Annotated in this window: 52 protein-coding genes and 1 pseudogene (1 of these 53 cut by a window edge); 16 read left to right on the forward strand and 37 right to left on the reverse strand. The window is 62.6% G+C overall.

Features of this window, described 5'->3' with window-relative positions; all coding sequences use genetic code 11:
- Positions 1-164 precede the first annotated feature (164 nt).
- From Q8Q53_RS10495 to Q8Q53_RS10510, 4 genes are all read right to left on the reverse strand, one after another.
- A complete protein-coding gene (locus tag Q8Q53_RS10495) occupies positions 165-440 on the reverse strand; it encodes a hypothetical protein (protein WP_305701726.1) in 276 nt (91 codons plus the stop codon).
- Between the two features lie 50 nt (positions 441-490).
- Positions 491-1,537, reverse strand: coding sequence for a nucleotidyl transferase AbiEii/AbiGii toxin family protein (locus Q8Q53_RS10500; protein ID WP_305701727.1), 1,047 nt, complete (start codon positions 1,535-1,537; stop codon positions 491-493).
- Positions 1,530-2,138 carry a DUF6088 family protein gene (locus Q8Q53_RS10505; RefSeq protein ID WP_305701728.1) on the reverse strand — a complete coding sequence of 203 codons (609 nt, stop codon included), beginning with the start codon at positions 2,136-2,138 and terminating at the stop codon, positions 1,530-1,532. The genes Q8Q53_RS10500 and Q8Q53_RS10505 overlap by 8 nt, the downstream gene beginning before the upstream one ends.
- A 404-nt stretch (positions 2,139-2,542) precedes the next feature.
- Positions 2,543-3,100: a helix-turn-helix transcriptional regulator gene (locus Q8Q53_RS10510; protein ID WP_305701729.1), complete on the reverse strand. Its 558-nt coding sequence runs from the start codon at positions 3,098-3,100 to the stop codon at positions 2,543-2,545.
- A 422-nt stretch (positions 3,101-3,522) separates the two neighbouring features.
- On the opposite strand from Q8Q53_RS10510, the gene Q8Q53_RS10515 reads away from it, so the two are divergent.
- Both Q8Q53_RS10515 and Q8Q53_RS10520 read left to right on the forward strand, forming a co-directional pair.
- Positions 3,523-4,566 carry a DUF2493 domain-containing protein gene (locus Q8Q53_RS10515; RefSeq protein WP_305701730.1) on the forward strand — a complete coding sequence of 348 codons (1,044 nt, stop codon included), beginning with the start codon at positions 3,523-3,525 and terminating at the stop codon, positions 4,564-4,566.
- A gap of 430 nt (positions 4,567-4,996) precedes the next feature.
- On the forward strand, positions 4,997-5,308 hold the full coding sequence (locus Q8Q53_RS10520; protein ID WP_010890953.1) for a hypothetical protein: 312 nt from the start codon (positions 4,997-4,999) through the stop codon (positions 5,306-5,308).
- Between the two features lie 126 nt (positions 5,309-5,434).
- On the opposite strand, the gene Q8Q53_RS10525 is transcribed toward Q8Q53_RS10520, so the two are convergent.
- Complete coding sequence (locus Q8Q53_RS10525; RefSeq protein ID WP_305701731.1) at positions 5,435-5,662, reverse strand: hypothetical protein; 228 nt, start codon at positions 5,660-5,662, stop codon at positions 5,435-5,437.
- Positions 5,663-6,135: 473 nt separating this feature from the next.
- Here Q8Q53_RS10525 and Q8Q53_RS10530 point away from each other — a divergent pair, with 473 nt between their 5' ends.
- From Q8Q53_RS10530 to Q8Q53_RS10560, 7 genes are all read left to right on the forward strand, one after another.
- Positions 6,136-6,426 (forward strand): ribbon-helix-helix protein, CopG family, encoded by a 291-nt coding sequence (locus tag Q8Q53_RS10530; RefSeq protein WP_293681014.1) that lies wholly within the window; start codon positions 6,136-6,138, stop codon positions 6,424-6,426.
- Positions 6,413-8,764, forward strand: a complete 2,352-nt coding sequence (locus Q8Q53_RS10535; protein WP_305701732.1) for a type IV secretion system DNA-binding domain-containing protein — start codon at positions 6,413-6,415, stop codon at positions 8,762-8,764. The genes Q8Q53_RS10530 and Q8Q53_RS10535 overlap by 14 nt, the downstream gene beginning before the upstream one ends.
- 3 nt (positions 8,765-8,767) lie before the next feature.
- Positions 8,768-11,812, forward strand: a complete 3,045-nt coding sequence (gene mobF, locus Q8Q53_RS10540; protein WP_305701733.1) for a MobF family relaxase — start codon at positions 8,768-8,770, stop codon at positions 11,810-11,812.
- Positions 11,813-11,850: 38 nt separating this feature from the next.
- Positions 11,851-12,033 carry a hypothetical protein gene (locus Q8Q53_RS10545; protein WP_305701734.1) on the forward strand — a complete coding sequence of 61 codons (183 nt, stop codon included), beginning with the start codon at positions 11,851-11,853 and terminating at the stop codon, positions 12,031-12,033.
- A 2-nt stretch (positions 12,034-12,035) separates the two neighbouring features.
- Positions 12,036-12,239, forward strand: coding sequence for a hypothetical protein (locus Q8Q53_RS10550; protein WP_010890958.1), 204 nt, complete (start codon positions 12,036-12,038; stop codon positions 12,237-12,239).
- 18 nt (positions 12,240-12,257) lie between these two features.
- Positions 12,258-12,602, forward strand: a complete 345-nt coding sequence (locus tag Q8Q53_RS10555) for a hypothetical protein (protein ID WP_305701735.1) — start codon at positions 12,258-12,260, stop codon at positions 12,600-12,602.
- 437 nt (positions 12,603-13,039) lie between these two features.
- Positions 13,040-13,237: a hypothetical protein gene (locus tag Q8Q53_RS10560; RefSeq protein WP_305701736.1), complete on the forward strand. Its 198-nt coding sequence runs from the start codon at positions 13,040-13,042 to the stop codon at positions 13,235-13,237.
- A 7-nt stretch (positions 13,238-13,244) separates the two neighbouring features.
- On the opposite strand, the gene Q8Q53_RS10565 is transcribed toward Q8Q53_RS10560, so the two are convergent.
- Entirely contained in the window at positions 13,245-14,015 is a 771-nt protein-coding gene (locus tag Q8Q53_RS10565; RefSeq protein ID WP_305701737.1) for a GntR family transcriptional regulator, read from the reverse strand.
- Positions 14,016-14,178: 163 nt separating this feature from the next.
- Here Q8Q53_RS10565 and Q8Q53_RS10570 point away from each other — a divergent pair, with 163 nt between their 5' ends.
- Positions 14,179-14,862 carry an FCD domain-containing protein gene (locus Q8Q53_RS10570; RefSeq protein ID WP_305701738.1) on the forward strand — a complete coding sequence of 228 codons (684 nt, stop codon included), beginning with the start codon at positions 14,179-14,181 and terminating at the stop codon, positions 14,860-14,862.
- Between the two features lie 331 nt (positions 14,863-15,193).
- On the opposite strand, the gene Q8Q53_RS10575 is transcribed toward Q8Q53_RS10570, so the two are convergent.
- The 20 genes from Q8Q53_RS10575 to Q8Q53_RS10670 all read right to left on the reverse strand — a co-directional run bounded on the left by Q8Q53_RS10575 (position 15,194) and on the right by Q8Q53_RS10670 (position 35,347).
- Positions 15,194-18,235 carry a conjugal transfer protein TraG N-terminal domain-containing protein gene (locus tag Q8Q53_RS10575; protein WP_305701739.1) on the reverse strand — a complete coding sequence of 1,014 codons (3,042 nt, stop codon included), beginning with the start codon at positions 18,233-18,235 and terminating at the stop codon, positions 15,194-15,196.
- Between the two features lie 13 nt (positions 18,236-18,248).
- Complete coding sequence (locus Q8Q53_RS10580; protein ID WP_305701740.1) at positions 18,249-19,700, reverse strand: conjugal transfer protein TraH; 1,452 nt, start codon at positions 19,698-19,700, stop codon at positions 18,249-18,251.
- Complete coding sequence (locus Q8Q53_RS10585) at positions 19,700-20,512, reverse strand: thioredoxin family protein (protein WP_305701741.1); 813 nt, start codon at positions 20,510-20,512, stop codon at positions 19,700-19,702. Before Q8Q53_RS10585 ends, Q8Q53_RS10580 begins: the two co-directional genes overlap by 1 nt.
- Complete coding sequence (locus tag Q8Q53_RS10590; RefSeq protein WP_305701742.1) at positions 20,509-20,826, reverse strand: hypothetical protein; 318 nt, start codon at positions 20,824-20,826, stop codon at positions 20,509-20,511. Before Q8Q53_RS10590 ends, Q8Q53_RS10585 begins: the two co-directional genes overlap by 4 nt.
- A gap of 49 nt (positions 20,827-20,875) precedes the next feature.
- Positions 20,876-22,990, reverse strand: coding sequence for a conjugal transfer protein TraN (gene traN / locus Q8Q53_RS10595; protein ID WP_305701743.1), 2,115 nt, complete (start codon positions 22,988-22,990; stop codon positions 20,876-20,878).
- A gap of 1 nt (position 22,991) precedes the next feature.
- On the reverse strand, positions 22,992-23,756 hold the full coding sequence (trbC, locus tag Q8Q53_RS10600; RefSeq protein ID WP_305701744.1) for a type-F conjugative transfer system pilin assembly protein TrbC: 765 nt from the start codon (positions 23,754-23,756) through the stop codon (positions 22,992-22,994).
- 8 nt (positions 23,757-23,764) lie between these two features.
- Positions 23,765-24,787, reverse strand: a complete 1,023-nt coding sequence (gene traU / locus Q8Q53_RS10605; protein WP_305701745.1) for a conjugal transfer pilus assembly protein TraU — start codon at positions 24,785-24,787, stop codon at positions 23,765-23,767.
- A complete protein-coding gene (locus tag Q8Q53_RS10610) occupies positions 24,784-25,050 on the reverse strand; it encodes a hypothetical protein (protein WP_305701746.1) in 267 nt (88 codons plus the stop codon). Before Q8Q53_RS10610 ends, traU begins: the two co-directional genes overlap by 4 nt.
- Positions 25,047-25,736, reverse strand: a complete 690-nt coding sequence (traW, locus tag Q8Q53_RS10615; protein ID WP_371136542.1) for a type-F conjugative transfer system protein TraW — start codon at positions 25,734-25,736, stop codon at positions 25,047-25,049. Before traW ends, Q8Q53_RS10610 begins: the two co-directional genes overlap by 4 nt.
- Complete coding sequence (locus Q8Q53_RS10620) at positions 25,733-26,206, reverse strand: S26 family signal peptidase (RefSeq protein WP_371136544.1); 474 nt, start codon at positions 26,204-26,206, stop codon at positions 25,733-25,735. Before Q8Q53_RS10620 ends, traW begins: the two co-directional genes overlap by 4 nt.
- A 61-nt stretch (positions 26,207-26,267) precedes the next feature.
- Positions 26,268-26,834, reverse strand: coding sequence for a type-F conjugative transfer system protein TrbI (locus tag Q8Q53_RS10625; protein WP_305701748.1), 567 nt, complete (start codon positions 26,832-26,834; stop codon positions 26,268-26,270).
- The gene (locus Q8Q53_RS10630) at positions 26,827-27,138 is read right to left on the reverse strand and encodes a hypothetical protein (protein ID WP_305701749.1); all 312 of its coding nucleotides are present in this window, start codon (positions 27,136-27,138) and stop codon (positions 26,827-26,829) included. The genes Q8Q53_RS10625 and Q8Q53_RS10630 overlap by 8 nt, the downstream gene beginning before the upstream one ends.
- A 44-nt stretch (positions 27,139-27,182) precedes the next feature.
- Positions 27,183-29,789, reverse strand: coding sequence for a type IV secretion system protein TraC (gene traC / locus Q8Q53_RS10635; RefSeq protein ID WP_305701750.1), 2,607 nt, complete (start codon positions 29,787-29,789; stop codon positions 27,183-27,185).
- A gap of 6 nt (positions 29,790-29,795) precedes the next feature.
- On the reverse strand, positions 29,796-30,953 hold the full coding sequence (locus Q8Q53_RS10640) for a hypothetical protein (RefSeq protein WP_305701751.1): 1,158 nt from the start codon (positions 30,951-30,953) through the stop codon (positions 29,796-29,798).
- On the reverse strand, positions 30,950-31,849 hold the full coding sequence (locus Q8Q53_RS10645; protein ID WP_305701752.1) for a DsbC family protein: 900 nt from the start codon (positions 31,847-31,849) through the stop codon (positions 30,950-30,952). Before Q8Q53_RS10645 ends, Q8Q53_RS10640 begins: the two co-directional genes overlap by 4 nt.
- Before the next feature lie 10 nt (positions 31,850-31,859).
- The gene (locus Q8Q53_RS10650; RefSeq protein WP_305701753.1) at positions 31,860-33,254 is read right to left on the reverse strand and encodes a TraB/VirB10 family protein; all 1,395 of its coding nucleotides are present in this window, start codon (positions 33,252-33,254) and stop codon (positions 31,860-31,862) included.
- A complete protein-coding gene (locus Q8Q53_RS10655; protein WP_305701754.1) occupies positions 33,254-34,051 on the reverse strand; it encodes a type-F conjugative transfer system secretin TraK in 798 nt (265 codons plus the stop codon). Before Q8Q53_RS10655 ends, Q8Q53_RS10650 begins: the two co-directional genes overlap by 1 nt.
- Positions 34,051-34,662 (reverse strand): type IV conjugative transfer system protein TraE, encoded by a 612-nt coding sequence (locus Q8Q53_RS10660; protein WP_305701755.1) that lies wholly within the window; start codon positions 34,660-34,662, stop codon positions 34,051-34,053. The genes Q8Q53_RS10655 and Q8Q53_RS10660 overlap by 1 nt, the downstream gene beginning before the upstream one ends.
- 13 nt (positions 34,663-34,675) lie before the next feature.
- A complete protein-coding gene (traL, locus tag Q8Q53_RS10665; RefSeq protein WP_019053911.1) occupies positions 34,676-34,960 on the reverse strand; it encodes a type IV conjugative transfer system protein TraL in 285 nt (94 codons plus the stop codon).
- A 72-nt stretch (positions 34,961-35,032) separates the two neighbouring features.
- On the reverse strand, positions 35,033-35,347 hold the full coding sequence (locus Q8Q53_RS10670) for a hypothetical protein (protein ID WP_305701756.1): 315 nt from the start codon (positions 35,345-35,347) through the stop codon (positions 35,033-35,035).
- A 339-nt stretch (positions 35,348-35,686) separates the two neighbouring features.
- On the opposite strand from Q8Q53_RS10670, the gene Q8Q53_RS10675 reads away from it, so the two are divergent.
- The gene (locus tag Q8Q53_RS10675) at positions 35,687-36,046 is read left to right on the forward strand and encodes a hypothetical protein (RefSeq protein ID WP_305701757.1); all 360 of its coding nucleotides are present in this window, start codon (positions 35,687-35,689) and stop codon (positions 36,044-36,046) included.
- A 104-nt stretch (positions 36,047-36,150) separates the two neighbouring features.
- Positions 36,151-36,657 (forward strand): hypothetical protein, encoded by a 507-nt coding sequence (locus Q8Q53_RS10680; protein ID WP_305701758.1) that lies wholly within the window; start codon positions 36,151-36,153, stop codon positions 36,655-36,657.
- Between the two features lie 252 nt (positions 36,658-36,909).
- On the opposite strand, the gene Q8Q53_RS10685 is transcribed toward Q8Q53_RS10680, so the two are convergent.
- Entirely contained in the window at positions 36,910-37,677 is a 768-nt protein-coding gene (locus tag Q8Q53_RS10685; protein ID WP_305701759.1) for a lytic transglycosylase domain-containing protein, read from the reverse strand.
- Between the two features lie 177 nt (positions 37,678-37,854).
- Here Q8Q53_RS10685 and Q8Q53_RS10690 point away from each other — a divergent pair, with 177 nt between their 5' ends.
- Positions 37,855-38,511, forward strand: coding sequence for a hypothetical protein (locus Q8Q53_RS10690; RefSeq protein ID WP_305701760.1), 657 nt, complete (start codon positions 37,855-37,857; stop codon positions 38,509-38,511).
- A gap of 103 nt (positions 38,512-38,614) precedes the next feature.
- Here the strand turns inward: Q8Q53_RS10690 and Q8Q53_RS10695 are convergent, their stop codons facing one another.
- From Q8Q53_RS10695 to istA, 4 genes are read right to left on the reverse strand one after another with little or no spacing between them, the layout of a single operon-like run.
- Positions 38,615-41,665 carry a helicase-related protein gene (locus Q8Q53_RS10695; protein WP_305701761.1) on the reverse strand — a complete coding sequence of 1,017 codons (3,051 nt, stop codon included), beginning with the start codon at positions 41,663-41,665 and terminating at the stop codon, positions 38,615-38,617.
- Positions 41,662-43,311, reverse strand: a complete 1,650-nt coding sequence (locus tag Q8Q53_RS10700) for a phospholipase D family protein (protein ID WP_305701762.1) — start codon at positions 43,309-43,311, stop codon at positions 41,662-41,664. Before Q8Q53_RS10700 ends, Q8Q53_RS10695 begins: the two co-directional genes overlap by 4 nt.
- A 32-nt stretch (positions 43,312-43,343) precedes the next feature.
- A complete protein-coding gene (istB, locus tag Q8Q53_RS10705) occupies positions 43,344-44,126 on the reverse strand; it encodes an IS21-like element helper ATPase IstB (RefSeq protein ID WP_305701763.1) in 783 nt (260 codons plus the stop codon).
- On the reverse strand, positions 44,116-45,639 hold the full coding sequence (gene istA, locus Q8Q53_RS10710) for an IS21 family transposase (RefSeq protein ID WP_305701764.1): 1,524 nt from the start codon (positions 45,637-45,639) through the stop codon (positions 44,116-44,118). Before istA ends, istB begins: the two co-directional genes overlap by 11 nt.
- A gap of 265 nt (positions 45,640-45,904) precedes the next feature.
- Here istA and Q8Q53_RS10715 point away from each other — a divergent pair.
- From Q8Q53_RS10715 to Q8Q53_RS10725, 3 genes and pseudogenes are all read left to right on the forward strand, one after another.
- Positions 45,905-46,533 (forward strand): annotated as a pseudogene (locus tag Q8Q53_RS10715) (IS630 family transposase); the annotation flags it as partial.
- A 181-nt stretch (positions 46,534-46,714) separates the two neighbouring features.
- Positions 46,715-47,320 (forward strand): NUDIX hydrolase, encoded by a 606-nt coding sequence (locus Q8Q53_RS10720; RefSeq protein WP_305701765.1) that lies wholly within the window; start codon positions 46,715-46,717, stop codon positions 47,318-47,320.
- Positions 47,317-47,487: a hypothetical protein gene (locus Q8Q53_RS10725; RefSeq protein WP_305701766.1), complete on the forward strand. Its 171-nt coding sequence runs from the start codon at positions 47,317-47,319 to the stop codon at positions 47,485-47,487. The genes Q8Q53_RS10720 and Q8Q53_RS10725 overlap by 4 nt, the downstream gene beginning before the upstream one ends.
- 188 nt (positions 47,488-47,675) lie before the next feature.
- Here the strand turns inward: Q8Q53_RS10725 and Q8Q53_RS10730 are convergent, their stop codons facing one another.
- The 6 genes from Q8Q53_RS10730 to Q8Q53_RS10755 all read right to left on the reverse strand — a co-directional run.
- Positions 47,676-48,890: an IS701 family transposase gene (locus Q8Q53_RS10730; RefSeq protein WP_305701767.1), complete on the reverse strand. Its 1,215-nt coding sequence runs from the start codon at positions 48,888-48,890 to the stop codon at positions 47,676-47,678.
- Positions 48,891-49,038: 148 nt separating this feature from the next.
- Entirely contained in the window at positions 49,039-51,753 is a 2,715-nt protein-coding gene (locus Q8Q53_RS10735; RefSeq protein ID WP_305701768.1) for a TonB-dependent receptor, read from the reverse strand.
- A 55-nt stretch (positions 51,754-51,808) separates the two neighbouring features.
- Entirely contained in the window at positions 51,809-52,783 is a 975-nt protein-coding gene (locus tag Q8Q53_RS10740; RefSeq protein WP_305701769.1) for an alpha/beta fold hydrolase, read from the reverse strand.
- 21 nt (positions 52,784-52,804) lie between these two features.
- Positions 52,805-54,412, reverse strand: a complete 1,608-nt coding sequence (locus Q8Q53_RS10745; RefSeq protein WP_305701770.1) for an NAD(P)/FAD-dependent oxidoreductase — start codon at positions 54,410-54,412, stop codon at positions 52,805-52,807.
- The gene (locus tag Q8Q53_RS10750) at positions 54,409-56,022 is read right to left on the reverse strand and encodes an acyl-CoA synthetase (RefSeq protein WP_305701771.1); all 1,614 of its coding nucleotides are present in this window, start codon (positions 56,020-56,022) and stop codon (positions 54,409-54,411) included. The genes Q8Q53_RS10745 and Q8Q53_RS10750 overlap by 4 nt, the downstream gene beginning before the upstream one ends.
- A 21-nt stretch (positions 56,023-56,043) precedes the next feature.
- On the reverse strand, positions 56,044-56,740 hold the 3' portion of the coding sequence (locus Q8Q53_RS10755; protein ID WP_305701772.1) for an acyl-CoA dehydrogenase family protein. It continues 398 nt past the right edge of the window; 697 of the gene's 1,095 nt are visible here — the last part of the coding sequence; its start codon lies beyond the right edge, outside the window; the stop codon is at positions 56,044-56,046.

Here is a 56,740-nt window from a genome sequence, read left to right on the forward strand (position 1 = left end):
CACCGGCTCCATTACCGCCAGACCAGCGCACCAGCAGGGGCTACGCTGCACAAGATCGAAGGGTTCCGCGCAGCCCCTGCTGCATCAGACGGTGACATCTCTATCTGGTGGAAATAGTGTCTTTTCTAAATTGCAGGAACAGATTTTCACCCCAAGTAGAGATGTCACGGCTCAACATTTGCGGTGCCATTTGCTTGGTCGAGCAGGTCCATGAACGTGCGCGCCGCATCGCGGTCGCCCTCGTCCTTGAAAGCGATGTCTAGGTCGGGTGCCGAACCCAGCATGTAGAGCAGCGACCACATCGCGAACTTGCGGCCTTTGTCGGTCTCCAGACCGAACTCGACCAGCATTCGCTCGACGCCGCTGGCCATCGCTGCGGGCGAAACCGCTCCGAGATCATCGGTCCCGAAGAAGCGCCGCATCTGGTCGTCAAATTCCATCCAAGGCGTCTCCTCAACTCACGTATCGCCTTGCCGACTTGCCTTGCGGCCTAGCTGGCTGCGTTGATCCGCGCCTCTACATCCGCAAGGCGGGTTACCAGCTCCTCGAAGGAGGGCGGCTCCTCCATGAACATTTCGGCCATTGCGGCATAGTCCGCCGCCAGTTCCTCGCGCATCGCTTCGGTCACCGACAGCCGCAGCGTGCTGAGCTGCGCCGTCCCATACGAGGCCTTGGCATCGGCAAAGAGCAGGCTCTTGTTCCTGACAACCTGCTCCAGCAGTTCGCGCTGGGCCAAAGCCCGCTCGGTTACCCCGGCAGCGTCGAGCATGAACACATCATAGTAGTGGCGCGAAAGACCTGGTCGCAATTTACCGCTGTGATGCAGCGCATGGAGGATCGTCGCCTTCTCCCAGTAGGTCCTTTCAAGCGCCAGCGTCGGTACCGTCGTTGATGCATCGGGCACTTCGCCTGGGAAGTCCTCGGCGACATAGGGCAGAATGTCCCGCTGCTCGAATGGTTCAGGATCGCCCCTCGCCCCGAATTCGAGCTTGATCCGCGGCTGCACATAGCCGGTATGACCGCCATAATTAGCGCCATAGTCGAGGCCATATCCCGACGACGCTGGGTAGTTGAACAGGACGGTCTGCAGATCCCTGTCATCGGGATCGGCCTCGATGCTCCAGCCCTCGCGGGTGCCCAAGACCTCTTCGATTGCTTGCGCCAGCGTCGGCAACAGGATCATCGCAACCCATTCCTGCGCGGCAGCGCTGAGCGCTTTGCCGCGGCGTTCGCGTTCCTTGCCGCTGATCTCGCTGGCCATCGGCGAAGCGACCTCGCCGAGCAGCGGTGCAGCGCGATTGATGGTGAGATCGATGTCCTCGGAGAACCGCTTGATGATCCCGAATGCCTTGGAGAGCGAGGTCCCGCCCTTGAAGGTCAGAACCCCAGCCAGTTCGGGCACTCCCATCAGCCGGCGCAGGGTCCAGCAAACCCAGAAGTCCTTCTCGACGATGAGTGGTGTGAGATCGCGGCGCGCGGCTGCTTCGGCAAAGAAGGCCCGCCGCTCATCGGCAGGCCGCCGGGCGAACTCATCCATGGTGCGCCGCCCCGATCTTCAACACGACATCGCCCATCCACCCGGGCATCTGCACGCGGCCCTTGAGCAGTGCCTGCACGTCCTTGTCATCGAGTCGCGCAGCAAGCTGTGAAATCGCGTCGGCATCGACTTTGTCGCGGCCCAGTCCAGCCAGGTACTGGACGACGCCGTTGGCAGCGTCCGAGGCATTGCCCAGGACCGGTGCGCGGCTGTGTTTCAGCGTGACGCTTCGGCCAGCGGCCTTGCGCACGCGGGTTCGCCCTGTTGTCGCATAGCTCGATCTGGCAGGCACTTGGGTCGACAGGCCAAGCTGGTTGGCTGCTGCCGCTGCCGAGGGCGCGAGCCGGTCACCGCTTTGCGCCGAAACGGCCTGCGCGATCATCTCGGCATCGGGGGTCAGCGCGCCCAGCTTTTCGTGCAACTGCGGATAGTCGTAGAGGCCGCGCCCGATCCTGCGGATCTCGCCAGCCTGCGCGAGGCGCGACAGCGCCATATCGACCGAGCCGCGTGTGCCGAAGTCGATGAAGTGCTTGGGGGTGAAAACCCACCCCCGACCTTTCGCGCGAACGCGCTTCATGATCTTGTCGGCCATGGCGGACATGATTCGAGTGCTCCTTTCGTTAGAAACTAGCACACATATTTCTAACAAACCATACCATCGCAAAATCCTCCTCGAAGCCCATCATGATCATCATCACCGCCTGCCTGTCGATCATCAACGTCGGCGTTTCCGGCACCGGTGATGCTCAAGACCGGCGGGGTAGCCTACATCACAGGCCCAAACATGCGGAGCGGCCCTGTGGGGATTGTCGCACTCGGTCCCGCGCGCCCTTGCGGGCTGCGCTCCTGCGGGCGCGAAGTTCCTCGCATTGGGCCGCCGGCACTCTCGCCTACGCCTCCGTCGCCGTCCCGCGCCCGTGCGATGCACCGGGCCACAGGCCGACTGACCGTCTCCGGCAAGGGGTCCGTTTCTGGCGAGCGGAAGTATCGAGACTGCTATGCGCCCTACTGCAATTTGCCGATGTCTGGCGCTGATGGTTTGTCGGGGCACTGAAGGACCAGAAAGATCTCGAGCAGTCTCTCATTTGTCCCAATGAGCGCGCCGTTCATGAGCAAGATTTGCATCACCCTGTTCCAGCGATCGCTATCCATTTCCAGTGAGATGCCTTGGAGAATGGCCATTTCGATAAGCCGCTGTTTGATAGACTCTGCCTGCTGCCAGGCTCGCACGCGATATCGACTGGCGCCTTCGGCGCCCAAGGCAAGTTCATCGATACTCAGATCGCTCAGGCGTGCCGCTTCGCGAATGATTCGAAACGGGGGGTCTCTTCGCAGCGTCTCGTAAGTCAGCAATGTGCGCTTCGTACAGCCAAGAGCCTCAGCAAACTTGGCTTGGCTCAACCCCAGTTGCTTGCGCAAGTCGCGCAACCTCGTACCGAGAGGAACCTCTTCATCTGCAACAGCGGACTTCTGGAAAGCAGCATCACATGCTGCCGTCCCGGCAATTGGTATAGCCTTGCCAGAGGCGCTGCTCGCGCCAAGCGGGATCAGTTCGTTTTTCAATTTCAGACCCTTTCGAGAAAAGGCCTGATGAAGATTGCGCAAGGGCAAGTTAGGCAGTTGCGACCCACCTGACAAGACGAAGGTGAAGGACAGAGTTTTGCGGTTAACCCCGAACGCCCTGTCCCTTTCGGGCTCAGGGGTTCGGGGGCAAAACCGTAATCTCTCTCTCATCTCGGTGGCTGAGCGAAATCAGCATCGCCATAGCATGACGCCTGGGAGATTGGCGGCCGTCAAGGATCGCGGGTGCCCCCCAATTTTGGCCTGCGGCGCCTTACGGCTTGCGAGCAAAAATCGGCTCCCCCCGCGCCCGCTCTTCGCGGCGACAGCGCGCGCGCTGCCGTCCCTGACTGCCTGACTCCGGCGTCCTTCCGATGGGCATCTTTCATCAGTCCGATGAGAGACAATTCCTTTTGGAGGTTATCATGACGGACCGTTTCTCGAACTTCGCCGATCTTGCCGAACACTATGCGCGTGAAATCGCCACGCCCGACTACGCCCGGGCTTTCATGGAGCAGACCGAAATGGCCAAGCTTTCGATCGAACATGAGCCGAGCTCGGTGGAAATGCCCGACCCCGAGGTGGCGCAGGCGGCGATCGAGATGATGCTGGCAACGGTCTTCGACCTGTTCCGCGACACCCGGATGGAGGACTTCGCCAGCGAGGTCGCCTGGGGGATTGCCAACAGCTTCCATGTCGTCGCCAAGCGGCTCGATGACCGCGAGGATGCCATGGCCAACCGGCTCCAGGAGAAGCTGCGCGAATATGATCCGAGCGAGGTCTATGCAACCGACCTTGAGGATATCACCATGCAGGCCCGCAGTCTTGCCGAATGCCGTGACGCGATGGAGTGCATGCGCGACCATGCCGCCCGCATCTACCTTGTCGAAACCGGCCGGCCCTTCTCGCCGGTGCGCGGGTCTAGGGTGTCATCCAAGACCAATGCCTCGATGATCGAAGCGCGCGATTATCTCGCGGCACAGAAGGCGCAGCGGCGCGAGCAGTTCGCCCCCTCGGGTCCGGTCGTGGTGTTCTCGGGCGGACAGCAGTTCACCGACATCGCGCTGGTAGAAGACTACCTCGATGCGATCCACACCCGGGTGCCCTCGATGGCGCTGGCAACGACCGCCCAGAACAAGGGCGCGGACGTGATCGCGGCAGCCTGGGCATCGCGCCACAATGTGCCGGTGATCCTGTGCAAGCCCGACACCTCGCGGGGACCTTCGGCGCCCTATCAGCGCAATGCCCGCATGCTCGCCTTCAAGCCCGTCGAGGCGGTGGTGTGCAGCGGCGGCGGCATCCAGGCGAACCTCGCCGACCGACTGCGTGAGGCGCGCATTCCCCTTCATATCGTGCGCGATGCTTCGGCCCAGAACGAGGCTCCGGCGGCGCGGGCAAAGGCCCCGGCGCAGGCTGATCGCCCAGCAATGAAGCGCGTGGTGGGCGGCGACGATCTTCCGCCGTTCTGAGCGGGGCTCGTCCATCCAGATCAACCAGAAGGGTGTCCGGTTTCACCGCCGGATGCCCTTCTTTTTTGTCGATCGGGACGCACGCCATCATGGCCCGGCTCGCTCGCTTCTTGCCCCCGCCAGTAACGGCCTTGCGGCCTGCTGGCAGGGGCGCGAAGCCTTCGCATCGGCCGGGCAGGCAACACCCTTGCTTGGGGCGACCGGGGCGCTGACCAACAGAGTTAAAACTCTCGCAGATTTCCAAGTCTGATGGCCGCCATTGGCCCGCGTCAAGAAGGGCGGTTCCCCCAATTTTTCCGCCTGAAGAAGGCGAAAAAATCGGCTCCCCCACCCCCGCTGCGCGGCGGGCCGCGGGCGGCCCGTTCCTGACCCGGACCAAGCTCGGCCATCCCCGAGGAGACCTCTTCAATTCCTTTGACAGGAGGCTCACATGAACGCTCTTACCAAGACCCTCGACATCCCGGCTTTCGACCCCATCAGCTATGACGCCGCAGTACGCGCCGCCAGCATCCGGGCCCAGCACAGCTTCTTCGACCAGCACGTCATCGAGGACGAGTTCGGTTGCTTCCTAGCCATCGACGAAGGGGACTACAACGCCCTGCCCCAGGACCTGATCGACCGGATCGTCCATTCCGTCCCCGGCATGATGGCAGACGACTTCGACGAGGCGAACATCGCCCGGGCCGCAAGCTTCATGAGCGTGGTGATGGATCCCGAATGGGACGCGGATTGCCCTTTCTGAAATGACCATCGGCCGCAGCGCCGGAGGGCTCTGACGAGGGGCTCTCCGGCCCCCTTTTTTGTGCGTGTGATAAAGCACAGCCGGGGCATCGAACCCCGGCTGTGCTGGCCTTTTGCAAGGCCGGTTTCAGCTTGCCCGAAGGCGCTTCTCGGCTTCGTCCAGACCGAGCTTTCCGAGAGCGGCGAAGAAGCTTTCGACCCTCTCGAACGGCGCCTTGCCGAGAACCGATTTCTGCATCAGCTCAACGCTTGCCGCCCGCTCGCTATCGCGCAGTTTCGCCTCGCGCGTTTCCAGCGCTTGACGCTCCTTGGCGATTGCCTGTCTTTCGGCTTCGAGACTTCCTTTCCTGGCCATGATTGTACCTCTTGGGTTGGTGCTGAAACCTCCCGCGCGCGAGAATCGCCATTCTGGCAAACTTGGCAAGCCCCCCCGCCCTGTCCGCCCTGATTGGTGCTGCCGATGAGGGGCAAACCTGCGGCATCGGCATGCCGCTGACAGGCCGTGAAAGGCCCACCGGGATTCGGGCAAAATCACCAAAACCCACGACCCAACAAAGCTACGGGATCAAGGGGATGAGGTGCACACCCTACACGGCGGCCCGTAGTGGCGAAATGGCGGAAATGCGTACGTTTACAGGTGATGCGAAGTGATGCGCTTTGTAATACAGCAAGGTGCACCTCGCCGAACCCCCTGAATATCAGTGATTTGCGCGGTACTACAATGTAATACGCGGCCCTTCCGGGATGCCTTTGCTTGCCAAGCATTGGGGGATCGCCTAAAACAGGCATCGCGCAATTCCCGCCAGGCCCTTTCCGAAGGGTTTGGTGATGACAGAAACAGTTCTGATTACGGTCCGGCTTCCGCAAGCTTTGGCCGATGCTGCACAGGCTGCGGCAGCTGCAAAACAGGTCTCCCGTTCCAACCTCCTGCGAATCGCGCTGGAGCATTTCCTGGGCGCCGTTTCGGGCACCTCGGAACAGGACCGGCGCCGGCAGTTCTCGTCCGAATACCTCTTCCTAGTTGCCGACCTGATTGTGCAGCGCCAGTACCCCGACGTTCATACCGCGCTGATCACCGAAGCCGAGGCGCGGATGGAGGCGGTTTGTGCCGCGTCCTGACACCTGGTCGGACCGGGCGCGGCCGGGCAAACTCCAGCACCATTCGGCACGCGGAAACATGCCGCGCAATGCCGGCGACTTCACCCGCGGCTCGCAGCTGATCACCCACGAATTCATGATGTGGTTTGCCTCGGCGAAGATGCCGCTGCTGGTGTGGTTCTTCACCTTCCTGGTGGCGCTTTCGATCGTCCTCGCCCTGCTGCTCCACGAGCACGAAGTGCAGATGATCCTGATGCGGATCTACGCGACGGGCTGGAGCTTCATGGAGTTCAATCCGCGCAAGATCCTCAACCTCACCCTGCCCTCGGGCCGCGTGATTCCGGCGCCCGTTTCGATGATTGCCAGCCACCCCGATGTCGTCATCGCGTGGAACAAGCTGATGCGGGCAATCTGGGGATCGCTGTTCATCTCGCTGTTCGTTGCGGTGCCGATCGCGGTGTGGTTCGTCGACTTCTCCAAGCGGCGCGGCAAGTCGATCCTCGAAGAGCGCCACCAGCGCGGCGCGATGCTGGTCGATGGCCCCGAGCTCGCCGCAGTCATCAACGCCCACAACCGCGACATGCTCGACGCTGAAGTAGCCCATCAGCTACCCGGCAAGACGCTCCAGCAAGTCTTCGCCATGCCGCTTGTCGAGCGCAAGGCGGCGGGCATCCACCACGCCTATTCGGTGGCCGATGTGCCCTTTCCGTGGCGCACCGAGCAGGCCCACACGATCATGATCGGCTCGACCGGAACCGGCAAGACCACGCAGATGCGCGCGCTCATTGCGCAGATGCGGGTGCGGCGCGACCGGGCGGTCGTGTTCGACCTTACCGGTGCCTACGTCGAGGCGTTCTACAACCCCGAGACCGACACAATCCTCAACCCGATGGACGAGCGCTGCCCGAGTTGGTCTGTCTTCGCCGAAGCAAAGAACCACGCTGACTTCACCGGGATCGCCGCCGCCCTGCTTCCCGCCGACGGCGGGGGCGCCGAACCTTTCTGGATGCTGGCGGCGCGCACGCTGTTCGTCGAGACCTGCATCAAGCTCATCAAGCTAGGCGAGGCGACCAATCAGGCGCTTGCGAGCCGGTTGATGATGGCCGACCTCAAGGAAGTCCATAAGCTCCTCGAACACACCGTCGCCGACCCGCTGACCGCGCCCGAGGCGGCCAAGATGGCCGAGTCCATTCGCGCGGTGTTCAACACCAATGCCCAGGCCCTCCGGTTCCTCCCCGAAGGCAAGGAGTCGTTCTCGATAAGCGACTGGATCCGCGCCGAGGACAAGCCGGGCGCGATCCTGTTCATCACCTCCTCGCACAACGAACTGGTGCTCAACCGGGCGCTGCTGTCGCTCTGGATGAACCTTGCCGTTCATACGTTGATGCGCCTCCCGCGGACCCGGGACCTGCGCACCTGGTTCTTCTTCGACGAGGTCCACGCGCTCCACCGCCTGCCCGCGATCGAGGACGGCTTGCAGACCGCGCGCGGCTTTGGCGGAGCCTTCGTCCTCGGCATCCATTCGTTCGCGAAGCTTGCGGAAACCTACGGCAAGGAAGGCGCGCAGAACCTCGCTTCGCTGGCGCGCACCAAGCTGATCCTGGCGGCGGCTGATCGCGACACCGCCGAGCACTGCTCGGACTACATCGGTCACCGTGAAGTGCGGATGATGGATGAGGCCTACAGCTACGGATATTCCAACATCCGCGACGCCGCGACGATCACCCCGCGTTCGGAAGTGCAGCCGCTCGTCCTGCCCGATGACATCATGAAACTGCCCTCGCTCAGGGGCTTCCTCGTGTTCCCCGAAGGCTTCGATGCTGCCCGGATCAAGCTTACCTACAAGGACTATCCCAAGGTCGCCGAAGGTTATGTTCTGCGCCAGCATGTCGAGCCCATCGAATTCATGCGCGAGGCGCAAGGTGATGAGGCCGATGAGACGGGCGGCCGTGAAACCAAGGAAGAGCTCGAACTGGCCCGGGACACCGCGCCCGACGACGCCCTGAGGCAAGCCCGTGCGCCGACCCCCAAACAGGAAGAGCTGAACTTTCCGGTCGCACCGCCGGTCGGTCCCAGCGATCTCCCGGTGACGAGTCTGGGGCGCTCGATGATTGTCAGTCAGGCGATCGCTGGCAGCCCGTCCCAGTCCCAATCCCGCGAGTCTGAAGCTGTACCCAAGCCGGTCCAGCAATCGGCAAAGCCTGCCCCCCAACGTCAGTCGCAAGTCGCCCGTGAACTTGGCGAAGCGGTCGATGACCGGGGCCGCGATGGCCGAACTCGTGAGGGCGCAAGGGAAGCCGCGCTTGCCAAGGAAGCTGAACTGGATAGCCCCGCCACCGATGACGGACTGGAGATGTAGCCCATGCACTCCATCGCATCCGTCCGGTCGTCGAGCGGCGCTGCAGACTACTTCGCCAACGACAACTACTATTCAGCCGATGAACACGCGGAAGCGGGGGTCTGGGGCGGCGAGGGTGCGCGCGCACTCGGGCTTGAGGGCCAGGTCGAGCGGGATGCGTTCGAGGGCATCCTCAATGGTCGGCTGCCCGATGGCGACATGGTCGGGCAAGTCGAGGGGCGGCGCCTGGGTCTCGATCTCACTTTCTCGATGCCCAAGTCTGCGTCGATCCTGGCGCTCGTCAGCGGCGATCGGCGGATCATCGATGCCCACCTTGCCGCGGTCAAATCGACCATGTCGCATCTGGTCGAGAAGCAGTTCGCCGAGAGCCGAAACTACGAGCGCAGCCGCAGCGGCGAACCTCAGAAGACGGGCAACCTCGTCTATGCCCTGTTCGCCCATGACACGAGCCGCGCGCTCGATCCGCAGGGGCATATCCATGCCGTCGTCGCCAACCTGACCCGCGATCCCAAAGGCACCTGGAAGGCGCTGTGGAATGGCGAGATCTGGAAGAACAACACCACGATCGGCCAGTTCTACCACGCCGCCTTCCGCGCCCAGTTGCAGAAGCTCGGGTACGAGACCGAGGCCGCCGGCAAGCACGGCTCCTTCGAGATCAAGGGCGTTCCCGCCGAGGTCATCAAGGAGTTCAGCCAGCGCCGCGAAGACATTCTGACCAAGGTCGAAGAACTGGGAATTTCCTCGCCCAAGGGGCAAGACCGGGTCACCGTCAACACACGCGATCCCAAGCTTGCGGTCGAGGACCGGGCAGGCCTCATCCAATCCTGGCAAGATCGTTCGGCTGAGCTCGGTTTCGATGGCAAAGCACTGGTGGCCGAAGCCAAGGCACGGGCCGAAGTGCAGGCCCGGCCCACATTTCGCGAGACAGCCACGGCGGCAATCGGCGAAGTCGCCACCCGGATCAATGCGGCGTTGCGCACGCCGAGCCCGCTTGCAGTGAGCGGCGCGGCAGCGCTCTTCCTGCCTGCTGAAACCATCAAAGCCCAGCACGCCACCGCCTCGGCCATCCGCCACCTTTCCGAGCGCGAAGCCGCGTTTTCGCCGGAAGCGATTCTGTCGAGCGCGCTGGGGTTCCAGATCAAGGGGCTCGAGGGCGGCGCAGTGGTCCAGCGGATCGGCGAACTGGTGCGCGAGGGTTACTTGATCCCCGGAAAATCCGACCGGCTCGACGGACACTTCGACCTCGTGACCACGCCGGCGGCATTGGCGGTGGAACAGCGTATCCTCGATACGATCGAGAGGGGGCAAGGCCAGGGCCGCGCATTCATGCCGCCCGATGCGGCGATGGCGCGGCTGCAGGAGGCGGCGCGCGAACTGGGGCGCGAGCGCGCCGGGGTCGACACCTGGCAGTTGAATGAGGGCCAACTTGCCGCGGGCGTCGCGATCCTCTCCGGCACCGACCGTTTCCTCAATGTCCAGGGCGTCGCCGGTGCGGGCAAGTCCACCCTGCTCGGCGCGCTCGACAAGGTGCTGGCCGGCGAAGGGGCCAAGCTGGTCGGCCTCGCTTTCCAGAACAAGATGGTCGCCGATCTGCGAGGTGGCGGCGGCCACGGCATGTCGGCCGACCAGATGCGCGCGGCGGGGATAGAGGCCTATACGATCGCCCGGTTCCTCAGCACCTATGCCTCGGCTGCGGCAGCTGGGTCCGGCGAGCGGTTCGAGGCAGCCAAGGCAGCGCTCGCCAACACCGTCATCATCACCGACGAAAGTTCGATGGTCTCCTCGCGTGACATGCTGCGCCTGACCACGCTCGCCGAGCAGCTCGACCTCGCCAAGGCGCCGTTCATGGGTGATCGCCAGCAGCTCTCGGCGATCGAACAAGGCAAGATGTTCGCGGTGTCGCAAGCTTCCGGCCAGGCGACGGTGCGGATGGACGAGAACATCCGGCAGAAGAACTCTCCGCTCCTCCTCGCCGTTGCCGGGCTCTCGAATGAGGGCCATGCCGGCCTCGCGCTTGAATTGCTCGCGGCGCACGACCGCGTGATCGAGGCGGGACCCGACCATGTCGCGCGGGCCGCCGATCTGTGGTTGTCGCTGACGCCTGAGAAGCGCGAGGCGACCGCGATCTTCACCGCCGGGCGCGACGACCGCGCCGAGATCAACACGCGGGTTCAGGCGGGGCTGCTCAAGGAGGGCACGCTCACCGGGGCCGGCGTCGCTCTCACCACGCTGCAGAGCGCCAATGCGACGCGCGAAGAGCTGCGCTTTGCCTCGACCTACCGGACCGGCCAGATGGTCGAGGCGCGGATGGACGTGCGCGAGATTGGCCTCGGGCGCGGCGAATATCAGGTGAGCGAGGTGCGCAAGGACGGCAAGGTCGTGCTCGAGCGCGATGGCAAGCGCAAAGTCATCGATCCCGACCGGATCAACCCTGATCACCGTTTCGACCGGCTCGGGCTCTACGAGCAGAAGCAGATCAGGATCCATGACGGCGAGACCGTGTTGTGGCGCGACAAAGACGCGGGCCGCGACATCGCCAAGTCGACCTACGCCACCGTGCTTGAAGCCCGCGCAGAAGGAATCCGCGTTGAGCTGGCCGACAAGCGCCAACTGGTTCTGGCGCCGGGCGATCCGATGCTGCGGCGTCTCGACCTTGGCTATGCGCTCAATGCCCACATGGCGCAGGGGATGACCAAGCCCGAGGCGATCGAGGTGATCTCGTCTGCCCAGCGCAATCTCGCGACCCAGCGCACGCAGAACGTTCTCAATACGCGCGCGACCGACGACATGGTTGTCGTCACCAACAACCTCGATTCCCTGAAGCAGCAGCTCGACCGCACCCCCGGCAACAAGACCTCCGCGCTCGAAGTGACCGGAAAGGTCGAGGTGGAGCCGCGCCATGCCAATCCGATCGATAACCGGCAAGTGCCCGAACTCAGGATGAGCCCGGAGCTCAAGGCCAAACTGGATGCGGTGCTGGGACCTGCGCCGCAAGCCCCGATGCGCCAGCTTCCCGTCCCCGAAAAATCGCTTGGGCTCGACCTGTGAGGGCGCGGCTCACCTTTTCGGCTGAGGCTGCAGGCCGCGTGTTCGACCGCGCCCATGTCACCCTCGTCTGGCTCGCGGTCCTGGTCTTCTTGTCTTCCGAGCCGTCGGTGCGCGGCCTGGCCATCGCGGCGATGATCGCGGTGGCCCTAGCCGCCAGCATTGTCGCCTGCCTTGCGCAGCGCGGCCCCCCTCACCCCTCGGCCCCGCATCCTGGAGACTGACAATGGCCTATGAACATGACGAAATCGGCGACTTTGCCAGCGAGCGCGATGCGCAGGACTGGGCCGAACGCAACAACATCGATCCATCCGATCTCCACTTCCGCGCCCGCGGCAAGCGGGGTGTCACCCTGAGCGTGCGCCGGTCGGCGCTCGGGGATTCATCGCAAGCCGACCTCTCGTTCGGTCGGCGTACCGGCTTTTTCTGAAAACAAAGGAGACTGAAGATGAAGCGTTGTTTCTGCCTGATTGCGGCCATGCTCACCGCCGCGGCCACCCCTGCCCTGGCCTCTGAGGCAAGCCTGTCGACGCCACCTGCGCTCGCCGCTGCCCAGCGATCGGCTGATCACCAGGCGATGACCGAGCAGGTCCGGCAAGGTCTGGCCCGGATGCGCGAGGAGCTGGAGGCGCGCAAGCGCGCAGCCAAGCAAGGCACCCCGGCCGCCCAGCATGAAGCCAATGGTCTGTGCTGGGACTGCCCAGACAAGGACGCCGAGGCACACCGCCATTCCGTCAGCGAACACCGCAAGGCCGACTGCCCCGAGTGCATCAGCCAAGTGATCTACGCCTGACGGGGTGCGGCGCGGTCCGGGTCACCTCCCACCGGACCGCGCCGTCTTCCCGCCGACAATTCCGGCTGCATTTTGGCGATGAGCCGGTGCCCGATGGTCTCGAGGGACAGGTCAGCGTTTGCGGCAAGATCGTTCAGCCCGATCGGATCGATGTCGAGTTCTGCACGCCGCTGGACGGAGATTGATTACATGCGGTCCGTAAAGTTGGACCGTCGGTGCAGCTTTCTGGAACGCAAAGGCTTAAGTCGAACACTATGATTTAGAGGTGGCGAAATTGATTTCGCGCAGTCAAACCGCTTGCTGTTACGGGCACCTACCTAACTCGCACCATTTCAGAGCCATTATTCTGCAAATTTGCCTCGTGTAATATTGACAGATTCCTGCATTTGAACAATCGTTTGCGTCGATGATGGGCTTCGGGGGTTGCCTGGATGCGAATGCAGCGACTGCTGATCGATCGAAGCACGCTCGACCTGATCGCCGCCGATGGCCAGGAGTTCCTGAACGTGCTCAATGCCGCCGGCCTTCATCAGGCTTCGGCCATGATGTTGGGCGTGATGGAGCAGTTGCAGGCCGACCGAGCGAACCTGCCGGATGAGCGCGGTGAGGCCGCGCATTCCCCCCAGGCTACCTGAGACCGGCCTACTTGAGTTTGCCCGCCGGCACGCCGAACGGGATGGCCCGGCCGTCGGCCCCGGCTTCACGTGTCCCCTGTCCGTAGATCCTGCCGTCCAATTCAAAGGTCGGCGCGAACCGGACAATTGTCGCCACGTCGGCTGCCTCCAGACCCGCCAAGGCCTCGATCGCAGCGAGCACACTCTCGCGCGAGGAATAGATGTCCTCGCGCATCAACAGTCGTGCCATCGAGGCCGAGCGTTCACCAATCGCGGCGGCAATCTTCTGGTGCATCCGGAAGGACTGTTCGGCATCGTCGGCCCGCTGCGACCAGGCAATCCGGCGATGGAGAGCGTTGGGTAGGACCATGCGGGCTATGTCGGGGATCTGCGGAATGCGGGACATGCGCATCACTTCGATGTGGAAGCGCAGGTTCTCGAGGACCACGCGTTCAAGCGCATCAGGATCGCCGCTCGATGGTTCGCTGGCCTCCGCCGCCATCGCGCCCAGCAATGAAATCTCGGCAGCGGTTGCACGCTCTGCGGCTCGGTGTGCGGCCAAACCCTCGTAACTGGCGCGCATCTCGAAGAGGTCCTCGACCTCTTCACGGCCCCAGGTGCGAACGGCAAATTCGCTTCGCCCTTGACGGGTGAGGTAGCCTTCATGGGTGAGAGCGCCCAGCACTTCAGCTACCGCTACCGGGCGGCTCGCATACACTTCGGCCACGTCCGCCTTCGCAATCACCTGTCCGGGCAGATAGCGCGCGGACAGGACCCCGAACCTGATTTCGAGGAACATGAGTTCAGAAAGAGACTGCGCTATGGTCAATCGACCTCCCTTGTGGACGAGTTCTTGCTCGCCGCATCATTGCAGGCAACCTAGCACAAGATCGATTTGATTTTCGAATCCGGATGGTTCGGACTATCCGGACTGTGTCATCAGGGAGCTAGTTGAGACATCGGTGGCGAAAGCAAAATTGCCAGACCTGCGAATGATTGTCTGCCCGGCGAGGCAGGTCTTCGCATTGCTTCGCGAGCCGCGCAAACGGCAGCGCTACGACCATCCCGAGCAACTCCCCGGCTTTCAGAACCTTTCTGAGGACGATGCGTCACGCTTCGCACAAGAACTGATCGACCTTGGCCTGATCATCCGAGATCATGGCCGCTTGACCATCGTCGACTGGACCATCGAGCGCATCGTCGAGCATCTGGCACTCGCCGGGGCCATTCAGGCGCTGGCCGCGTCTGAGGTGGCCGCACTCCAGGGAAGGGCCGACTTTTCGTGCCTTGAGGACATCAACGCCGCCCTCAAATCCTACGAGACACAGGCCGATAACCTGCTGCAGGGTGCCTTTCTGGACTACCAATGGCATCTCGAACTTGTTCGCTTGAGCGACAACCGGGCCGCCTTTGCCACTTACGCCAAGGCTATCCCGCCGGCGGTCTGGATCGCCGGTGCCAACTACTTCCAACTCGACGAGGCGCGCAGTTCACTGATCGAACATGACCGCCTGATCGCCTACATGAAGGCCGGTGATACGCTGCGCGCGCGCGATGCAGTGTCATTTCATCTCGAGGAAGCGGCGGCACAGATCCGCCGCGCAGGCGCGGCGCGGATCGAGAGTTATCCGGGCATCTCCAGCTAGGCCTTCAGCGCGTTTGCGCTGCGAGGGGAGAGGATGCGGCCTTTACGCGGGGGGCTCGACCTGTTCCTGGCACATGATTGAAAATTCAGTCCGTTTGGGGTAATCATGGCCAGGGCGAGGAGACCCTCGATGGACCATGATCGTTTCGGACTGGATGGAATGCCAATCTCGTGTCGCGGTGCTGATTGCGACCCTGTGACGGGGATTGCTTTCCCACGAGTCCGCGAGGCAAATGGCCCCGGAATCCCCTATCTGCGGGTAATTCTCGCAGGTCTGATGCTAGTGTTTGTCGGCTTCTTTGCATGGCAGACGCGTCTGTTTGGCTGAAGCCTTAGGTTCTCTTCCTGGCAACATGCAGATGGTCGCGTTCAGGTTTGTCGGGGAAGCGTTCGAACTGGACGGCATAGCCATCGCCAAGCCGTGATCGGACCTGTGTTGCCCAACGCTCACCCTGTTCGTCCGAGATGTTGTTGCCTCTGAAGTCGAGCGCTCTGTCGGCATAGTGTGCGGATCCGGCCATATGCTGCGTGCTGTCGTTGCCCGAGGTGACAACCGGCGTCGGCAGACCAAGTGCGCGCGCCTCGTCAGCGACCACGCCCATCGCAGGCACTAGTTCGCCATCCATACGGCCGAGCCGGGCACCAGGCTTGACCGTCATGCCAAGATCGCGGGCATAGGCCGCCCCATCGACTGGGCCTTCTGGGACGGCGAGCAGGGTTCCTCCTTCCAATGGCGACGGGACGAGTCCTTCCGCAGGGGCCGCCAGTGGCAGTAAAGGTGATTGCGGCATTCCAAGGCTGGTGTTGGTGCCAAGCGAGCCTGAACCGGCGATCGCGGCGACGTCGCCGAGTTCGTTGATCCGGTGGGCGCGCAGGTCGCCCATCAGGTCGTCCATGATGTAGGTGATTGCCTGATCTCGGCGCGTCACGTCGCGATAGTCGAGACGAGGATTCGAGATATCCGGCAGGTGCCATTCGGGATGGTCACGCTGCAATGTCTCGTAGCGGTCCTGGATGAGGTTGGACATGTCGCTCGAGATCTGGAAGCCGTGACTCTCGGCATAGCTCGCCTCGGACATCATCCGACTGCCGATCTCGCGGTAGCGAGCAGCGGCGGCGCGGCGTTCATCGGCTTCTGCCACGCGCCAGTCATTGCCGTCGGTATTGGTCCGCGAATGGCTGTGGTCGCCGTATTCCGAGCTTTGGCTATAGGTTCCCGACGACTGGATATCGCCGCTCGATCCGCTGACAACCACGCGATCGCTTGTTTCTTCGGACTTATCAGTGCCGCGTGTAGTCTGATTGGTAGCCGAACGCTCGGTGCCGGCGCGTGCGTCGTCGCCGATCTCCTTTCGGCCGAATATCGAGCCTTGGAGGGTCGCAGATAAGCCACTGCCCGCAATGTCCTTGCCGGGAGTGCCCAGGGTTCCGGAACCAGTCAGGCTTGCTGACGATCCGAAGGTGCGGCTCGCAAAGTCGCCAGATGACCGCGAATTGCCTTCCCGCAGGATCAGATCGTTGTTGGTGACCTCCCGTGTAGAGTTACCCTTGGCGCCCTCGACCACCACGTTCCCGCCGACATTGTGGGTATCGGATGCCCGCGAGCCGCTTTCGCGCCGCGACCCGGACACGTCGCTGGTCGCGGTGACGGCGCTGCCGAACCGGCCTTTCGAGCTGGTCCAGCTCGTCGAGGTGCCATTTTCGATCTTGTCGGCTTCGCTGAGGTACCACTGCCCCTGCGATCTGAGGTCCGTAGCATAGCCGCTGGTCATGGTCGGCTTGAACGGCAGCTGCGACATCGCGGCATTGGTATCGATGACCGAATGGCCAGAACCATACTCGTTGAACATGCGGCCGTCGGCCTCGCGGAAACCGGAATGCCCGGCCCCGGAGAGGAAATTTGGCGCCATGTTCCACTGCGACATCTGGCGGTTCTCGGAATTAAGGTTGCCGTAGCTGACGTCGCCGTAGGCGTAGTTGCCGGTGGTCCGCTCGAGCGCGGCCGCATCGGAGCCGGCCTGAACAGGCGCGAGCATCGAGCCGAGGTTGTTGGCGACCGACATGGTGCCGCGCATGACCATCAGCGCCAGGACCGGCACCGACATCATCAGGAACCCCGCCATGGTGGCGACGTCCTGGTTCACGGCATCGATCCCCGCCCAGTTGGCGAGGTTGACGCTGCCGGCCGCCACGGCATTGGTCTGGCTCGCGAGCCGGTCCATGATGAACGAGTGGATGAGGACGTACATCGGCCCCCAGGCCGAGAGGTAGAAGAAGCCCGAAAAATAGCCCTTCAGGGTCGCGATGCCGCTGCGCGGAAACAACAGCAGCGGGAAGACGATCGGGAAAAGCGCGTAGAACACCACGGTCAGGACCACGCCCAGGACCGGAATCCAGATGAGCCCCTGCTCGGCCGCCGTCGTCATGGCGTTGCGGGTCTGGGTGTCGGCGCGCTGGAGCGCGAAGGAATCGGCGTCAGCATTGCCGAAGTCTAGCTGGGCCACCTCGAAGGCATCGACCATACTCTTCTGCTTGAAGAACTGATTCCGGGTCATCGCCGTGCCGGTGAGGAGCTGCGAGACCACCGGCACGTCGGCGGCAAGCTTCGCGCCTGCTGCCGCCTCGGTGAGCTTGGGGTACATCGAGTGGGCAAACGGCAGTGCGTAGGCGTTGATCTGGTTGTCCCACTGGTTGTTGATCAGCGTCCAGGCCTGGGCGCAGGTCTTGCCTTCGATGTCGACCGTGCCCGCGCCAGTGTCGGTGAGGTACTTCATGCCGCGGTTGGTCGCGGCATTGACCCCAAGCTCAGCCCAGAGGTCGGGCGCTTCGCTCAGCAGCTTGAGGCTCTTGGTGCCGAGCAGAATGTCGTAATAGGCGCACTGCTTGAGGTAGCCGTCGAGATTGGCCTTGAAGACGGGATCGCGCACTTCGAAGCCGCGCACCTTGTCCCACATCCGCGCGCCGTAGACGAACCCGCCGTTGGAATAATTGAGCGCGGCGGGCATGACGAAGACCGTCTCGGCTGTGCGGGTCAGGTAGTCGCTGACCTGGCTGGTGAACGAGGCCATGGCAGCAAGCCCGATCGGCACGTTGGCCACCGTCGCTGGGGCGAGCCCGGGATTGACGCGGTCGGTGACCTTCACCGTCACGGTCGGGACCATCAGCACGAGATAGATCAGCGTCGACTGGACGAACCAGCGGAACCAAGCCCGCCAGTCGAGGTCCATCGCGGTGATGAGGAGCGCGTAGATCAGCCCCATCACCATGCAGACGCGGATCAGAGCCTTGAACCCGCCCGAGCCGGTCCAGGCGGCGATCGCGTTGAAGGTGTTGACGAGGTAGTCCCCGCCCCCGACCGTGAAGACCTCGAGCATGGGCGAGGCGCTCCTACTGGACCTGGCTGCCGAGCGTGCGCGAGAAGCGCAGCGCGGCCGACATTTGCGGCGAGAGCTGGGTGCGAAGGGTCTTCTCCAGCATCTGCGTGCGCTGGATCAGCGCGAAGGTCTGGTCGAAGCGCTGCGAGGTGCGCGCCGCGATCCCGAGGAAATTGCGCCGAGTCTCGTAAAGCCCCTCACGCCATTCGCGTAGGGAATCGGCATCGGCGCCGTTGAAGTCCGAGCGCGCATTCACCGCCATGTCGATGAACCGCATGGTCATGGTGGTGACGAGATCGACCGCGACGATTTCGGAGAGGTCGTTGATCTCCTGGGCGGAGATGCCGAACTCGGCCGCCGCGCTCACCGTGATGATCTTATAGACCGGCACGCTCGCCATCCCGAGAAGCTGGATTTCGGCGGGGGTCAGCGAGGCGCCGGGATCGCGGACCTTGAGGGCCATGCTTTCGATTAGCGTACGCACCCGCGCCTTGATCGCCGCATTGGGTCCAATGACCATGTCGGTTTCCGAAGGCGTCATGCACTTGGTCGTATCGCCGCCGCAGCTCCAGTATTTGTGCGGCGTCGACGAGGTACCATCGAGCATGGCGCTGATCAGCGCGGGATCGGCGGGGCCGATGAACTGGACCCGCGGTTTGCCGCCGGTGCCGGCGGGATCGTAGATCACGGTCCCGACTAGCGTCATCAGGAACTCGCGGAACTGGCTGTCGAACCCGCCGTATTTCTTGCCCAAGGCTTCCCAGGTGTAGTTGTTGGGCATCCCGGCCTGTTCCTTCATGTCCGGGTCGGAATTCGCGCCCTTCAGGGCCTCGCGCTGGCCGCCATTGTTGCATTGCTGGCGCGCCCGGGCCCAGTCGGAGACCGCGCCCTGGCTGTTGGCGATCGCCTCGCAGATGACCGAACTCGCCGTATCGCTCTTGGGCCAGAGGCCGCCGACCAGCGCCTGCGCGGTCTCGCACGAGGAGATGTTCATCTGGTTCATCTGCTGAACCTTCTGCGCGAGCTCATCCATGACCTTGCCGATCTCGGGCGAGATGGTGTCGATCGCGAGCTTGAAGGCGAAGCCGAGCGCATTGTTGGCGGTCGCTTTCAGCATCGCGACGAGCTCGGCGGTGTTGATGAACGAGAACGAGCCAGCGAAGAGGTCGATGCCCCCGCAGCCGGCGCGCGCATGCGGCAACTGGATGTTGAAGGGCTGGATGTTCTTCTGCGGAAAGCGCGACCAGACCGAACCCATCGAATAGTAGCCTGCCGACTGGCCCTGGTAGGTGCTGGGGCCGGTCACATTGGCCTGGACCCCCATGTCGGACATGAAGCTCTGCATCTCGCCTTCGACCCCGGCCGAGGCGGGACTGGGCGAGGCAAGCAGGACGGCAGCGCCAAGCACAGTGCCAAGCGCGCGGCGCGAGACTTGGCTAAAGCGGGCGGCGACACACGGGCGCATCAGTAGTCGCTCCCGGGCTTGACCTGGGTCAGCTGGAAGACGCGGTCCATGATCTCATCCTGGCTTAGAATCCCGTAGCCGATCGGCATCGGCTGTTTGGTCACGGAATCGAACAGCACCAGCGCCGGCACTTGACGGTCGGTGCCGAGGCCGAGTTTCTCGTACTGGCCACTGTCGACCATGTAGCCGGGGAAGGTCGATGAAGGCCCGCCGTCGGTCGAGACCGCGAGCACGGAAAGCCCGTATTTGTCCGAGACGGCTTTGAGGATCGGCGAGAATATGTCGCAGGCCCCGCAGCTCGAGGCGAAGAAGTAGAACACTCCGTAGCGCTGCGAGAGGCTCGCCATGACGCGGTCGCGGTCGGACTTGCGCTCATCGATCCACGCACGCTTGCCGAGTGTCGAGACCGGGCGTTGCAGCGTGTAATCGAGGCCCGGGTCCTGCCACAGCGCACGCTGCCAGACGTCGGCAAACATCGAGGACCGGTCGAGCTGCTCGCGCTGGAAGCGCACATAGGCTGTGACGTTCTCCGGGCTCGGCTCTAGGATCGCGCGGGCTTTCAGTTCCTCGAGCTGCGTCCCGATCGCGGCAAGGCGTTCGCGCGCCGGAGGCTGCGCTGTGGCCGCCTTGCGCGGCTCCTCCTTGGGCTTCTCGCAGTAGAACCAGGTGCCGAGCTTCCTCTCCGTGCAATAGAGCGCGTCCTCAGACTGCCGGACCTCGACGCCGTCACTGTCCGCGGCGCGCAGCGGGGCAGTTCCGGCCAGTGTCAGGCTGGAGGCGGCAAGCAGGGCAATGCATTGGCGGTGGTTCATGATCCGCTCCTCTCGAATTCCTTGATCAGTGACATGAAGACAGCGACGTCGAGCAGCCGGCGGCCACCATCGAGCATCCGCACGAGCGCGCTGTAGAAACCGCGCAGGGCTTCGGATCCTGCTTCGCTGAGCGTGTAGGTCCCGGCCTCGAGGCTCGCCCAGTCCCGCGCCGCCATAGCCTTGAGCTGACCGTTCAGGGCACGACAGCGGACCGGTTTGTCGAGCCAGGTCGAAACCTCGCCCGCGATCTCGCGCGCCGTCAGGCTGCCGCGGCGGGCGAGCGCCATGCCCACGCAGAATTCGAGCACGGTCATGTCGGTGGCCACGCCCACATCGCTGAGTGCGACAACGTGGGCGCTGGATTCAGGGCTTGTGCGCGGCATAGTAGGCCTCGATCTTTGCCTGGATTTCGATGAGCGTGGCGGCTTCGTCGGGGAGCTTCGCCGCATCGACGAACTCCGCGTAGACCTCAGAGAAATCCATCACCGAGAGGTCGAGCTGCTGGAACTCGAAGATGGTGAACCCGTCGCAGACCGGCTTCTTGGGCGTCCCCCATGTCTTGCCGAGCTGTGGGCGGCCCTGCTCCTGGAGGATGCGGCTGATCTTCGACTGGAAGCAGCAATAGACGTCGCGCTTGGTGAGGCAGATGCCGAGGAAGCTCGACGAACAATAGGTGCCGATCTTGTGGCAGAGCCCGGCATCGTCCTTCTGGTCGAGCAGGACCTCCGAAGGGCTGCACAGCAGCGGGGTCAGCAAAGGCACGCCCTTCCCCGAACAGCAATTGGCAAGGCCGAAGACTTTGTGGGCGCAGCTCTCGGCCGTGCCCTTGAACAAGGTCAGCGTGGACTCGTCGAACTCGGAATTGGCCTGGCCAAGCGCGTTGAGCGCTACGACCGCGTCCTTGAATTCGTCCGAGGCCTCGCGAACGATCGGCTCGCAGTCGCCGTTGACGCAGTAGACGTCGTCTCCGCAGATGTACTGCGCGGGCTGTGTGGTCGAACCCGGGATCGGGCACTTGTAGACCCGCTCGGCGACCTTGCATGAGCCATCGCCGCTCGGCGGATCGTCGAGGCAGGTCTCGTGGTCGAACGCGCAGCCCGGCGTCGCATCGAGCTTGCCGCAGTCGTTTCCGCCGCCGACCACGGTCTGGCACTGGTAGGTCTTAGTCGTCTCCCAGCAGGGCCGCGTGACCGGCACGCCATCGATCAGCCGCGTTTCATTGGGCGCAGTGCAGGTTTCGGAGGCCAGCGTACAGGTGCCGAGATCGACCGAGCAGGCGTTGTCGGTCCAGATTTGGGTGAACCACTTCGACACCGCGCTTTCGGGGACCATGCCGGCGACATTGGTGCTGCACGAATAGACCTCTTCGAGCGCGGCGGGCTCGATACAAGTGAGGTAACCCCCTCCTCCGAATGGATCGCCGATGAAGTCCCAGGTCTTGCAGAGCTGGCGATCGGGCAGCCCGGCCGCCGCCGCAGAGGTTTTGGTGCAGCTCGGCTCCGCCGAGATCGACCCGCACTGCTGAAGTCCGCTCACGTATTGCACCGGGAAACCTGTCACCGGATCAAAGGTCAGTGCATCGGTGATCCCTTCGCTGTTGCAGCGATAGACATTGGTCACGACCTGGAAGGCATCGGGCGGCGGCGGCTTCGCGACCGTGCCCATCAGGTAGATACTGGGATCGGTAACCGCGCTGTCGCAGTCGTAATAGTCGACCGTCAGATTGTACTCAGGGACCGGAAAGGTACCGGTCTTGCGGCACAGGGAATTGCCTTCAAGCGCCGCGCACCCCGGAAATCCTGGGGCTGTGACGCAGAGGTACTGGTAGAGCGTCTCGTTCCACGCCGCGACGGTCAGGCTGCGGGTGCAGGTTTTGGGCTGCTCGACCACCGCCGAACCAACATTGCAGGTCCACTCGGCGGTATTGGTGGTCCCGGGACTGGGCGGCAGGGGCACGCAGTTGCCGGTCGAACCGCCCGCGCTCACGCCCTGAAGGTAGGCATTGGGATCGTCGGTGACGGTGTTCGCGCGCGAGAGATCCGCGCGGGTGACGTCGACGGTCGGCCGCGTGGTCGAATTGGCGGTGCGATAGGCATCGCTGTTGTAGCCTGCCGCCGCGCCGTCGGCATACATGCTGCCCGGATTGTCGTAATACTGGGTGAGCCCGGGATATTCCGCCTGATAGCCAGGGATCTGGCCGGCAGCGCCCGGCGCATCGGTGATCCCCTGATAGGCGCCCCGCACGTTCGATCCGGTGGAGCGCGCCTCGGCCTTGGCCTCTTCCACGGTCATTGTGGCGGGCGCGGAAGGTGGCGGCGGGGCAGGCGCGGGCACGCCGGGGTCGATCGCGGGGGGAAGCGGAGGTTGCGGCTCGACGAGATCGTCGGGCGGAGGAATGTAGACTTGGGCCTGCGCGCCGGTTGCGGCGATCAGGCCGATGGCGGCAAGCGCAAGAAGTGCAAGGCGCGGTGCCTGCATTTCAATGGTCCTTCGCCAATTGCGCTAGCGCGACGCGCGCGACGCCGGCTCCCGGGCCGCGGCCACCGGCAAAGCTCTCGAGCGCGAACTCGACCGTGACGTTGCCCGTCAGCCGGTCGTGATCGGGGGTGGCGCTGGTGCAATCGAGCCCGTCGCAGAGCTCGTATTCGCGCCCCGCAGCAACGAAGGTCGGGGCAGCTTCGACCTTGAATGCGCGAAACAGGCGCGGGTCGATCGCGAGGTGGGCTTCCTGGCCCTCGTCGGTTACCACCCGCTTCAGCCCTTCGGCAAAGGCCTTGGTGCTGCCGCCTGGAAATCCGCGGAACACCACCACGCCGCCAGCCTTGCTCGTGTCGGCGATCAGGCGCGAAAGCGAGGCCTGCGGCATCGACAGGCTGGCAAAGACCATGAACATCGGTCCTTCGCCCATCGGCGCGCGGGTATTGGCGGCGGCCCCGGACAGCAGCTCGTCGAAGTCGACCGCGCCGTCCGGACCCTTGGGTAGGCTGGCGGGATCGATCGCGGCGACGGCTGCCAGACCATGTGCGCGGAGATCTTCCGCCTCGCCGCGGTGCGCCTCGCCCTTGCCGGCTACCGCATCGACAAGGGTCTGGGCATCGGCGGTGGCTTCGGTAGCCCGCTCCTTGATCGCCTTGAGATCGATGCCGTCGATCGTTTGCGCCAGGGCTGCCGAGACCGCGGTGAGCGCGAGGAATCCGGCGATCGGAGCCATCCGTGCCTTTGACAGGGTGCGCGCGAAGATCATGGGCGTTCTCACAGCATGCAGCAGTTGCGCTTGCGCCAGACGAGGTAGCCAAAGTCCTCACCCTTGACGGGGTAGCCCTTGCCGGTCTGGGGGATGATGGTGGTCGCGCCGACCGGCGCGCAGGCGTAGCGGCCCTTCACCGTCGAGATCGGATTGGTCATCTGCAGTCGGTATTGCTGCTTGCGCATCACCGGCATCAGGTACTTGTGGCACAGGGCCTTCGAACCCATCGTGCCCCAGGCGAGCGCCTCGCGGTGCATCTTGTAGAGCATGCGCTCGGCGACGAGCCGCGAGGCCTGGATCGGGGTGACATGCGCGGCAACGTGGCCGTTCAGCGGGTACATCCCGCCATTGCAGCCCGCGCACCAGAACATCTGGTCGATCGGCAGCCTGGCCGTCGCCGCGACGCAGTCGGCCGCGCAGGCCGCGGTTGCGATCGGATTGGAGAACAGCGCGACTTCCGGGTTGATGATCGAGGTGAGCGCGGAATCCTGCCACAGCGGGTCGATCTCGGTCACATAGGCGACATCGAAGGTGGTCTGCTCGAAGCAGAGGAAATCGGTCAGGATCTCCATCCAGTAGAGCAGCGGGTAGACGTAGTAGTGCGACTGCCACTGCGAGCTGTTCTGCGCCTTTCCGCCGATCTGGCTGCGGCCCTGGACGTGGCCGTTGCCGATGGCGAAGCCGGGGTTGAGGCGGATGCCGCCAAGGTTGGGGAAGCACCACGCCTTGTTGGTGACATCGACGAGCCGCACCGGTTCCCAGAAACCGACCGAGATACCGATGCGCGGGATTGGCGAGCCGCAGGCGCACAAGGGAAACGACGGGTTCTTGGGATCGGGGCGCGAGCCCTTCCAGATCGAGAGCCCGCCGATCGACAGCGGGAACAGGCACGACCAGCACACGTCGGTGATCGGATTGATGAACTTGCCGTGGCACGAGACCGTATCGGCCCGGGCGGGCGCGGCTGCGGCAAAGGCGAGTGCGAGAGCGGCGAGGAGACTGCCGATCGTCCTGGAAAGCCGGGTCATGGCTGGGCCTCCCCACTGAAGAGGTCGTCGGCGCGGAGCTTGGCCCGGAAGTAGAACAGCCCATGGACCGGCGCGGCGAGCACCAGCAGCAGCGCAGGCAGAGCGCCCCATTCGCCCATGAGCGCTTTGGTGAGCGGCAGCAGCAGTACGGCGAGCGCGAGCGCCCAGCACAGGGCCATCCACCAGCGGCGCATGTGGCGCAGGCGCGGGGTTTCGGGGGGGGCCATCGGCGTCTTGAAGAAAGTGATGAGCGGGTGGGTCATGAGACCTTGCCTCCACCAGAGAGTGCAGGGGCAGGTGCGGCTGCCGGCGGCGGTAGGGGGAACTCGCTGATCTTGAGGTTTGAGCCCGCCTCAGTGACCACCGCCGGGGTGTGCCGGATGCCGAACTTGCTCGTGAGAGTCCCGCCCTGGTCGAAATAGAAGCGCCGCTGCCAGGGTTTCATCGCATCGAACGGAGAACCGGACACGAAGATGATCTTGGCCCGGGCATCGCTCCAGGTCTTGACCGCCCAGGCGAGCTCGGCCGCGTTATCGCCGTCGATGAAGACCAGCGCCTGGCTTAGCTGCACCATGTCGAGCGGATTGACCCGGGTGCCGCGCGCCGCGATCAGATTGCCCTTGGCATCGACGATGTCGTCCTCGGTGACGATCGAGGGATCGAACAGCCATTCGCGCCTGGTCGCCGCCGGGGTCATGCCATCGACCGGCTTGGGACGGCGCACGCTGGCGACCGCCTGTTCCTGCATCTGGCGCTGCATCCGCTCGATCCCGCCATTGGCCTCGAGCGTCCTGAGACGCGTCTCGATGGTGGTCAGAAGATCGGTTTCGATGATCGGGAAGGTCTGGCCCATCTGGCCGTAGTCGGCGGCGCGCAAGGCCGAGACGAGCGGCCACCCCGCGAGGAGCGCCATGCCGCTGGCGGCGAGCAAGACGGCGCGGCGCCTCACAGCAGCGAATCCCCGGTGCCGATGATCCGGCCACTGCAGACGAAGCCCACATCGGCGTAGCGGCTGTCGAGCCCGTCCTTGTGCTCAGTGCCGAGGTAGTAGCAGTGCTCGGGGATGCGCCCGGTCGGCCCCGGCTCCAGCGCTTCACCGCGCGAGCTCATTGGCTTGAGGCGTGCGACTTCGGCGCCGTTGATCCGCACCACGCTGCCCTGCCGGGTCACGACATCGCCGGGCATGCCGTAGACCCGCTTGGCGAAGGGCGGCGAGGCCGCACCAAAATGCGCGGTGATGAGCGGGGTCTGCCGCGGCGCAAAGACAACAAAGTCGCCGCGCTGGGGCGTGCGGTGCTTGTCGATCCAGAACGCCCAATTGGGCAGCGACTGGGTGGTGTTGATGAGGAGCGCGTGCTGGTCGCGCCAGCTCGCCAGCGACGAACTTGCTGCCAGCGCCGCCGCGAGCGCGCCGATCACCAGCCAGCGCTTCGCATGGTTGGCGCGTGCCGATGGAGGCTGCGCTGCGCCCGATTGCGCGTCAGTTTGCGGGAGCATTGCCCTGCCCTCCGAGCGCGCCTGCTTGCGGGGCAGGCGCTGCCATGGCTGCGCGCATCGCACCCATCACGTCGGCACCGTTGCCGGCTGCGGCCTGCGGCATCTTGACCCGGGTGTAGACCTCGCGGCGGACCTCGGCGGTGATGTCGGGGACATTGCCGGCGAGCACCGCTTCGCCGACCAGCACGATCTGGCCCGAGGCCCCGCGGCGTTCGAGATTGCGCTGGACCTCGCCCATGAAGGCGCGGGTTTCACTGGTGACCTGTTCGGGCGGGGTCGCCGAGCGCGCCTGCGCCTGGACATATTCGCCGACGATGCCCGACAGCTGGACCTTGGCGATCGCCGGGCGGTCGGGCCCGGCCAGCACGCTTTTGGTGACCCAGGCACCCCACAGCCCTGCGGCGACAATCGCGGCGACCAGCGCCACCGGGGCAGCACCGAGGCGCGCGCGCGGCGGGGCAGCGGGAGCGGCGGCAATGTCGGCCTCGAACAGCGGACCGGCAGTTGCAGCCTCGTCTGACACTCGAGCTAAGCGCGGCGTTCTAGCCATGATCGGTCTCCTTCGATTGTTGGATGGCGGGCTTGCCGAGGCCGCGCAGCGAATGGCGGCGGAAGAAGCCGACGCCGGCAAAGAGCGCGGCGCTGGCGAGCCAGAAGAACAGGCGGAAGCGGTCCTGCCGCGCGCCGTCGGCGGCGACATAGCGTGAGGCGAAGTTGTCGAGCTGCTGCACGGTGGCCGAGAAACCGAAGTCGCCGAGCGCGACGAAGAACAGCAGCCACAGCGCGGCGACGCAGGCGAGCGTCACGGCGAGCCAGCCCGTCAGCCGCAGCGCCAGATAGCAGGCGTCGGCCACGCGCGAGCGAGAGGGCGCTGGTAGGCGTGAGGGCGCCACCAGCATCATTCGGCCGCCTCCGCCAGCTCACCCTCGGCAAAGTCCGGTGCGCCGGGTTCGGGGGGCACAAAATCGGGGAAGGCGACCCGTTCGATCGCATCGGGGAGCGCGAGCCCGCCGCGGACCTTGTCCTCGATCTCGGAGAAAACCCGCGGGCTCGAGGAATAGAGCGTTGCCGAATAGGGATCGAGCACAAGGCGCCCCACAGCGAGGGTCTCAGGGCCCTTGATCAGCACATCGGAGTATTCGGTGCCGTTGCGCTTCAGCGAGCGCAGCAGGCTTTCGGTGTAGTGATCCATCTCGAAGCGCTGGTGCTTGGCGAGATCGTTGATCGTTTCCTCCTTCTGCTGGAGGACGATCGACCAGTCCGAGTTCTCCAGCGCGGCGAGCGAACCCTCCGACTTGTAGAAGTCATTGAGGGACTGGGTCGCGGTGATCAGCGAGCCGCCATACTTGCGACAGGTGCGGGCATAGGTCTCGATCGCCTGGCCCATCTGTCCGCCGCCGAGCAGTTGCCAGGCCTCGTCGATCATCGTGAGCTTGGGCACCGAGCGGTCGAGATCGCGCATCACCCGCAGCGTCAGGAACATGAGCGCGGTCAGCGCGACCGAGCGCAGTTCCGGCTTCGAGGAGAGATCCGAGAGCTCGAACACGGTGAGCCCGGCCGAGAGATCGATCGAGCAGGCACCTTCGAAGAACCGGCCGTAGGTCCCGCCCGTGAGGAATGGAGACATGGCATCGGCGAGATCGCCGGCATAAGGCGATGGCAGTGCGCGCAGCGCTGACGCGACATGGTCGATGGTGCCGGCGCGCTGCTTCTCGCGCCAGACCGTGCTGACGGCAGAATCGATCAGGCCGCGCTCGGTATCGGAGAGCCGGTCCTGCTGGCGTGCCATTTGCCCGACGATCGATTTGAGCATGGCGAGGCATTCGACCTCGTAGTCCTCGCCGTCCTCGTCGCTTGCCAGGGCCTCGCTGTCGATCATGTCGAAGGGGTTGAGCGAGAAGCCAGAGGAGAGCTTGAACTCGACGAAGGCACCGCCGAAGGCCTTGACCATGTGCTCGAACGAGCGGCCGTCATCGATCACGATGACCTTGGCCCCTGCCCCCGACATCGCGGCGCAGACGTCCTGCAGGAACACGGACTTGCCCGAACCCGACTTGCCGAACACCGCGACGTTGTGGTTGCCCGCAGCGTTCTGGAACGGCGACCAGAAGAACGGTTGCCCGCGCCGGCCGATCAGGAGGACGTGGGGGATGTGCCCACCGGTATGCTCACCCTGAAGCGGGGCGATAGAGGCTGCGGTCGTGGTCAGCATGGTCTTGAAGCGCTTCATGCGCTTGAGGTCAGCGGAAAGCCCGTTGGGGAGCGACAGCGGCATCGCTGCGAGCAGACCCATGACCTGGAGGTAGCGCTCGTCGATGAGGTCCCACCCGCAGGCCTTGTAGACCGACTTCACCATGCGCTCGTTGATGTCGCCCTTGCCAAGCGGCGAGAGCGCGCCGACGCCGTAATAGACCTGCGCGAGCTTGCGGCCCTGACGTATCTCGGCCTGAACGTACTGCCATTCGTCGCGCTGCTCGGAGAGCTGGGGCAGGAACCGCGCGGAGCGGCTGTCGGCGAGGCTGGTGGTGCGCATGACCTTGAGCCCGGCGCGCGAGGCGACCGCTTCCTCGTCCTGGTAAACGAGCCCGAGCACGGTCATGACGTTGCAACCGAACCTCAGCTTGTCGTTGATGACGTCGCCGATGATTTTCTGGACGTCCCACGGCGCCCACTGCTTGGGCAGGTTGCGCACCGAGAAGAAGCGCCAGTCGAACTTGTCGGGCACGACTTCGCCGATCACCGGCGCGCCGTCCTGGCGCTCGCCAGTCGGGCGGAATCGCTCGGTGTGGAGGATGATCCGGTCAGGGGTGACCTGGGTTTCGAGATCGCGCCGCACGCACTGGACGTTGATCGGATCGAGCTCGGAATAGTGCTCGGGCTTGTCGGCATTATCGACCGCCGGGCAGAGAAAATCGTCGAGGAAGGCGATCAGTTCGACCGGGCTCATGTCGCGCGCCGGGATCGACAGCGCCTGGAGCGTCCCCATGAGGCTTTCGCGCACCGATACGAGCATGTCCGCGCCGATCGGGCCGCTGAGCCGGGCACCGATCGAAAGGATCACGCGGGTGTTGCGCAGATAGAACGGGGCATCGCGCGAGATCGACATCCATGCCGCCCGGCGAAGCCAGCGCGCCCGGTGCATCGCCGCGCGGCCATAGACGCCCTTTGCGACTACGCGCGGCATGACCCAATCGGCGATGCGCTCGCCAACCGAAGGGCTTTGCCAGTGGATCAGCTGGATCTCGCAGCCCGAGGGCACGGCATCGGAGAGGAACTGGGTGAGGAGTTCGCCGCTGCGCTCGTCGGCGCCCATCATCGGCGCCAGCTCGAGAATGAACCCGACCGAGTCCGTATTGATGAACATGCGGCTTTTCTTGTCGAAGCTGCGATAGGGCAGCCAGTTCGACAGCATCGGCGCACCCAGCACCGGGCGCTCCGCCTCGGGATGGGCGCTCTCGCCGAACACCATGTCGAGGAACCGGTCCCAGAAGCCGCGCGAGGTCATGGCGATTTACTCCTCGACCTTGGCGGGAAAGGCGGCGGGGCCATTTGCGGGCTTGCCAGTGGCATTGACCGCTGCAGAAGCCGGGGTTGCGACTGCCGCCGGTACTGCGATCGGCGCTGCACTCGCGGGTGCCGTCACGGCGGAAGCAGACCCGGCCGGCGCTTTCGCGGTTTGGGCGAGCCGCGCCTGGACTTCGGCACGGATCGCATCGACCGCGTTACCCGACTTGAGCGCCGCAGCCTTGGCGCGCGCCGCGGCGACGGCTTCCGGGCTTGGCAGTGCTGGCGGCGAGGCAACGACCGGCGGGGAAACCGGCGCGACGGCGCTCTCGCTGACCGGGACAGATGCCGCGGGTGGCGGAGCGTAGGCGGCGCTGGCGAGGCTGATCGCCCTGCCCTCGACCTGGTCGCCAAGGTTGGGTTCGCCCGAGGACAACTGCATCCAGGCGCCATCATCGACCACCGCGTGCACGATCCGCGGCTCGTGGAGATTGCCGCCGCCATCGACGAATGACGGGAACACGACCTTCAGCACCCGGCGTTCGCGGTGGACCATGCCATTGCCCGCAGCGGCGATCTGACCAGAGCCGGATGGCACGTAGGACGCCGTGACCGGCCTCGCCGCTGCCGGTTGGCGAATGTACGGCCCCGCCGGGGTCATCGGCCGGGCATTCTGGATCACCGACAACGCCTGATCATCGATCAGGGTCGAAGGGGCGCAAGTCCCTCCGGGCGCACTGCAGGCAAAGCTGCCCTTGATGTTGCCGCCGAACAGCGAGGTGCAGGCGACAAGCTGAGTCGCAGCAAGCCCGACCGCAGCCATGGTCGCCGCCCGGGCCAGACCGCTCAGGGTCCGGCGCTCTGCGAGCATGCCAAGGCGCACGGCAAGCCGCCAGAACGCGAGGCCCGAGGCGAGTGACAGTGAGACTTCGCCCAGCGCGACATGGCCCGCCGAGCGAACCCAAGCGCGCCCACGCAGCTTCGCCAGTTCCGAGGGCGTGAGCAGCCGCCCCTGCGACGGGGAATAGGCTGCCACAAGGTCGTGCCACAGCAGGATTACCTCGCGGCGGCTGATCGCGACCCGGGGCAACGAGATGGCCCCACGCGAACGCCGTGCCACCGCGCGGACCAGCCCTGCGTGCTGTTCAGGGGTGAGCCCGGTCACGACTTAGCGCCCTTCAGCCACTGCTCGAGCACTTCGCGCGGACGGAAGCCTTCGATTACCGCACCGTCGGAACGGACGATGACCGGGGTGCCGGCGAGCCCCTGCTCGCGGGCGAAACGCTCGTTGGCATCGAGCGGCGAAGTATCGCAAGCTCGTGTGTCGGTGATCGGTGCGCCCGAATAAGCCGATTTGACCGCCTTGCGCCGATCGCGCGCGCAGAAAACCTGGTTGGCAAGGTCCCGGCTGCCGAGCACCGAGATCGGCCGCTCGATCACGCGCACGTTCATGCTTTCGAGCACGCCCGACAGCGCCCGGCAGTAACCGCAGCGAAAATCGCTGAACACCGTGACGGTCGGACCCGAACTTGCTCCCCAGACAATGCCACCCGCCTCGGGCAGTGCGGCGAGCGACATCATCCGGGGGGCACCGCTCGCCGCTGGCGTGCTGACGCCGCGGCGGGGGGTCTCGACTTCCTGCGCTTCCTGTTTGCTGCCCGCCGCGCCGCCGACGAGGAGATCCGGGTTGACCTCGAGCAGCCGGACTGCGGTCAGGTCCTGACGGGTCTGCATGTCATAGACGCGCCCGATCAGGAGGTAGCGCGCGGTCCGGTCGACATAGAACAGCTGCGATCCGGCGGTGACTTCGCAGACCCCGTCGACGAGCTGGCAATTGACGCGGGAGACCTGGGTGCGCGGCAGGCGCTGCTTGAGCAGCGCCGTGACGGCCTGATCGGCTTCGCTAAGCGAGTGAACAGCATTTGGTGCCGTGCCCTCGGCGCCAGCGGCGCTGGCATTGGCCCAGACCAGCGAGCCGCCACTGCCGAGCACGATCGCGGCCAGCGGCATCAGCACTTGGCCAAGGCGGGGCCTGCTAAAGTTCAGGGATTTCAGCTTCATTGCACCCTCCTCATCCGTTGATGAACACGCCTTCGAGAAACACGATCTCGACATCGATCCCGGTCGGCATCTCGATCACGGGCTGGTACTGCTCGGCCCGCTCGATCAGGTATTTGCTGACCATGTCGCCCGAGGTTGCGATGCCTTCGCCAAGGCCGCCTTCAAGGATGTCGCCGGTGCCGAGCTTCTGGCGCTGGCCGTTGACGTTGACGTTGGTCCCGGTGAGCGTCGTATTGGTGTTGGCGGAAAAGCCGCGCCCGAACCCGCCGGCGAGCCCGGCAAGGAAGGCCTGGCCGATGAGCGAACCCTCGCGGCTCACCACGCGCCCCCGCACCCCGGTCTTGCCGCCAAAAGCGATGAAGCCCTTCACATCCGAGACCGCGTAGCGCCCATTGGGCTGCGGGCAGGTCATCCGCTGCAGCTTGACGTAGACTTTCTCGCTCGAGAGATCGCCGCGCGCCGCACCGTTGACGAGGCAACCGGCGATATTGGTCGTGAGCAGCCGCCCGTGGTCATAGACCGAGCGCGCTGGGCCGGTGATGCGCAGCACGACCGGCAAAGGATCGGTCTGGCTCTGGACCCCGGCTGCGGCATCGACCCCGACGATCACCTTGGCGACCGCGATAGAATTGGGCGGCAGGTAATTGGCGCTGTCGGTGAAGACGGTGTTGCCCTTGGGCACCGGGCTACCCGTGCCACTGGTACCCTCGCCAAACGAGACGAGACTGACCTCGCTGCCGCGACCGCCGGGCATGCCGGCTGCCGCCATCGCTGCCTGTCCGGCCGGGGTCCCGGGCGCCTGGTAGCTGGGGGGACTGGTCCGCCCATAGAGCGCGTTGGGTCCGACTGAGGTGGCGCCGGGGCCAACAACGGGCTGGCCCATGATCGGCGACTGTCGGGCGGCAGCAAGCGCGGCCTTCAGCTGCTCGTTCTCGTTCTGGTAGGCCGTGAGCACCCGTTCGGTATCGGGTGAAATCCCTGCTCCCCCGGTGCTGCCCCCACCTTGCGCCTGGCTCTGCGCGAGCTGCGCTTCCAGTTGATCGGCCCGCTGTGCGCGGGCGGCGAGCGAGCGCATGTTGTTGTCCATCGACATCATCTGCGCCTCGGACTGGGCACGCCATTCCTTCTCGGCCATGTTCTTGTTGACCATCTCGTCGACCGAGACGTCGGCGACCTGGCGCTTGACGTTGCCGTCGCTGCTCTTGTTCTCGCCGGCGAAGATCCACGACGAGCCGATGATCAGCGCGGCGAGCCCGCCGGCGCCGAGGAGCAGCATCTGCTTCTTCTTGACTGCTTCGTTGGCGACGATCGCATCTCCAAGCGGCGTTGCATCGCTGCCGCCTGGCTCACTCGCGGGGCCATCAAGTGATTTGGGGCCTTTGCGGAACGGGTTCTTCCAGTCCATCACTGGCCTCCATTCGATTGGATGAGGTAGACGGCTGCCGACTTGCCCGGCGCGAGTTCGCTCACCGGGGTCATGAAGGCGACGCTGCCGCGCGCCGCGAGCAGGTTCTCGTCGAGCGGCAGGGGCTCTTTCCCGGTGTTGCGCACCTTGAGGATCAGGCCCTTCAAGTCCGCGCCGCGATATTCGCCGACCTGCTGGACCTCGAGCTTGCCGACCGCGACGGGCTCGAGCACGCTTTGCCGGATCTCGAAGCCCTCGATGGTCTCGCTGCGGTACATAGCCTGTGCCAGGCGCACCGCCGTGTCCTCGGGCGAGGAGCGCACTTCCCAGTCGCGCGCCGCCTCGGCCTTGACCGCAGTGTTGGTAACGAACACCTGCTCGGCGTCGCTTCCCCGCACCTGGCAGAGGAACTTATATACGAAGCCCTTCCGGGTGGTGCCGAAGAACGAGAGGTTCGGCTTGGTGAAGCCGTCGGGCACCGAGATGTAGATGTCGCCGCGCACTGGCTCGTTGACGATCTTGAAGTCCTCGGCCGGGTTGCCAGTGCTGATCTTGGATACCGAGGCAAACTGGTCACCGGCGAGGCTGATCCGGGTCAGATCCTTTGCCGAGGCGACGCAGGCGACCGTGCCATTGTCGGCCGCCGGAATGCTCTGGTCGGCAATGGCAGGGCTTGCCGCCAGGCACAGCGCGCCAAAGCAGATCATCGCGGCGCCTACGGGACGACCCACAATCGCCAGGGGGCGTCCCGCCAGCACTGTCCCGGCGCCGATCGCGCCCAACGCGAGTTCAGCCATCACTCGTCTCCCCCATCGGTGCTGCTTTTGGCGCTGGCGCTCGCGATCACTTTGCCCGCGGCGTCCTTGGTCACGCGCCCGAACCCGGCGAGCTTCAGGCTGACGCCCGAGTAGCTCCACACGTAGCGGAAGGTCCGGGCCTCCGAGGTGACCTCCTTCGAACCCACCACCGTGTGCAGCACGCCGTTGACCTCGCTGGTCAGCGCATCGGGATCGACGGAGAGGTTTTCGATCGTGAAGTACTGCGAGACATTCGAGCCATTCTGCTCGTTGAAGATCTTCATCAGCTCGGCCTTCATCCGGCCGTGGGTCCTGGGATCGGTGATCTCCAGGATCGAATCCATCCAGTATCGGAGGTTGGACGGCGAGCGGTTGAGCGTCAGCAGCGCGGCATCGCGCGTGACCAGCTCGAGATAGTCCTTGTCGATATGGTTCGAGGACAGCGTCAGCGGCTTGGCCAGTACCGGCTGCAGCACGACCTCGCGGTCGCGGCGCGCGGCGGTCAGCGTCAGCAAGACGCTCAAGGCAAACAGGCCCGTCGCGGTGATGGCCAGCAGGTTGCGCTGCTTTAGCAGTCGCTGCGCTTGCCCATGAGAAATCGAGAGGTCCATGTCGGTGCCGTCCTCAGCCAGCCATCAGGCGAAGATGGGAGGGCGGCGTCGCTCTCAGCCCCATGAAGGCACCCGGCAGGTACCAGTAGGCTGAATGGATGATCCACGAGACGGCTCGTCCCGCCTTCAACTTGCGCAATCCCCACCAGGCCAGCACGCTAGAAATCAGACCGATGAAAATATGTTGAGACAGGATGCCCCACGCGAACGGGATGATCATCGCGAGGAACTCATCGAGTGTCCAAAACCCGATCAGCTCCGGATCATCGAGATGCGCGGGAACCGTGTAGCGATTCATGAGCGGCGCCACCCTCCGAGGTGTCCGACCGGATGCGCATGAGCACTTGTCCGGACGGAACGGGGTTGAAGGTCAGATCGTCGCGGTGACGGCCGCAGTGACGATGGGCACGCCCGTGCCGGCACCGACGCCGACCCCGACGGGGATCGCGACCTGGCCGAGGCTGAAGCGGCCAGAGGCAAGGCCGACGATGCCGCCCGCAAGGCTCAGCACCGTGATGATCTTGCCGCCCGAGCCTTCGAGGAAGCCGGTGAACGAAGTCAGCGCGGTGTTGAAGGTCGTGTCGGCGCCCGCCATCGCGACTTCGCTTCCGACCAGGCTGGCGACCGCGACCACCGCGGCCCCCTGGATGAGGCTTGCGCCCTTCCCTTTCATCGTGTGTTTCATGTTGCCATGTCCTTTTCCAAACGCCGTGATTGTCACGGCATTCAGAATGAACAGATCAGCGCTGGCGGGAGCAATTAAGGGACGGTTTAGGCAGGCAAACGAATCGGATCATTTCCGAAATGCGGAACCGAACAGGCCAGTTATTTCCCGATAAGGGAAATGCGGTTGCCGTTTCGGGAACCGTGTTTCCCTATTCGGGTAATCTCGATTTCCGCTGCGGTAACAACGATTTCCCAAAAAGGAATTGAACGCAGCGAATCGCGTCCAGCATCCCGGATTCGCCAAATTTACAATTTTGGGCCATTGTGCCCGCCGACACATGCCCTGGATAACCCGTCAATGGCCGCAGGAACGCGCAACGTCCGCCTATTCGTGAGCGAGCAGTGCTTTGCGCTGTTGGTCGATGCGATGGCTGCGTTTTCCAAGCAAACCCGCCGGTTCCAGACAATGCGGATGACAGTTCAGGCTGCATGCTCGCGCCTTAAATCCCACGGGATTTCTCGCTCTGAGCTTGCGGAGTTTCTCGCCGAGTATCCCATCGACGGCGATATCCGGATCCATCTTGAAGTCACGCCTGAGTGGTCAGCCGACTACGATGCGATGCGCGCCAAAGTGAAGGAGATTGGTGAAAAGGCTGGATCAGACAAGGCTCTGGTGCCCTTCGCAGTATACCTCGCGGTGAAGCACAACCTTCTCTAGGTAATCTCCACGCGCGAGCACGTGCGCTCCTCAAGACTCTTGACAGATTATGCCATCCCATAGACGTTTTGCCATGGGAGGGATGGAACATGCCTCACAGGAACTTGACGCCTGAGACGGTTTTCAAGCCGAGTGGCCCACCGGGTAGTGAACCCGTCTTTGCATTTGCCAATGCTGCCCCCCGCGGCTGCGAGCAAGACCAGTACAAGCAGCTCATCAATGCCGAGCTTGTGCGCCAGAACATCCTGCCGGCGCACCTTGCCGATCGCATGCGTCTTTCGCGCGCCAAGCTGCACAAGATCCTCAAGCAGACCAACCCGCTGACCGACGATCTGCGCGACCGGATTTTCAGCGAGCTGGGAATGGACCACGTCCGCGCCAAGATCAGCGTCGCGCTGCTCCACGACCCGCTGGCCTATGTCGAGCAATCGGTTTTCCTCGCGACCGAAAGCCTGAAGAGCTTCTATCTCGAGGTGCTGACCTGCAAGCGCGGGTCGATCGAGGTCGATCTGCGGCCAGCGGTGATCCACGAGGCGGCGCGGCGAGCGTACGACCTGCTGCTCTCGCACCAGGAGCGGGTCTTGCAAAACAACCAGACCCTGCAGGCCTGACGGGCCGCATATGGGCCCTCAGACCATCGCCGCCTGGACTCAGCTCTATGCCGCGGTTGGGCTGCTTGCTGCGATTTGCTCGGGCTGCGCGCTCCTCAAAACGATCTACGACATCCGGACTGGGGTGATAGCCCCGCCACAAGGTAACGGTCTGAGACGGTTGCTGTGGTTTCCGAAGGTTTGGCTGCATTTTCAGCTCAGCTACCTGTGCGGTTTTCCTAGCATTTTGGCGATTGCGATCCTGTATGCCCACTATATCGGGTTTTCAACGTTCGTGCCCTGATAGGTGATGAGCGATACCTCACGGTAGCCTGAGGCTCTCACCGCCATGCTGGCCGCTATCGCTCGTGCAGCAACATCCGGGTCTGGCCCCTCAAGCTGAGTGAGACGAACCCAGTTGGTTGTGATGGCCCGAACGTAATTGACCGTTTCCGCGATTGCAGGAACGTTGCCCAGCGCAAGTGAACGACGTTCGGGCCCAGCATTGTACGCAGCCAAGGCCAGATCGACGCGCCCAAAACGATCAAGTTGCTGCCGAAGGTATCGTGCCCCCGCCCTCATGTTGGCAAGCGCGTCCCAGGGGTTCCTTAACTCTAGATTTTTCGCTGTACCCGGCATGACTTGCATCATGCCCATTGCCCCCGCCCGGCTTAGTGCCCAAGCTTTGTATCCTGACTCCTGAGCAATGACTGCGTCCAGAAGGCTTTCAGGCAGCCCGTTTTCGCAAGCAATGGCGGACATCGCAGCAAAATAGGCTCCTCGGCGGTTCTCCACCTCGGGAGTCAACCACCAGGCCGGACGGTATCCATGCTGCGGGCACGGTGTAGATGTGAACGGCGCGTCGCTCGACTCAATCAACCCTTCCAAATGGGTGCTTAGTGCAGCTCCGACGGCCCCCTGCTCATTGCTCGCGACAACGGCAAACGGAGAAAAACGGACAAGATCAACTTCTCTGGCTCTCGCGGCTGAGACGCAAATCATTGCGGCCGCTAAGATCGAACTACATTTGAATGAAATCACGACACACCCTTCCAGGGAGCGTGCCGATCTGATCGAGAATGCGCTTGATTAGAAAATCAAAGATGGAAAGCAGAGTCAATCTCTGCGTAAACCGCGGCAGGCGGGCCAAGCAGATGCCCGACGACATTCATGCTGCGATGCTGACAGCGCCCGACTTTTCAAATGGTGTCCACCCCCGTGACAATTCAACGCCTGCGGAACATCGTAAATCTCTCTGTCACGACGCTGTTCCGCCAGATCGGCGGTGGACGGGTGCGGTGCGAAAGCGAAGCAACCCTCCAACTGCATTTGGGACGGATCATCGCGACAGCGGCTGATCTGGAGATGATGAGTGAGAACGAGACATTCTCAGTGGAGCTCGAAAAACCCCTGCGCGGCGCCGATGGCAGGCGTGGAAGAATCGATATCTGGTTTAGGCTGACGGACCATCGAAGCCGCGATTGGCGTTGCGCCATCGAGCTCAAATTCTTCAAGCGCGAAAACCATCGAGAGCCAAACAATAGATACGATGTTTTCAAAGACATAGCTCGACTGGAGAGTTGCGCCGACGTAGCGGACATTGGCTTTATGCTAGTGGCAACCGACCATCGGCACTACGTCGATCAGGCTTCATATTCAGACGTCACAAGCGACTTCGATTTTCGTCACGGATCGCAATACATGTCTGGTAATACACTGACCTACAAAACCGGCGGCTATGGCCAGCCAATCACGCTGACGGGTAGTTACGTTTTCAATTGGTCAGATATTGCATCGAACATGCCATATATTCTGGTCGAAATACCACCTCTCAGCACCGAGCATGAAATAGGAAGTCCCTTGCAAGCCGGCTAACCGTGGCGATCAAGTGCATGGCTTCCGTCACATCGGAAACCCTTCGAGTGATATGCTCACCGACGAAGGGCAGCCCAAGTCTGAGCACCATTCAACCTGTGCGTCACAGTGCCGCATCTACAGGCGCATGACTGTCCTCCCGCTCGACTTGCCGCAAGCCCATAGCTGACAAATCCAATACGAGCGGTCGAAGCACAGCTCTTGTAGCCGCGCCACCTTGGGCAAGGACGTCGATGAAGTCCTCCTGATTGGGCTGGCCGAGAGCCAATCGATAGATCAGTCGTTGCTCACGAAGCCGAGCAAATTGCACCATGTCACGGCCGAAGGGCCGTTCGAAGACGTGCCGTTGCACTTCGGCAACATCGAACACCCACCAAGGTCGCAGTCCGCTAGCGTCGGCCAAATCGCCGGCGAGACTCTGAAGGCGCAGCCACGGGGAACCGGACAGGCCATTGTTGAGGACGACGTCTTTGAGGTGTTCCGCCAGACGCCTCCTGACGACCAGCCCAGCATAACGTTGAACCCGTCCCTCCCTCTGTTCCAAATCCAACGGGTTCGAGGACAGGTCCCAATGGACAACGCGCGAACACCAAGGATGGAAGTCTAGCCCCTCTTGGCCAACTGAAGTGGTTGCGAGGACATGCGGCCAGAATGGGGTATTGAAGCTTCGGCGCACCTCATCTGGGCGTGCAGGTGCTGCCGATGCAGCCGTGCTTTTGGAAACCGGTTCAGCTTCCGCGTCGCCGAAGGGGACTGCAACATGACAACGAACCGGTATCTTGTGCTTCTGTCCACCAAGACCATGAAAGCTGAAGCTGCCCGCCCGCAAGCCGAGCGAGGTGCAAACATCTCTGAGCAAGCCAGGTGCGCCATCAGGCAAATTCTGCGTTCGAAACCAACAATGTTCATCCAGAACACTCTCCAGCCCGCCATCGACGGAAGCACGCATTACCTTGTCGACAGCGTTGGTCCCCGGCAGTGCCGAAAGGATCACAGGGTTGTCGAGATAGGCCCGAAAACCCTGCCAGCTAAGCTCAACAAGTTCAGCAAAGCGACCGGGATGGAGAATTGATGAGTCGTGCCGATAAAGCGCACGGCCGAGTACAATTCCCGGTGCGCCCATGGCGTGGTCAACCAGATCCTCAAGCTCGAGTGGAGACAAGCGGTCCAACGGGGGCGTTCGACGCCATTTTGCAATCGCCGACCGTGCTGCACGATCATCGCCGATAACGCCGCTCCACGCCTGAGCGGACAATTCGAGCATACCCGCCCAGCGCTCAATTGCACCGATTACGATCGCTACCGACCGGTGGGCCCTGCGCGCCTTTGCGGTGCCTTTCTTCACGATGCCCTTGGGAAGGCTCGCCAGGATCTGGCGACGTACAACCTTGCGTGCATCCGCGAGCTTGACACCTTTCGCCTGCAATGGATCGGTGTTCTGGATCAGCCATGGTGACGGGTGAAAGGCTGCCAAGACCGGACCCGGCAGCGCTGAGAGTTTGAAACGCCGTCGCCTATAGGCCTTTTCATAGCCACCCCGGGCATTTGGCAGATTGTGCGCCTCAACACCAAAACTCAGTAACGCAGCCACGCTTGGTGGCGTTGCGCGAAACCTGCTGAACATAAGGAGCTTCGGATCACCTCCGGCATCTTTCCAGCCCCCGTCGAGCGGCCACCATGGCAAGGAAGGCGCCACCCACGGCAACGAAAGTAGTGTAGGCGGTGCAATGGCGTTCAGCGCCCTAAGCTTTGCGTCGGGCCAGTTCGCAGGCGCTTCGAGACGATTGCGCCCCTCCCGCGTCATCCTGGTGAGCTTTGGCGCAGCTTTGATAGTCGCTCGCTTCCAAGCCATGTACCGCGGCCCGAGCGATTGCGCCGGCAACGGCACTGACGACCAGTATGGCAACGCGTAACTCCCGTTCTCTTCGAAGCACTCAACGAGATGGCGGTAGACGCGGAAATCTTCTGTGCTGGGCTTTGCATCGAGAAAGCGGGTGGCTGCGAGCGTGTCGCCAGTTGCAACGCTGTCCCGTTCGGTTCGGGAAATAACGGGCGTCAAAAGGGCCCGCAGCGCATCGCGGATTTCACCGGCTTCGATGATCTCCGTCTCTCGATCCGGGTGGTCACCATCGACATGGGCCGCAATGTCGCGAAGTTTGTCACCGAACCGGGCAAACAGATCCTTTGCCTTCGTCCTTGCGCCGTCACCAGCTAAAAAGCCGACTAGTTCGAGCAACTCTGCATGCGCCAGTACGCCTTGGCTTTCCTCCCACCGGGTACTCAACAGCCGGTAAGGTGTCGCACTTAGCAACAAGATGGCTGGCCGCTTCGTCGAAGCCGGAGGATTCAACAATGCCGCAAGGAGCGGGTCTGCTTCCCGGTCATCCAAGATTTGCCGGTAACGTTGGAATTCGTCGAGGATGACGAGATCGGGCGGTTGATGGCGCAGCGTTGCCAGCGCGAGCGCTCTGCGAAGTTTGCCCACGAATGCAGTCGGCGTAAGCGCCTTTTTCTTTGTTGAAGGGTCGCCCCGCAATTCCTGATCCATGCGCTCACGCACAGGCTCGCCGAACACGGTCGCTAGTGCTTCACGAAAGCGCTGGGTCAAATTTGGCGGCGGTGTTGCAAGCTTTTCCTCAGCCTGCTGGACGAGCGAACCCCATGAATCTCCAACATTGAGCCTTAGAATGGCTGGATCGAGTTTTCTCGCAAATGCCGGATAGGCACGCTCGAGGAGGACCTTGAGATAGGCACGCTCTTCCTTGCGACCGCTGGTCAACCGGGCACGAGATCCCGGAAAAGACGTCCCTGGTGTCAGTGCGTAAATCAAGACTGGAGTGTCCGGGCGCGCCGCCACTGCAATCAAGGACAGCCGATCAGGGGTGCTCGTTGCAGCAAGCCGGCTCTTCTTGTCGAGGAAGCCGACGACCCTTCCCTTGTTTTGGTGCGAAACGGCATGTCCGTTCGCAATGTAGTACACGATCAGTGGCTTCAGGCCGTCATGCGAGAGCCGCCTCGCGACCTCTTTGGCGACGACGGTCTTCCCCAATCCGACTTCATCGGCAACCAGAAACCGCCGGAGCCCGGAGGTATCCGCGAATGCAGACAGTGCTGCCTCTACCGCGGCTTGCTGAAAAGGTTTGGGATCACTCATCGCCGCGACTTCTGGTCCTTGCCAAGTCCAGCCCTCAGGGTGGCCCACAGACCACCAAACCGCTTCAACAAGTCGGCCATGTCTGGATCCTCTTGGTCCGCATGCTCCATGATTGCCGGCAGATATTGCGACACACGGCGCTCGATCTCATGGAACCGTGCTGGACTTCGCGCCCATGCCGCCATCATCTCCTCCAGCGTAGGTAGACCGGGGTCGAGGGCGACATCAGACTTGGCAGTCGCACGTTCATCTCGTTGTTCGACTGTCCAATCGCCCTCCCCGTCGCGACCGTCATCCGCCAACAGGCCGGCAAGCCAGAGAAGAAACCCTCGCGCCCCGAGGAACCGCACAAATGCGGCTCGATCGCGATCCTCGCCAAACGGCGGATCTGCTGGTGCGCGTTGCAGCCAAGCAAGCCCGAGTGAACCGCGGCTCACTCTCAACCGAACAAATTCGCTCCGCTCGGCGGGTAAGACATGGCCGAGCATCAACCGGTTGATGCCCCTCGGCCAAGCCAAGAGCGAACCATGAAGTGTGCCGACTTCTAGCGCGATGTCAGCTTCTTCTGGGTGCGGGCCATCGGGATGGATATCGGATCGATGGTCGAGCGCGACACCGTTATCAGAAAGCTCGAGCGTCGCGGCCCAGCGGGCGGCCACCTGAGCTCGAGCTCTTTCGAGAGCCTCCTCTTCCAATTCTAAATCATCGGCGAGGCGCTCAATGCTCGAAGCAGAGGCCAACCGCGCAGAGCCAATCAAGGCCCGCAGGCCCCGCTCGACGGGTTCGGTAATTTGAAGTTCAGCAACAACCTCGGCATTGCGCCCAGTCCACGCCCGCATTGTTGCGTTGGCGCTGCCGAGCCACATCGTACGCTTGCGGCCGTCACGCCAGAACAACAGCTTCGCGTGAAGGCCCCGACCAATTTCCTCCTCTTCGTCACGATCAGCAGTCTGCTCTGCGGCAGAGCTTTCCTCCGAGGGGGGATCACCTGCTGGATATTCTGGTGCGTCGAGCGCAAGAAGCTCATCAAAGGCGCCTAGAGCCGGTCCGACCCGTTCGATTTCACGCATCGTCGTCAAAAGGACCCGGCGTGCAGTCTTACGTCCCGCTGACAGTTGGCGAGAAAGAAATGTCTTATCAACGAAGGGGCTAACGATTGTGATTTCGTCCGCGGTGTCCCGCGGCCCCGGCGCTTGCTCTGCGCTCCCTCCTGGATGCCATCTAATTTGTTCCACAGTGACGCCAGTCGGTGCCCGCCACTGCAGTTTGCCAATTTCGCGAATCAATGAGGCGGGCCGAAGCCCTTTGAGATCGGCATGCTCTGCTAAGCTTCGGGCGAGATCCGCAATTCCGGGGATAGCACGCGCGCCAGTGCCACCTGATACCAACAGAAGGCCAATGTCTCGGTTGACGCATTCAGATAGGTTGCGGCTCCCAATCCAGAGACGCCAAGTCACGATATCGTCGGCCGAACGGATCCTGACCAATGCAGCCTTGGGATGCCAACTCTGCCGTGCTTCATCAAAGGCGACTTCACGAACGAATTGATCAAGCACTGCTGCAATGCGGGGCGTGCGGCGCATTCGAGCCAACCTGTTGATTGCTACTGAGAAGTGACCCGGGGTTTTCATCGAGAAGTGACCCACCTTGCGATTATGTTTCGGATGTCAGGGTTGGGTCAAGATCGGGATTTCTCCTTCCGGGTTTTGGTCTGCAGAGCTGAGCTGTTCTTGAACCGGAAGCTGTCGTTGCCGGTCTCAAGGATGTGGCAGTGATGAGTGAGGCGATCGAGGAGCGCGGTGGTCATTTTGGCATCACCGAACACGCTGGCCCACTCGCTGAAGCTGAGGTTGGTGGTGATGATAACGCTCGTGCGTTCGTAGAGTTTGCTCAGCAGATGGAACAGCAGAGCGCCGCCTGAGGCGCTGAACGGCAGATAGCCAAGCTCATCGAGGATAACGAGATCGGAGTGGGCGAGTCTGCCGGCGATCTGGCCTGCCTTTCCCTGTGCCTTCTCCTGTTCGAGCGCGTTGACCAGTTCGACCGTCGAGAAGAACCGCACGCGTTTGCGATGATGTTCGATCGCCTGGACACCCAGTGCCGTGGCGATATGGGTCTTTCCGGTGCCGGGACCGCCGACCAGGACGATATTGTCGGCAACGCCCATAAACTCACAGCGGTGGAGCTGGCGGACCAGCGCTTCGTTGATCTCGCTGCTGGCAAAGTCGAAGCCTGCCAGATCTCGATATGCCGGGAACCGCGCAATCTTGAGTTGATAGGACACCGATCGCACCTCCCGCTCGGCAGTCTCCGCCTTCAGGAGCTGGGACAGGATCGGGACAGCCGCATCGAACGCCGGCGCTCCCTGCTCCATGAGATCGGTGACGGCCTGTGCCATACCGTGCATCTTGAGACTGCGCAGCATGACGATGATGGCACCGCTAGCGGGATCATGACGCATGGCGGTTCTCCCCGCGCAGCGCATCATAACGTTCTACATTGGCAAGTGGTTCGCTGACGAGCTTCAGCGCTTGCGGCGCCCTGATCGGCGGTGTTGTCAGCGGCTTGCCGTCGATCAGCCGGTGCAGCAGGTTGAGGATATGGGTTTTGGTCGGAACACCAGCCTCCAGCGCCATGGTAACCGCCATTAACACGATCTGCTCGTCATGGTGCAGCACAAGGGCAAGGATCTCGACCATCTCCCTGTCGCCGCCGGGAGAGCGCAACAGATGCCGCTGTAGCCGCTGGAAGGCGTCGGGCAGTTCGAGGAACGGCGCGCCGTTACGCAGAGCTCCCGGCTTGCGCTGGACAACTGCCAGATAATGGCGCCAGTCATAAATAGTCCGCCCTGGTTTGTCGTGGGATCGATCAATGATCCGCCGATGCTCGCACAACAACTGACCCTCTGCGACGACGAGGAAGCGGTCAGGATAGACCCGCACGCTGACAGGGCGGTTGGCGAAGGAGGCCGGCACACTGTAGCGGTTGCGCTCCAGATGGACGAGGCAGGTCGGCGAGACCCGCTTGCCATACTCGACAAAGCCGTCGAAGGCCCTGCCCATCGGCATCAGGCTGGCCACCTCCTCAGCCCAGGCATCAGCAACAGAACCTGGCTCGATCCCGTGTGGGATCTCCTGCCACAGCGCCTTACAGCGATTCTCGAGCCAGATGTTCAGCGCATCGAGGCTCCCGACCTGGGGAACCGGCTGCCACAGGCGATGTCGCGCATCCTGGACGTTCTTCTCGACCTGTCCCTTCTCCCAACCCGCTGCCGGATTACAGAACTCCGCTTCATAGAGATAATGGCTGACCATCGTCAGGAAGCGGGCGTTGACGGTCCGGTCCTTGCCGCGCCCGACCTTGTCGACCGCGGTGCGCATGTTGTCGTATATGCCTCGCCGCGGCACGCCGCCCAGCACGCGGAACGCGTGATTATGGGCGTCGAACAGCATTTCATGGGTCTGGAGTAGATAGGCCCGCACAAAGAAGGCACGGCTGTAGCTGAGCTTGAAGTGCGCTACCTGCAGCTTGGTGCGCACGCCATCGATGATCGCCCAGTCCTCGCTCCAGTCAAACTGGAACGCCTCACCAGGTGCGAAGGATAGCGGGACGAACGTGCCTTTGCCGCTCATCTGTTGCTGGCGGCGATAATCAGCACGCCAGCCACGTGCAAAAGCGGCCACACGGCCGTATGACCCATTAAAGCCGAGGCTCACCAGATCGGCATAGAGCTGCTTGATCGTGCGCTTTTGCTTGCGCGGGCGGCCCATCTCCCGCCTGAGCCAGACCGTCAGCCGTTCGACGAACGGATCCAGCTTGCTTGGCCGCTCCGGCACCTTGAACTGCGGCTCGACTGTTCCCGAACGCAGATACTTCCGGACGGTGTTACGGGATAAACCGGTCCGCTTGGCTATCTCCCGGATCGACAGATGATCGCGGTGATGCCAGCGCCGGATGACGCTCAATAATGCCATGTCCAACACTCCATGGTCCCCCGCTCTTCAAAGCCAGGGACGTGTTCAAACATGGGTCACTTCTCAGTGGAAATTACTGGCCTCCCCGGGTCACTTCTCAGTAGCAATCAACAAACCCGATCTTCCTCGCTCCATCGACGGCGACGCTCCGGACCCGAAAACACTGTGATCTGACCCATCAACCGCTCCTGAGTGCGCAAATAAGAGCACACTCAAGACCGATCACTCACCGTCCAGACAAGGCGGGACCCGCCGGAGGGTTACCTTCATTCGGGAGCTGATCACCGAGCATGGCGACATGACTCTGGTCGAGGTTCAGGCGCAGCTGATCGAGCGCGGCGCCCTGGTCGGGATCGGCACGGTGCATCGCTTCTTCGTTCGTCATGGGATCACGCGCAAAAAAAACCAGGCACGCGATCGAGCAGGACCGTCCCGACGTCCTGAGGCAACGCCAGCACTGGTTCGACAACCAGATCGACCTCGAACGCGAACGACTCGCCTTCATCGATGAGACCTGGACCGCCACCAACATGACCCGCAGTCACGGTCGTTGCCGGAATGGCGAGCGGCTGCGGATGGGCTTCCCACACGGGCACCGCAAGACCACCACGCTGGTCGCGGGCCTGCGCATGACCGGCATGGTCGCGCCGATGGTGCTGGATGGGCCGATCAACGGCGACTGGTTCGAAGCCTATGAGGTACAGGTTCCAGTGCCCGAGCTGCGGCCCCGGTGACGTCGTCATCATGGACAACCTCTCGAGCCACAAACGGGCAGCCGTGAGAGAGAGGATCAAAGCGGCAGGTGCAACCCTGCGCTTCCTCCCGCCATATAGCTCGGACTTCAACCCAATCGAGAGGACCTTCTCCCGGCTCAAGGCCATGCTCCGCAAGGCCTGGGCGGGTGGTCAAGCTGGGCAAACAAATCAACGTTGCCGAGATCCGGATCGAAGATGGCAACGGCCAATTGTTGGCGAGTGGTCGGGGTGTCTATGTCGGGTAGGTTCTGAAGCTGGCGTTTGCATGGCGCAAACGGCATGATTGAACTGGTTGGCTAGATAGCAAAAGGAAAGACAAGATGCGCCATGATAAAGGAGCACATGAGCCCAAACCGGCAGCAACGATCATGTTGCTGCGCGATGATCCCGAATTCCAGGTGCTGATGGTTAAACGCCACCAGCAAATCGATTTTGCCTCCAGTGCGCTCGTTTTTCCCGGCGGAAAGTTACATCGAGCCGATTCGGACCCGGCCTGGGTGGAGCATTGCGCTGGATGGGATCAGTTCGACGTTGTTCAGCGTTCCCTTCGCATAGCTGCAATCCGTGAAGTCTTCGAAGAGGCCGGCATTCTGATGGCGCGCTATCCTGGCAGCGACCTGTTCGAGGCCGCTTCTGATCCAGATGTGCGGGCCTCCGTCGAACGTGGCGAAATTGCCTTCATCGACGTGGTGCGTGAATTGGGTGTGCATTTGCGGCTTGATGCGCTGAGCATTTTGCCCGTTGGATCACGCCGCCGATCATGCCAAAGCGGTTCGACACCTTTTTCTATGCGGTCCACGCCCCCGCCAACCAGGTCGCTGCCTGCGATGGGCACGAGACCGTCGATGCCGAATGGATCTCGCCAAGCGATGTCTTGCGCCTGGCCAAATGCGGCGAGCGCACGGTTATCTTCCCGACTCGGATGAACGTGCAACTGCTGGCTGAAGCCAATGATGCGGCGGATTGTATTAAGCGCGCGGAGGAGCGAACCTTGGTTACCGTTCTCCCCGCGCTGGAAGAACGCGATGGCAAACGTCTCCTCGTGCTTCCCGATAATGCCGGTTATGGTTCCGTAGTTGAAGTTGTCGGATAGCTATTACTAGTACTACAGTTGCGTTTCAAGCCGAATTTTGCGGTGACAGAGAGCGGCGATGGTCTGGTGGGCTTGTCGCCATCGGGACCAGGCCCAGATGAAGGTGGGATGGCGTTGTGCTGCGAAGATAAGCTTTGCGATGAGCTTGCGAATTTCCGAGGTGGACAGGAGGCCTTGAAGCACGAGGGTCACGCGGCTTGTTGGCTCGGACTCGTTTTGTCCCGTTTCCGGGGATTGCCAATTTCGGGTTCGACCCGACTCCAAGCCGCTCGGCGCTGATCAGCGGCAACTTTGGCAAGGAATGCGGCGGCAGCCATGACCAGCGTCATATGACGATGCCAGCCTTGCCAAGAACGTGCTTCGCAATGATCAAGCCCGAGATCATCTTTGGCGCGCAGGAAGCATTCCTCAATGGTCCAGCGCAGGCCTGCGGCTCCCGCCAACTCCTCGAGCGAGATTCCTTCGCGCGCATAGGCGAAGTAATAGGCCAGATCGTCGGGATTCTTGAGATTGCGACGGAAGAGCAGCCAGCGCGTGAAGCCGTCGTGCGTCGTCCAGTTAAGGGGCAGGCACGCCCAGTGATACAGCCGCGGCCCCTTGGCCCCCTCGCCCGCCGATAGCGCATGCCAGTCGCTCTCTTCCAGCTCTCCCGCCAGGCAGCCTGGGTCGGTCTGGACAAGTCCTTCTTCTGTCAGGAAGCGCAGATGCTGGTTGGACCGGACCGCCAGAACATAGGGCTGGCCGCGATCCTCCAGCATGCGGCGCAGCTGGTAATCCGAACCATATAGGGCATCGGCCAGCACCCAAGCGCACGATACGCCAGCGTCAAACGCGGCTGCGATCATCTCCCGCGCCATAGTCGGCTTGGTGGCGAAGGCGACATTCTCGGGCACATTCGCTTTGCGGCGACGTTTGCCATCCTCGGCCCAGGCCTTGGGCAGATAGAGTCTGCGATCGATCAGGGTATGGCCGTAGCGACTGGCGTAGCCCAGAAAAACGCCCACCTGGCAGTTCTCCACCCGCCCCGCCGTACCCGAATATTGCCGCGCCACTCCGACCGAATGTGTGCCCTTCTTCAGGAATCCCGTCTCATCCACGACAATAACGCTGCCCCTATCGCCGAGCCCTGCCATGACGTAATCCTGCACAAGCTCGCGCAGAGCATCTGCTGACCAGGCGCTACGCCCAAGCAGTGACTGGATGCGAAAAGGACGATCCAGTCCGGCCACTTCGGCAAGCATCCATCCGGTCTTACGCTCAGTTCCCGAAAACAACCCATCGATGAACGCACCGCCTGAGGCGCGGGTCTCCGCCCGGCCCAGCGCCGGACCAATATAGGCCTTCAAATCATCAAGCGCTGCACGCCAATCGACCAATGTCCCCGCCCAATCCGCAACCGTCATGGTCCAATCCTCCGCCAATCGCAGGCAGTGAATCAGACTTCGGCAGTAAACGCAACTGTAGTACTAATCAGCGTTGAAAAACTAATAACGCCAAGTCAAGGCAGCCTCCGGGACACAATGAAGCATCCCGGAAGCTGATGATGACTAATCAGAACTTGCCGCGCACCGTGACACCGTAGGTACGTGGCTCGGCGAGGAATGACGAGAAGATTTGCCGTCCGCCCGGAAACTGGGGATAGCCGTAACTGGCTGAACTTCCGCCCGCCTGATAAGGCGTGTTGAAGGTTACCTGAGTGTAGTCCTGGTTGAAGAGATTCTGAACCCAGAATTCGACTCCCCAACGCTCCTCCGGTCCACGCAGGCCGATGCGTCCATTGACGACCACGAAGCTATCTTGACTCTTTTGCGGATAGAGGTCCGACCCTGTATTATAATCCGAGCTGAGCCGGGCATCGACGTAAAACAGCGCATGCAATCCCGAACTGCCGATTTCGGGTGTCCAGGAGGCCGAACTGGTGACCACCCACGGTGCGGAATTCGAGATCTGCTTGCCAGGCAGCACGCGCAATGCCGGGTCAAGCGGAGCACCTTGGCTGTTTCCGACCAGGTTGTCGCGGTATTTTGTGCTGGCGTAAGTGACACCAAGGTTAAAGGTCAGATTGCGCACAGGGCGCAAGGAACCCTCGATCTCCACACCCTGGCTGAGGACACCATAGCCAACATCGCCGGAAGCACAGGAGCCGGTAGCTGGATCAGCGTCCCTGTCCGCACCGCCCAGGCTAGCCTTGCAACCGTTGACCGTTTGAACGATGTAAACCGCGCCGGCGAAAGTGTTCAACTGGAAGTTGCTGAACTCCTGCCGAAATCCTGTCACGGACAGGCTGAATTCCCGCGAGCTGTACTTCAGACCCACCTCATAGGCTTTGACATATTCCGGATCGAACATGAGGTTGTGGACATAGGCCTGCGCGCCGCCACCTGCCGCAAATGGCATGATTGGCGACTTAAGGGCAGATCGATCGAGATTGAACCCACCCGCCTTGTATCCCTTTGAATAGTTGGCATAGATCATTACCTCTGGGCGGACCTGATAGGAGAGGCCCGCCGTATAGGTGAATTCACCTTCACTGCGCTGGCCGTTGATCGAGACCCCGTTCACCTCGGATGTCGAGTTCCCCTGGCAGCCCAGGCTGAGGAGCGATCCGGCTAGCGTGCGAACCGTGGCGTTGGCGCTGGAAAGATCATCGATCAAGGTTCCCTGCAATGCCGGACAAATCGTGTTGTTGTTGCCAAAGGTGGCGTCGAGGCTCTTGTCTTCCCACGTGTAACGCGCGCCAAGCGTCAACTTCAATTCATCGGCAAGTGTGATGATGTTGTGCGTGAACATCGCATAATTCTTGGAATGCTGGTGGTACGAATCCATCGTCGTACCGACGTTGCGGATCGAATCGAGGCGATCAAAGCCATTGATAATGTCAGCGCCAAAACTTCCCACGACAGTCCGGCCGGTTGCACTGAGGCAACCGGTGCTTGCAGGATCGTAGAAGCCCGCGAGGCCTCCGCCCGAAACGATCCGGCAGGCGGCGAAGCGTCCGTATTGGCTGCCAAAGCGCAGCGCATCGTCGACATTCAGCTTTTCGTCCGCGAAATAGCCCCCAACCAGCCAATCCAGCTTATCGTCGAAGGCTGAACCCTGAAGGCGCAATTCCTGGGTGAAGGTCTTGAACTGCCGGAAAGAGCCAGGAGCCCTGTAGAGCAGATCAACCGTGGAATAATCGCTATCGCCTTCCTGCTCGCTCTTGAACTCGCGGTAGCCCGTGATGGAGGTGAGTTTTGCCGCGCCGAAATCGTGATTGACCTCAAGCGACACGCCGCCATCGTTGATGGTTCCGCCCATCGGATGGGCCGGGGATGTCCAGATCTTGCGGCTGAACGGATCGCTAAATGCCTGGGGCTGTTGGCCGAGATCGATCAGAACCTTGACGATATTGTTCTGTGTCGGATCGTTGAGGCCTCCGATCTGCGGGTTGAAGGCCGCATCGATATATGCTGCGCCGCAGCATGCTTCTTCACGGTGCGTGTAATCGCCGATCAACCTGATGCTGGTCGCATCCGTCGGTTCGAACAGAAATTGCCCGCGCACGAAATAGCGGTCGCGGTTGTTAACATCCTTTCCTGTGTTCACATCGTTATAAAAGCCGTCGCGCTTGGCGTATACGCCCTCAATCTTTGCCGCGAGTGTATCGGTCAAAGGGCCGGTTATCGAACCAGCCAGGCGCCAATAATCATAATTGCCATAGCTGGCCTCGGCGTTCGCTCCGAAGGTGAAGGATGGCTTCTTGCTGATCACATGAATCAAGCCAGCCGATGCATTCCGGCCAAACAGTGTGCCCTGCGGTCCGCGCAGCACTTCGATCCGCTCGACCTCGCCAAGTTCCGACAAGGCAACGCCGGACCGAGACCGGTAGACGCCATCAATGAATACCGCGACCGAACTTTCAAGGCCCGGATTGTCCCCGACTGTCCCCACGCCGCGAACGCGCGCCGAGCCGTTAGCTTCGGTTCCTGTCGAAGAGACCATCAAGGAAGGTGCGAGCTGGCCAAGTTGCCGAATATCGCTTGCGCCGGAATTCTGCAACGATTGAGCATTAACGGCGGTAACCGCCAGCGGAACCTTGGAGAGGGTTTCCGAACGGCGGGTTGCGGTGACCACGATTTCTCCACCCGCCGCTTGCTGCTCGACCTGCTCGCTCACATTTGCCTCACCCCCGGCGGTTTGCTGGGCCAGAGCGGGACTCGCTATCGCTAATAGGCTGCATGATCCCGACAACGCGATCAAATGAAAACCATTAGATTTCAACATATAATCCTCCTCACTTTTTTAGAATCTTGAACTCACGTTGATTTCTAGCTGCCGATCAACCGGGCGGCCAAAGCCAGCATCCTAGCACCGATCGGATCGCGGCAAGAAATGCCAAGGGCTGATCCAGCATCAAATGGTGTCGTGAATTGGGTATCGCGATGATCGGGATGTCGGTTCCGCCAAGCTCGTGCACGAAATTCCGCGAGTCTCGCGTGAACAACAGGCTTTCCTCGCCATGCACGATCACCTTTCGCCCCGGTGCCGAAACCAGTTTAGGGCCGATCGCTAGCCAATCGGCACGCGAATTGTCGCGATTGAACACCGCAGGCGAGAACTTCCAGCTCCAGCCGCCTTCGACCCGGCGCAAGGAATGATAGGCCATATAGTCCATCAGGAACGGTTCCCCCACTTGCTGCGGCGGCGAGAGCTTGTAGCGGCTGCGGGCAGTCGCAAAGTCCGGGTAGATGCGCTGCGGCTTGTCGGGATTGCCTGAACCCGGGCTGGTGTGGCCGCCTGCCCAGAATGCTTCGAGCATGGCGGGGCGCAGGGTCATCATGTCGCAAGTGGCTGCACCGGCAAAGCCGCCAGGCAATTGTTCAAGCGCCTCCAGCGCGACACTGGCACCGAAGCTGTGCGCGACGATCGCCGGTTTCCGGTCAGCATCGAACAGGCCCAGCGCCCACGCCACGCCGATCATTTCCCGGCCGCGCGCGGCCATGTCGCAATTTTCGCGCACCGCGCTGTCGCCCATTGCGGACAGGTCGTAGGCTACGACGTCGTAATCGTTCGCAAGGAATGGCGCGATGAAGGCAAAGCAGCGGGCGTGGGCGAGGAAGCCGTGAGTCATCAGCACGGGTGGCTTACCGCGCTGCCCCCACCGGAAATAGTGGATCCCCGTGCCATCAACCTCAACGAAGCCTTCCTCGCGCGGAACGGCAAGGGCATCGACAAACCAGCGGGGCAGTTCTTCAGGGTTCGGGGCCCATTCCGGATCGATATCGCCAAGACCGTTCGTTATGTCACTCGACAAGGTATTTTCCGATCAGAATGTTCAAGAAACGAGACTGAAGCCGCGATAGCCATTTGCGGCAACGTCGGCACAGATCTGGGCGTAGGTTGATACGCTCGGGAAGTTGATCAGCTGGCGCTTCTTGCCTGGAATGTTATCGCCCATGTACCAGGACTTGGCTTTGGGAAAGAGCGTCATCGCGCCGATCTGTTCGACCATTTCGGTCCATTCGCGCTCTGCCGCGGGATCGGGCTCAAACCGCGTGAACCCTTCGTTTCTCAGGTGAACGAGGAAATCCGTTGTCCAGTCACCCTGAAGTTCGGCGGCGGTCGGACCGTTCGAAAATCCGGACGGGCTCAGCGGGCCGTAGTGGAAGAGCATGTTGGGAAATCCGGAAACCGAATTGCCTAGATACGCGCGGACCCCCTCCTTCCACGCTTCGCCAAGGTCAAAGCCTTCGATGCCGCGAACCTTCATGTCAATCAGTCCGCCGCTGCCGGCATCGAAACCCGTGGCGAACACGATGATGTCGCATTCGATCAGGCCGCTCGCGGTCTTGATGCCGGTTGGGACCACGCGCATGATCGGATTGCGCTTGAGTTCGACCAGCGACACGTTTTCCTGCGCGAATATCTCGTAATAGTTCTGCTCAAGCGAGGGACGTTTCGTGCCAAAGGGATGCGGTGGCTCCATTGGCGCCAGCGCCTCTTGCAGGGACGCACTGGCAATCCGCGCACGGACCTTATCGCGCCAGAAATCGTAGGCGAACCGGTTGGCCCGTTCATTGGTCAACTGGTCGGAGAAGTTGTTGTACCAAAACCTCAGGCCGCCGGCTTGCCATAACCGTTCGAAGGTCGCCGTGCGCTCCGCGTCATCGACGTCGAGTGCGCTGACCTCCATTCGATCGGCATCGAAACCGCCGTTCGAATGCGCCCGCGCCGCGAACAGGGTGGGGTAGCCAGGTTTTTCCCAGGTCTGCTGTTCGATGCTCAAACTGTGCTGCTGCATCGGCAGAGCCAGGATCGGAGTACGCTGGAACAGAGTCAGCTGCGCGGCGTCGCGCGCGGCTTCCTGCGCCACCTGCACGCCGCTCGCCCCGGTTCCGATGATCGCTACCCGCTTTCCGGCAAACGAAAGGCCGCCCTGCGGCCAGTGCGCGGTGTGGTGCTGTTCGCCTTCGAAGGTCTCCAAGCCAGCAATGTCCGGGGTATAGGATTTGGCCGCGAAGCCTGCGCACGGCAGCAGGAACCGGGCGCTGATCTGCTCTCCTTGCGTGGTATCTATGCGCCAGACATTGCTGTTAGCGTCGAAGTGGGCTCCCGACACACGCGTTCCCATCGCCATGGCGGGCCACAGATTCAGTTTGTCGCAAACGTAGCGAAAGTATTTTCGCAATTCGCCGCCGCCCGGGAACCGTTCGCTCCAAGTCCAGTCCTGCCACAATTCGGGCAGCGAGAATTCGTAAATTGGAACGTGCGAATCGACCCGGGCACCAGGATAGCAGTTCCAGTACCAGATACCGCCGGGTTCAGCTGCGGCGTCGATCAGCCTGACCCGGAACCCGGCCTGACGCAGCCGGTGGAGCAGGTAGACGCCGCTAAAGCCCGCGCCGATGATCAGCGCATCGTAATTCGGATCAGGTGCGCTCACTGCGCGTGGCTCAGCTTGGCAGCAAGCTCTGCCGCGCTCTTGTAGTCCGCCTTTCCGTTCGGCGCACGTAGCGCCATCGCGGTTGCGAAAACCGCCTTGGGAGTCTTGTAACCCGCCAGCTTGCTGCGGACGTGCTCCTTGACAGCCGATTCATCGAACGTCGTGCCAGAGGCGAGGTAAACCACCGCAGTTACTGCTTGCCCCCATTTGTCATCGGGCACACCTACAACAAGCGCATCCTCGATTGCCGGATGGGTCTTGAGTACTTCCTCGACCTCTTCGGGATAGACCTTTTCACCAGCGGTATTGATGCAGATGCTACCCCGCCCAAGCAAGGTTAAGCTGCCATCCATTTCGACCGTGCACCAATCCCCAGGGATCGAGTAGCGAACTCCGTTGATGGTCTTGAAGGTTCGTGCCGATTTTTCGGGATCCTTGTAGTAGGCCAGCGGGATCGGACCCTTGAGGGCAATGAAGCCCGGTACGCCAGTCCCCGGATGGACCAGCTTGTCGTTCTCGTCGAACACGTCGCAAGAGCTGCCAATGGTGAACTTTGCGGTCTCCGTGGTCCCTGCGGCAGTTGTGACCGAACGACCGAAGCCAAGTCCCTCCGAAGCCCCGAAGCTGTCCATCAGGGCAACTTGCGGAATGTGCCGGATCAGGCCCTGCTTGACCTCCTTGCTCCACATCACACCTGACGAGACGATGGTTATCAGGCTAGACGTTTCGAACCGGCCCTGATTGTCATCCAGGGCCTTGAGCATCGGCTTGGCAAACGCGTCGCCGACGATCGCGATCGACTGCACCTTGTTTCGTTCGACCGCTTCCCAGAGTTCGACCGGATCAAGTGATATATTATCGAGAGTGACAAGGCATCCACCCGAGGCGAGCGTTCCGATCGCGGTGATGAAGCCGGTTCCGTGCATCATCGGGCAAGCCGGCAAAGTCATCCGCCCGGGGCCCTCGGCGCGGATCATGGCGACGGCTTCGTCAAGGCTTTCCGGTACAGGCGCGAGTAAGCGCTGCGCATCGAGTTGAGCTTCGCGCATATCGGTGTGGCGCCAAACCACGCCCTTTGGCATTCCGGTCGTCCCGCCGGTGTATATGAACAGTTCGTCATGCGGCGATCGCTCGATCCCCAGCGGCGATCCATCCCCCGCAGCGGCAAGGTCCTCATAGGCCAGCGAAAAGGATGCCTTTGCAGCCGCGTCGCCGATTTCTACGAAGACCTTGGCCTTGGCCAACCGGTCTTTCAATTCGACGATGCAATCGCGAAACTCGGCGCAGTAGAAAATGGCTTCGCTGTCCGAATCGTCGAAGATGTAGAACACCTCTTCAGGGCGGTAGCGATAGTTGATGTTCACATGAGTGAACCGGCCCTTGAAGCAGGCTGCCATCAATTCGCCGTATTCGGGGCGGTTGCGCATATAGAACGCGACCTTGGTTCCGGGCGAAATGCCGTTCGCCGTAAGGAAGCGCGCGATATTGTTCGACCGCGCGCCCATTTCAGCCCAGGTGACGACGCGCGTGCCGTGGATCAAGGCCGGTGTGTCTGCCGGAAGGGCGGGCTCGACCGCGTCTAGTATGTCGCCAAGATTCCACTGCGCCATTGGAACTGTCCTCTCGCTTTGTCAGTCCGCTCTTGCGGTCCAGCCTTGCAGCATCGCCGCCTCTTCACGGACCGCTTCAGGGCCGCCTAGAACCTGTCGGTCAAAGCCGATGCGCTTGAACCAGTAATGCAGCCCCAAAAGGTCGGTGAAACCCATCCCGCCATGCACCTCGATCGCGGCCCGGGCGACGAAGCGGCCGACCTCGCCGGTGTGCGACTTGGCGTGACAGGCGACCAGTTCCGCTTCGGCTGGGACCGCATCGAAGGCATGGCCTGCGTACCAGACCAGCGACCGGCACGGCTCGATTTTCGCGGCCATTTCGGCGCACATGTGCTTGACCGCCTGGAAGCTGCCGATCACTCGGCCGAACTGTTCGCGCTGCCCGGCATAGACTACCGCCTGGGCGATCATCGCATCAGCTCCGCCCAGGCTATCCGCCGCGAGGAGGATGCGACCCGCAGCGATCACCCGTCGCGCCACCGCCCCGCCATCATCGACCAATCCTTCCGCTGGAGTCGAGGCCAGCCGCAGTTCGCCCACCGCGCGCGTCGCGTCGATCGTCTTGAGAGCAATCAGTTCCAACCCCTCGGCCTGTGCCGATACGATATGCAGCCGCCCAAATTCATCGGCGACCAGAAAATGATCGGCGTCCTCGCAATCGAGCACGAACAGTGCCGCGCCTGTCAGCTTGCCGCCGGTGCAGCGCAGGCCCGAACCA

The sequence above is a fragment of the Novosphingobium sp. genome (assembly GCF_030699305.1).
GTDB lineage: Bacteria > Pseudomonadota > Alphaproteobacteria > Sphingomonadales > Sphingomonadaceae > Novosphingobium.

What these genes read in the sequence shown, in the direction of transcription:
- Q8Q53_RS10495 (WP_305701726.1), bottom strand. Translation starts at nt 440, where the DNA reads ATGGAATTTGACGACCAGATGCGGCGCTTCTTCGGGACCGATGATCTC.
- Q8Q53_RS10500 (WP_305701727.1), bottom strand. Translation starts at nt 1,537, where the DNA reads ATGGATGAGTTCGCCCGGCGGCCTGCCGATGAGCGGCGGGCCTTCTTT.
- Q8Q53_RS10505 (WP_305701728.1), bottom strand. Translation starts at nt 2,138, where the DNA reads ATGTCCGCCATGGCCGACAAGATCATGAAGCGCGTTCGCGCGAAAGGT.
- Q8Q53_RS10515 (WP_305701730.1), top strand. Translation starts at nt 3,523, where the DNA reads ATGACGGACCGTTTCTCGAACTTCGCCGATCTTGCCGAACACTATGCG.
- Q8Q53_RS10520 (WP_010890953.1), top strand. Translation starts at nt 4,997, where the DNA reads ATGAACGCTCTTACCAAGACCCTCGACATCCCGGCTTTCGACCCCATC.
- Q8Q53_RS10525 (WP_305701731.1), bottom strand. Translation starts at nt 5,662, where the DNA reads ATGGCCAGGAAAGGAAGTCTCGAAGCCGAAAGACAGGCAATCGCCAAG.
- Q8Q53_RS10530 (WP_293681014.1), top strand. Translation starts at nt 6,136, where the DNA reads ATGACAGAAACAGTTCTGATTACGGTCCGGCTTCCGCAAGCTTTGGCC.
- mobF (WP_305701733.1), top strand. Translation starts at nt 8,768, where the DNA reads ATGCACTCCATCGCATCCGTCCGGTCGTCGAGCGGCGCTGCAGACTAC.
- Q8Q53_RS10550 (WP_010890958.1), top strand. Translation starts at nt 12,036, where the DNA reads ATGGCCTATGAACATGACGAAATCGGCGACTTTGCCAGCGAGCGCGAT.
- Q8Q53_RS10555 (WP_305701735.1), top strand. Translation starts at nt 12,258, where the DNA reads ATGAAGCGTTGTTTCTGCCTGATTGCGGCCATGCTCACCGCCGCGGCC.
- Q8Q53_RS10560 (WP_305701736.1), top strand. Translation starts at nt 13,040, where the DNA reads ATGCAGCGACTGCTGATCGATCGAAGCACGCTCGACCTGATCGCCGCC.
- Q8Q53_RS10565 (WP_305701737.1), bottom strand. Translation starts at nt 14,015, where the DNA reads ATGTTCCTCGAAATCAGGTTCGGGGTCCTGTCCGCGCGCTATCTGCCC.
- Q8Q53_RS10575 (WP_305701739.1), bottom strand. Translation starts at nt 18,235, where the DNA reads ATGCTCGAGGTCTTCACGGTCGGGGGCGGGGACTACCTCGTCAACACC.
- Q8Q53_RS10580 (WP_305701740.1), bottom strand. Translation starts at nt 19,700, where the DNA reads ATGCGCCCGTGTGTCGCCGCCCGCTTTAGCCAAGTCTCGCGCCGCGCG.
- Q8Q53_RS10585 (WP_305701741.1), bottom strand. Translation starts at nt 20,512, where the DNA reads ATGAACCACCGCCAATGCATTGCCCTGCTTGCCGCCTCCAGCCTGACA.
- Q8Q53_RS10590 (WP_305701742.1), bottom strand. Translation starts at nt 20,826, where the DNA reads ATGACCGTGCTCGAATTCTGCGTGGGCATGGCGCTCGCCCGCCGCGGC.
- traN (WP_305701743.1), bottom strand. Translation starts at nt 22,990, where the DNA reads ATGCAGGCACCGCGCCTTGCACTTCTTGCGCTTGCCGCCATCGGCCTG.
- trbC (WP_305701744.1), bottom strand. Translation starts at nt 23,756, where the DNA reads ATGATCTTCGCGCGCACCCTGTCAAAGGCACGGATGGCTCCGATCGCC.
- traU (WP_305701745.1), bottom strand. Translation starts at nt 24,787, where the DNA reads ATGACCCGGCTTTCCAGGACGATCGGCAGTCTCCTCGCCGCTCTCGCA.
- Q8Q53_RS10610 (WP_305701746.1), bottom strand. Translation starts at nt 25,050, where the DNA reads ATGACCCACCCGCTCATCACTTTCTTCAAGACGCCGATGGCCCCCCCC.
- Q8Q53_RS10625 (WP_305701748.1), bottom strand. Translation starts at nt 26,834, where the DNA reads ATGGCTAGAACGCCGCGCTTAGCTCGAGTGTCAGACGAGGCTGCAACT.
- traC (WP_305701750.1), bottom strand. Translation starts at nt 29,789, where the DNA reads ATGACCTCGCGCGGCTTCTGGGACCGGTTCCTCGACATGGTGTTCGGC.
- Q8Q53_RS10645 (WP_305701752.1), bottom strand. Translation starts at nt 31,849, where the DNA reads ATGAAGCTGAAATCCCTGAACTTTAGCAGGCCCCGCCTTGGCCAAGTG.
- Q8Q53_RS10650 (WP_305701753.1), bottom strand. Translation starts at nt 33,254, where the DNA reads ATGGACTGGAAGAACCCGTTCCGCAAAGGCCCCAAATCACTTGATGGC.
- Q8Q53_RS10655 (WP_305701754.1), bottom strand. Translation starts at nt 34,051, where the DNA reads ATGGCTGAACTCGCGTTGGGCGCGATCGGCGCCGGGACAGTGCTGGCG.
- Q8Q53_RS10660 (WP_305701755.1), bottom strand. Translation starts at nt 34,662, where the DNA reads ATGGACCTCTCGATTTCTCATGGGCAAGCGCAGCGACTGCTAAAGCAG.
- traL (WP_019053911.1), bottom strand. Translation starts at nt 34,960, where the DNA reads ATGAATCGCTACACGGTTCCCGCGCATCTCGATGATCCGGAGCTGATC.
- Q8Q53_RS10670 (WP_305701756.1), bottom strand. Translation starts at nt 35,347, where the DNA reads ATGAAACACACGATGAAAGGGAAGGGCGCAAGCCTCATCCAGGGGGCC.
- Q8Q53_RS10675 (WP_305701757.1), top strand. Translation starts at nt 35,687, where the DNA reads ATGGCCGCAGGAACGCGCAACGTCCGCCTATTCGTGAGCGAGCAGTGC.
- Q8Q53_RS10695 (WP_305701761.1), bottom strand. Translation starts at nt 41,665, where the DNA reads ATGAGTGATCCCAAACCTTTTCAGCAAGCCGCGGTAGAGGCAGCACTG.
- istB (WP_305701763.1), bottom strand. Translation starts at nt 44,126, where the DNA reads ATGCGTCATGATCCCGCTAGCGGTGCCATCATCGTCATGCTGCGCAGT.
- istA (WP_305701764.1), bottom strand. Translation starts at nt 45,639, where the DNA reads ATGGCATTATTGAGCGTCATCCGGCGCTGGCATCACCGCGATCATCTG.
- Q8Q53_RS10720 (WP_305701765.1), top strand. Translation starts at nt 46,715, where the DNA reads ATGCGCCATGATAAAGGAGCACATGAGCCCAAACCGGCAGCAACGATC.
- Q8Q53_RS10725 (WP_305701766.1), top strand. Translation starts at nt 47,317, where the DNA reads ATGAACGTGCAACTGCTGGCTGAAGCCAATGATGCGGCGGATTGTATT.
- Q8Q53_RS10730 (WP_305701767.1), bottom strand. Translation starts at nt 48,890, where the DNA reads ATGACGGTTGCGGATTGGGCGGGGACATTGGTCGATTGGCGTGCAGCG.
- Q8Q53_RS10735 (WP_305701768.1), bottom strand. Translation starts at nt 51,753, where the DNA reads ATGTTGAAATCTAATGGTTTTCATTTGATCGCGTTGTCGGGATCATGC.
- Q8Q53_RS10750 (WP_305701771.1), bottom strand. Translation starts at nt 56,022, where the DNA reads ATGGCGCAGTGGAATCTTGGCGACATACTAGACGCGGTCGAGCCCGCC.